Here is a 42,517-nt window from a genome sequence, read left to right as displayed (position 1 = left end):
CGGCGACCGGAGGGGTCACCGCGCGCCGGCGTCTGTGCGCTGCCTGTGCGGCCGGCCTATTCGGCGGGGCGAAGCTTGCGGGCGTCCTCGGGCGACGGCAGATAATCGGCGCCGTCGGCATAGCGCCAGTCGACCATGACGCCCTGGCCATCGCGCACCGCCGTGCGACCGACCCAGGCGCCCAGGGTGGACTGGTGGTCGGCCTCGCGGAAGGTGAAGGGGCCGGACGGGGCGTCGGGAACCTCGAGGCCCTCGAAGGCGGCAATCAGCGAGTCGGCGTCGGTGGCGCCGCCGGCCTTCGTCAGGGCGGCGGCGAGGGCCTTCATCCCGTTATAGCCGACCAGCGAGCCGGCATAGGGATGCTCGCCGTATTTCGCCTCGTAGGCGGTGCGGAAGGCGTCATGCTCCGGCGTGTCGATATCGTACCAGGGGTAGCCGGTGACGATCCAGCCTTCGGGGGCCTCGGCGCCCAGCGGCTCGAGATATTCTGGCTCGCCGGACAGGAGCGAGGCGACCTCGCGGCCGTCGAACAGGCCGCGAATGTCGCCCTCTCGGACGAATTTGGCGAGGTCGGCGCCGAAGGTGACGTTGAAGATCGCGTCGGGCTTCATGGCTTCGAGGGCGCGCACGGTGGGGCCGGCGTCGAGCTTGCCCTGGGGCGGCCACTGCTCGCCGACGAACTCGACGTCGGGCTTGCGCTTCTTCAGCTCGGCCTTGAAGGCGGTGACGGCATCGGTGCCATAGGCGTAGTTCGGCGCGATGGTCGCCCAGCGGGTGGCGTCGAGCTTGGCGGCCTCTTCGGCCAGCATCGCGGCCTGCATCGCCGTCGAGGGGCGCAGGCGGAAGGTGTAGCGGTTGCCCTGCGACCAGACGATGGCGTCGGCCAGCGGCTCGGTGGCCAGATACGGCACCTGGCGCTGCTTGGCGAAGTCGGTGAGGGCGAGGCCGACATTGGAGAAGAAGCCGCCCCACACGACCGCGACGTCGTCGGAAGCGACGAATTCCTCGGCGATGCGGATGGCGTCGGCGGGCTTGCCATTGTCGTCGCGACTGACGACCGCGACCGGCCGGCCGTCGATGCCGCCGGCGGCGTTGATCTCTTCCAGCGCCAGTTCCCAGCCCTTGCGGTAGGGGCCGGTGAAGGCGGGCAGGGTGGTGTAGCTGTTCATCTCGCCGAGGGTGATCGGCTCCTGGGCGAGGCTTGGGGCGGCGAGCCCGGCGAACAGGCCGAGGGCCCCTGCGAGCGTGGCGAACATCCGTCCGGTGATCATGGCAAGTCCCCGTGTCTGCGGCCGCAGCTCCCCCGGTCTCGAGGGCCGACCCTGCCCCGGCGTCATGGCCGAAAGCGGCTGCCATCGCAAGGCCACAAGGACGTCATAGCCCCGCCAAGGCCGTATCCCGACAGGGCAAATCGCCGCTTTCGCGTCAGCCCGGCGCAGGCTTTGAGGCTTAATCTCCGGTTAACCGACGTCCGATTAGATCGCCCAGCAACCGAAAATTAACGCAGATGACCAAAGCGCTAACAGACACCCGTCCGATCCGTCTCAAGGGCCGCTCCTTCCTCGCGCTGGTGCTGTCCCCCGAGCTGCCGTTCGACAGCTGGCTGGCTCGCCTCGACGATCTGGCCGCCCGTTCGACCGGCTTCTTCCTCGGCCGTCCCATCGTTCTCGACGTCGAGGGCCTGGACATCGACCAGGCGCAGCTGAAGGAACTGATCGGCGAACTCGGCGAGCGCAGTGTCCGGATCATGGGCATCGAGGGCGCGCGCGCCTCGCTGCTCGGCTTCGGCATGCCGCCGGCGATGAAGGGCGGACGTCCGGCCGACGATTTCGAGGCACCGGCTGCGCCGGCTCCCGCGAGCGCGCCGGCCAGCACTGCCACGAAGGCCGAAGCGCCGGCCCCACGGCCCGAGCCGCAGCCGGTCCGGGCAATGCCGTCGATCATCATCCACGAGCCGGTGCGCTCGGGCCAGTCGGTGATCTTCCCGGAAGGCGACGTGACCATTCTCGGCTCCGTCGCGTCCGGTTCGGAGATCGTCGCAGGCGGCTCGATCCACGTCTACGGCACCCTCAGGGGCCGGGCGATGGCCGGTTCGGTCGGCAACGCCTCGGCCCGCATCTTCTGCCGCAAGCTCGAGGCCGAGCTTCTGGCGATCGACGGCCTCTACAAGATGGCCGACGACATGAATCCGGCGCATCGCGGGCAGGCCGTGCAGGTCTGGCTCGACGGCGACACGCTGAAGACGGAAATCCTGGTCTAGCCGGCGGCCGACCAGCATACAGGAGAACGAGATGGCAAAAGTAATCGTGGTGACCTCGGGCAAGGGAGGCGTCGGCAAGACGACCTCCACGGCAGCGCTCGGCGCCGCGCTGGCGCAGCGGGGCGAGAAGACCGTCGTGGTCGATTTCGACGTCGGCCTGCGCAATCTCGACCTGGTCATGGGCGCCGAGCGCCGGGTGGTCTACGACCTGATCAACGTGGTGCAGGGCGACGCCAAGCTGCCGCAGGCGCTGATCCGCGACAAGCGGCTGGAGACTTTGTTCCTGCTGCCGGCCTCGCAGACCCGCGACAAGGACAATCTCACGTCGGAAGGCGTCGAGATCGTCATGAACGAGCTGCGCGAGAGCTTCGACTGGATCATCTGCGACAGCCCCGCCGGCATCGAGCGCGGCGCGACCCTGGCGATGCGCCATGCGGACGTCGCCGTCGTCGTGACCAACCCGGAAGTCTCCTCGGTGCGCGATTCGGACCGGATCATCGGTCTGCTGGACGCCAAGACCGCCAAGGCCGAGCGCGGCGAGCGCATGGAGAAGCACCTGCTTCTGACCCGCTACGACCCGAACCGGGCCGAGCGCGGCGACATGCTGAAGGTCGAGGACGTGCTGGAGATCCTGTCGATCCCGCTCCTCGGCATCATTCCCGAATCGATGGACGTGCTGCGCGCGTCCAACCTCGGCACGCCGGTCACGCTGGGCGACGCCCGCAGCGCACCGGCGCTGGCCTACACCGACGCCGCGCGCCGCCTGGCCGGCGAGACCGTTCCCATGGTGATCCCGGGGGAGAAGCGCGGCCTGTTCGGCAAGATCTTCGGACGGAGAGCGGCATGAGCCTTTTCAGTTTCTTCAGCAAGCAGAGCTCGGCGCCGATGGCGCGCGAGCGCCTGCAGGTCCTGCTCGCCCACGAGCGCGCGACGGTCGGCCATTCCGATCTCGTCGGGCTCCTGCGCGAGGAGATTCTCGCGGTGATCGCACGGCACGTCCATGTCGACCGCGAGAAGGTGATCGTGAAGATGGATCGCGGCGAACAGGTCTCGACCCTCGAGGTCGACATCGAGATTCCCGTGACCGCGAGCGTGCGGGCCGCCTGACGGCGCCCGCCCCAACCCGCGGCGGGATCCCCGTCGCGGAACCGGCAAGAAGGAGAACACGATGAGCCGAGTGACCATGCTCGAGCGGCTCAAGGAGCTGCAGAAGACGCCGAAGTTCCAGAACCGCGACATCCGCACGATCAGCGCGATCCTCTCCAACGAGGCGCTGGCCAAGCATGTGGAAGCCTGCGAGCAGTCGGCGGCGCGCTGAACCGAGCGCCTGACATGCATCGAGGCCCGGCTGCAGGAGACTGCGGCCGGGCCTTTTGCGTTCGGGCCGCGCACGGCACGCAGCGCCCGCCCGTGCGGCGAATTGGCTTGCGTCGCGCCGGCCGATCGCTAGTCTGCGAGACGAACGGATTCGACGCTTGCGCCGGGTCCGTCGAAGGATGGTTCCCCCGCTGCCACGCGGCAGGGGCGAAGAGGGAATGCGACGGGCCGACCCAAACAGGGGGTCCATATCGCAGCCGACCCCGCGACTGTAGAGCGGCGAGGTCTTCACCACCGGGATGCGTCGGGCCGTCAGGCCAGGCGAGACCGGCGAAAAGCCACTGGAGATGTCTCCGGGAAGGCCAGGCGAAGACCGACGACCCGCGAGCCAGGAGACCTGCCATCCACGTGCGACGTCTACGGGACGGGATGTTCCTTCAGGACCTGTGTTTCGATCCGGCGGCCGTCGTGCCGCGGAGTTTCGGGGAAACGCCGGTTTTTTGGGACTATCCGCGTCCGTTCCAACAGGACACGGGAGTTGTCTTCATGCCTTTCCGCAATCGTTTCGCCGTCACGGCGCTGCTGTCCCTGATTCCGACCGCGGCCTTCGCCCACCACCCGGCTGGTGGCATGGCGCCGCAGAGCATGGGCGAGGGCCTGTTGTCGGGTCTTGCCCATCCGGTCATCGGCCTCGACCATCTGGCCTTCATCATCGGTGTCGGCCTGCTCGCCGCGCTGACCGCGCATCGCTTCGCCGCGCCGCTGCTGTTCATCGGCGCCACCGTCGCCGGCACGCTGCTGCACCTGATGGCCTTCGACCTGCCGGCCGCCGAGTTCGTCGTCGCCCTGTCGGTCGCCGGCATCGGCATCCTCGCTTTGTCCGGCCGCTCCTACGGCATGCTGGCGATCGGTTCGCTCTTTGCCGTCGCCGGCCTGTTCCACGGCTATGCCTATGGCGAAGCGGTGGTCGGTTCGGAATCGAGCGCCGTCGCCGCCTATCTGATCGGCTTCGCGGCCATCCAGTATGTCGTCGCGGTCTCCGCCGGCTTCATCGCCGTGCGGCTTCTCGGCAGCGGCCTGGCCGCCCGCGAGAATTTCGGCCTGCGGGTGTCGGGCGGCGTCGTCGCCGGTGCCGGGGCGATGATCCTCGGCGAGCAGCTCCTGGCGATCGCCGGTTTTGCCGGCTGAGGCCGGCGCGACCGACCGCCTCGTCCTCGTTCTCGGCGGCGCGCGCTCTGGCAAGAGCGCCTTCGCCGAGCGCCGCGTCGGCGAGAGCGGCCGTGCCCCCGTCTACATCGCGACGGGGCAGGCCTTCGACGCCGAAATGACCGCCCGGATCGACGCGCACAAAGCGCGTCGGCCGGCGCCGTGGCGCACCGTCGAGGCGCCGCTCGATCTCGTCGCGACCATCGAAAGCGAGGCGGCGCCGGACCGGGCGCTGCTGGTCGACTGCCTGACGCTCTGGGTGTCGAATTTGATGCTCGCGGAACGCGACGTCGACGCGGAGGCCGACCGGCTCGTGGCCTGCCTGACGGGCCGGCCGCCGGGGCTGATCGTCTTCGTCTCCAACGAGGTCGGCCTGTCGATCGTCCCCGAAAATGCCATGGCGCGGCGCTTCCGCGACCACGCCGGGCGTCTCCACCAACTGATCGCGGCCGTGTGCGACGAGGCGATCTTCGTCGCCGCCGGCCTGCCGCTCACCCTGAAAGGTTGAAGCCTTGCAGAAGATACCAGCCACCGTCGTCACCGGCTTTCTCGGCGCGGGCAAGACGACGCTGATCCGCAACATGCTGCAGAATGCCGGCGGCCGGAAGATCGCCCTGATCATCAACGAGTTCGGCGATTTGGGCGTCGATGGCGACATCCTGACCGGTTGCGGCATCGAGACCTGCACCGAGGACGACGTGGTCGAGCTGACCAATGGCTGCATCTGCTGCACCGTCGCCGACGACTTCATCCCGACCATGACCAAGCTGCTCGCCCGCGACCGGCTGCCGGATCACATCGTCATCGAGACCTCGGGGCTGGCGCTGCCGCAGCCGCTGGTCGCGGCGTTCAACTGGCCCGAGGTCAAAACGCGGGTGACGGTGGACGGCGTGGTGACGGTCATCGACACCGCGGCGGTCGCCGCCGGACGCTTTGCCGACGACGAGGCCAAGGTCGCCGCGGCGCGGGCCGCCGACGAGAGCCTCGACCACGACAATCCGCTGGAAGAGCTGTTCGAGGACCAGATCCGCGCGGCCGACCTGATCGTCCTGAACAAGGCCGACCTCGTCGACGCGGCGACGCTGGAACGGGTGCGCGGCGAGATCGGCAGCCAGTGCGCCGAGGCCGTGAAGATCGTCACGGCGGAAGGCGGCGTGCTGCCGACCGACGTGCTGCTGGGCCTGTCCGCCGGGACCGAAGACCTGATCGCGGATCGCAAGTCGCATCACGAGCTTCACCATGAAGGCGAGGGCCACGATCACGACCATGACGAGTTCGAGAGCTTCGTCGTGGAGGCCGGGCAGGTCGCCGATCCGAAGGCGTTCGCGGACGGGCTGTCGGCGGTCATCGCCGGCCACGACATCCTGCGGCTGAAGGGCTTTGCCGATGTGCCGGGCAAGCCGATGCGGCTGGTCGTGCAGGCCGTCGGCCAGCGCATCGAGACCTATTTCGACCGGCCCTGGAAGCCGGGCGAGACCCGCGCCACGCGGCTGGTCGTCATCGGCCTGCATGACGGGCTGGACGCGGCGACCTGCGGGACGATCCGGGCGACCATCCGCGCCCTGACCGACGGAGCGGCGCAGGCGGCGGCGGAGTAGGGCGCAGCCTCGTGCATCTCCTCCTTGCCCAGAAAGGCACGATCGACGATGGCGGCGAGGCGGTCGATCTCGGCCAGACGCCGGCCGACATCGTCGTGCTGTCGGCAGCCGATACGGAGATCGCCGGCCTGGCCGGTGCAGCCGGACGGCTGGGCGCGGCTGCTCCGTCGCTGCGGCTGGCAAACTTCCTGCGGCTGAAGCATCCGATGTCGGTCGACGCCTATGTCGCCCGAACGCTTCGCCACGCCAAGCTGGTGGTGGTGCGCATTCTCGGCGGCGCAGCCTACTGGCCCTACGGGCTGGACGCGCTGCTGGCCAATGCCCAGGCGACCGGCGGCCATCTGGTCGTGGTGCCGGGCGACGACAAGCCGGACCCGGGGCTCGACCGCTACAACACGCTTGGAGAGGGGCCGCGCGACCGGCTGTGGCGCTATCTCGTCGAGGGCGGGCCGGCGAATGCGGAGAATTTCCTGCAGGCGCTGGGCGCAATCCTGTCGGACGGAGACTGGCCGCCGGAGGCGCAGCCGCTCCTGAAGGCGGGCAGGCTGGAACTGGCGGGCGTCGAAACCGACGCGTCGCGACGAGCTGCCGCTCCGGCGCTGCACCCGGATGCTCCCGGCGAAACAGTGGCGGCGCCGGGGGCGCGGCCGCTGGCGGCGATCGTCTTCTACCGGGCGCTGATGCAAAGCGGCCAGACCGAGCCGGTCGAGGCGCTGGCGACGGCGATGGCGCGGCAGGGGCTCGACGTCCTGCCGGTCTATGTCTCCAGCCTCAAGGACCCGGTGTCGATCGAGACCCTGCGGGCGCTGTTTGTCGAGCGGGCGCCGGATGTCGTCGTCAATCTGACCGGCTTCGCGGTCTCGTCGCCCGGCGGCGAGCGGGTGCCGACCGTGCTGGAGGAAGGCGGGGCCGTCGTATTACAGGCGGTGCTGGCGAGCGGCGCGCGCGAGGCTTGGGAGACGTCGTCGCAGGGACTGTCGGCGCGCGATCTGGCGATGAATGTCGCCCTGCCGGAAGTGGACGGGCGGGTGCTCGGCCGGGCCATCGCCTTCAAGTCGGCGGGCGACTGGGATCCGCTGACCCAGACGGACATCGTGGCGCATCGTTCGCTGCCGGACCGGGTGGAGTTCGTCGCCGAACTGGCGGCGCGCTGGTGCCGGCTGCGGGTGAAGCCTGCGAAAGCGCGGCGGGTGGCGATCCTCTTGGCGAACTACCCCAATCGGGACGGGCGGCTCGGCAACGGCGTCGGCCTGGATACGCCAGCCGGGACCATCACCGTTCTGAACGCCATGGCGGCGGCGGGTTACGACGTCGCCGACGTGCCGGCGACGGGTAACGGGCTGATCGACCATCTGATGGCCGGTCCGACCAATGCCGGGACGGCGGCGCGGCAGATCCGCGAGACGCTGGCGCTGAAGGCCTATCGGGCGTTCTTCGACGGCTTGCCGGAAGCGGTGCGGGTGGCGGTGACGGAGCGCTGGGGCGCGCCGGAGGCCGATCCGTTCTTCCTGGCCGATCGGGACGCGTTTGCCCTGCCGCTGGCACGGTTCGGCGAGACGCTGGTCGGAATCCAGCCGGCGCGCGGTTACAATATCGACCCGAAGGAGACCTACCACTCGCCGGACCTCGTGCCGCCGCACAATTACCTGGCGCTCTATGCCTTCCTGCGGACCCAGTACGACGCCGACGCGGTGATCCACATGGGCAAGCACGGCAATCTGGAATGGCTGCCGGGCAAGGCGCTGGCGTTGTCTGAGGCCTGTTTCCCGGAGGCGGTGTTCGGGGCGCTGCCGCATCTCTATCCGTTCATCGTCAACGATCCGGGCGAGGGCACGCAGGCCAAACGGCGCACGAGCGCGGTGATCATCGACCATCTGACGCCGCCGCTGACGCGGGCCGAAAGCTACGGGCCGCTGCGCGACCTGGAGGCGCTGGTCGACGAATATTACGAGGCGGCCGGCAGCGATCCGCGGCGGCTGGAGCTGCTGAAAGGGCAGATCCTCGATCTCGTCCGCGACATCGGCCTCGATCAGGATGCCGGCATCGCGGAAGGCGAGGCCGAGGACACGGCGCTGGAAAAGCTCGACGCCTATCTGTGCGATTTGAAGGAGATGCAGATCCGCGACGGGCTGCATGTCTTCGGCGTTGCGCCGGAAGGCCGGCTGCTGACCGATCTGACCGTGGCGCTCGCCCGGCTGCCGCGCGGCAGTGCGCCGGGCGACGGCTCGCTGCACCGGGCGATCGCCGCGGATCTGCTGGCGAGCGACGGCGCGGAGGCGGAGGGCTTCGATCCGCTGGATTGCGACATGGCGGCACGCTGGATCGGGGCGCGGCCCGACGTGCTTCAGAAGCTGTCGGCCGACGCTTGGCGCACGGCCGGCGATACGGTGGAGCGGATCGAATGGCTGGCGGCGCGCCTCGTCACCGGTGAGACGGCCGCCGAGCCGGGCTGGACCGCCACGTGGGCGGTGCTGACAGAGGTCGAGACGCGGCTGGCCCCGGCGGTGACGGGGTCGGGCCCGGCTGAAATCGCGGGGCTTCTGGCCGGGCTTGCCGGCCGTTTCGTTGCACCGGGACCGTCGGGTGCACCGACCCGGGGGCGCCCGGATGTCCTGCCGACGGGCCGTAACTTCTTTTCGGTCGACACCCGCGCCGTGCCGACCGAGGCGGCCTACGATCTCGGCCGTCGCTCGGCGGAGCTTCTGGTGACGCGGCATCTGCAGGACGAGGGCGACTGGCCGCGATCGATCGGGCTGACCGCCTGGGGCACCTCCAACATGCGCACCGGCGGCGACGACATCGCCCAGGCGCTGGCGCTGATCGGCGCCCGGCCGGTCTGGGACCGGGCCTCGCGGCGGGTCACCGGCTACGCCATCGTGACGCTGGCCGAGCTCGGCCGGCCGCGGGTCGACGTGACCCTGCGCATTTCGGGCTTCTTCCGCGACGCCTTTCCCGACCAGATCGCGCTGTTCGACCGGGCGATCCGGGCCGTCGGCGCGCTGGAGGAAGAGGCGGCGGACAATCCGATCGCGGCGCGGATGCGAGCCGAGCGGCAGGCGCTCATGGCCGACGGCGTGGATGAGGCCGAGGCTGCGCGGCGGTCGGGCTTTCGCATCTTCGGCTCCAAGCCCGGCGCCTACGGCGCGGGACTGCAGGCGCTGATCGACGAGAAGGGCTGGGACGACCGGGCGGATCTCGCCGAGAGCTACATCGTCTGGGGCTCCTATGCCTACGGGGCGGATGCCGCGGGCGAGGCGGACCGGGCCGGCTTCGAACAGCGGCTGTCGCGGATCGAGGCGGTCGTCCAGAACCAGGACAACCGCGAGCACGACCTCCTGGATTCCGACGATTACTACCAGTTCGAGGGCGGCATGACGGCGGCGGTCGAGCAGGTCTCGGGCGACCGGCCGGTGGTCTATCACAACGACCATTCGCGGCCCGAGCGACCGGTGGTGCGCACGCTGGACGAGGAGATCGGCCGGGTGGTGCGGGCCAGGGTGGTCAATCCGAAATGGATCGCCGGCGTCATGCGCCACGGCTACAAGGGCGCCTTCGAGATCGCCGCGACGGTGGACTATCTCTTCGCCTTCTCGGCGACCACGGGCGCGGTGCGCGACCATCATTTCGAGGCGGTGTACCGGGCCTTCGTGGTGGACGAGCCGGTGCGGGACTTCATGCTCGACAACAATGCGAACGCCTATCGCGAGATGTGCGACAAGCTTGCCGAGGCGATCGACCGGGGCCTATGGATACCGCGCTCGAACTCCGCACGGGCGGAGCTGGGTGTCGGATGACGGACCGCAGGAGGCGCGCGCATGGACATCCGCCAAGTGGAGATGGCCGACGACGAGACGCGCAGCCGCATCGTGGCGCCGCTGGCGGAACTGGCGACGCGCACCGACTTTGCCATGTCGCCGCGCTTTCTGACCCTGGCGCTGAGCGACGCGGCGGGTATCGACGGCGGGCTGATCGCCCAGATCTACTGGAACTGGCTGCATATCGAGGTGCTAGCGGTGCCCGAGCGCCATCGCGGGGCGGGGCTCGGCCGGCGGCTGGTCGAACGGGCCGAGGCGATCGCGCGCGACGACGCGCTGCGCGGCGTCTGGGTCGACACCTATTCGTTCCAGTCGCCCGGCTTCTACGAGGCCATGGGCTATCGCCCCTTCGGCCGGCTGCCGGACTATCCGGAGGGCGAGGAACGCATCTTCTACGCCAAGATCTTCGGCGACCAGACACAGACCGCAGGGGAGGCCTGACATGAACGACAAACCCAAGATCACCGACGGCATGTCGGACGCCGAGCTCGACGCCCGGCACGCCGAGAAGATGAAGAAGAAGAAGGCGGCGCGCGACAAGATCATCGCCACCAAGACGATCGAGAAGGGTCTCGTCATCGTCCATACGGGCAAGGGCAAGGGCAAGTCGACGGCCGGCTTCGGCCTGGTCTTCCGGGCGCTGGGCAACGGCATGAAGGTCGCCGTCGTGCAGTTCGTGAAGGGCAAGTGGGAAACCGGCGAGCGCAAGGTGCTGGAGAAGTTTCCCGACCAGGTGACGATGACCGCCATGGGCGACGGCTTCACCTGGGAGACCCAGGACCGGCAGCGCGACATCGCTGCGGCGAAGGCCGCCTGGGAGCGGGCCAAGGCGCTGATCATGGACGACGAGCACAAGCTGGTGCTGCTCGACGAGCTGAACATCGTCCTGCGCTACGACTATCTCGATCTCGCTGAGGTGATCGAATTTCTGAAGGGCAAGCCGGAGATGAAGCATGTCGTCATCACCGGCCGCAACGCCAAGGACGAGCTGATCGACTTCGCCGACCTCGTCACCGAGATGGAAATGATCAAGCACCCGTTCCGCTCGGGCGTGAAGGCGCAGCTGGGGATCGAGTTCTAGGGTCACCCGCAGGCCTGTGGATGGCGCAACGCGGGCTGCGTTCCGCCTCCATTTCGACACGAGGCGCGAGATGATCGTCCCCTTCCAACGGTTGCAGAGGCAACCGGCTATTGCGTGGGGGATGAAGATGAAGAGCTTTTGCCGGATGGTGTCGCGCCGATCGGTCCTCTCGGCTGTCGTGGTCGTGGCCGCGCTGTGGGCAGGGCCTCAGGCGCAGGCCGAGGACGCCACGGCGCGCCTGGCGGAGACGGTGCGGGGGCTGGAGGAGCGGCTGGACGCCCGCATCGGCGTCTTCATCCGCGACAGCGGCAGTGACTGGCAGTGGGGACACCGCGAAGACGAGCGGTTCCTGATGGCCAGCACCTTCAAGTCGGTTCTGTGCGGGGCGGTGCTGGAGCAGGCCGAACAGGGCGCACTGGCGCTCGACGAGCCGGTGGAGATCCGGGCCGCGGACATTCTCAGCTACGCGCCGGTGACCGAGACGCGCCAGGGCGGCACGATGACGGTCGGCGAACTCTGCCTGGCGACGGCGGACATGAGCGACAACACCGCCGCCAACCTGCTTCTCGCCAGGCTCGGCGGTCCGCAGGCCGTAACCGCCTTCCTGCGCGGCATCGGCGACGCGGTGACCCGGCTCGACCGGACCGAGCCCGATCTCAACATCTTCGCCCCCGGCGATCCGCGCGACACGACCAGCCCCAAAGCCATGGCGACGAGCTGGGAGAACATGCTGATCGGGGACGGATTGCGTCCGGCGTCGCGCGAGCAACTGCGCGAGTGGATGCGCCTTGGCGGCGTGACCGGCAAGCTGATCCGCGCCAGTACGCCCAAGGACTGGGAGGTCGTCGACAAGTCCGGCGGCGGACAGACCCATACGCGCAATCTCGTGGCGATGATCACCCCGCCGGGGCGCGCGCCGGTCTTCGTGGCGATCTATCTGTCCGACTCGCCGGCGGATTTCAGCACGCGCAACGCCGCAGTCGCCGAGATCGGCGCAGCCATCGTCCCGGTGATCGCGGCGCGTTGAGGAGGGGCGCGGCCGGCGGATGATCCTGGGGCTCGTCGACTGACGTCGCTGCGCCGACGCCTCCGGGAGGTGCCGGCGCCCGTGGCGGCAGGCGGGTGGGGCCGGCGCAGCGATGGCTGGGTCGGCCTACCGGCTGCGGTCGCGCTCGGCATCGAGCTCGGCGGCGCGGCCACGGGTGGCGGCGAAGGTCGAGCTGGAGACCGCGACGCGGACGGCCGGCCGGGTGCCGTTGGTGGCGACCCTCACCAGGACCGCCGGCACGGCGGCCACGGCGAGTTCGGGCTGGTCGTTGGCGCGCAGGGTGGCCCGCGCCTCGTCGTCGAGATCGAAGCCGAGCCGTTCCATCGTGGCTTCCGGCTCGGCCTCCAGGGCCTTGCGGACTTCCGGGTCGGTGAAGATCTGTTGCAGGGCCTTCACATAGGTGTCTTCGCCCTTCTGCAGGTCGGTCATGTCACTGCTCCCTTGTCGTGGACGCCGTGGAAATGTCGCAGGGGAATGCCGATCCGTTCGCCCGGCGGGGCCGGTTTCGGGGGCTCGACCGGGATCTCGCGGCGTGCCGCCTGCGATCCGGGGCCGGCGACTTGGCGCAGGCTCGCCAGCCCATTCTGCTGGAAGGTCTCGAGGATCCGCGGAAAATACTTCGCGACCGGCTCCGGGAAGGCATATTCGATCATGTTGCGGCCCTTGTAGACGGCCTGCGAGACGGTGCGCACCGCGGCGACCTTGTCCGAGATCGCGTAGATGTCGGCGGTGGGGATCTTCACGCCCGACTGGAACAGATAGTAGTTCGAGAAGAAGCCGAACTCGTCATACATCGCCTCGGTGACGAGGCCGTTGCGCGCCGCCTCGTCCCACAGGCGCGAGCCGGGGATCTGGCAGTACCATTGCAGGAGAACGCGCACCCCGTAGGTGGCGTGGAGATGGGTGGCGAAGGCGATGGTGCGCTCGACCTCTGTGCGGCCCTCCCAGGGCAGGCCGAGGACGAAGGAGAAGTCGGCCCGGTCGGCGATGCCGAATTTGCGCAGGATGCGGGCGGCCTCTTCCAGCTTGGCGCAGGTGGTGCCCTTGCCGATCAGCGCCAGACCCTCGTCATAGCCGCATTCGGCGCCGACCAGGAACTGCACCGTGTGGGGCGCCATCGCCTCGACATAGGCCTCGTCGCAGATGTCGTTGGCGCGGGAATCGTAGACGAGGCCGGCGTCGAGCCCGCGCTGGCTGATGATCTGGGCGATGCGGGTGGCGCGCTTGACGTTCATCGAGAACTCGTCGTCGATGATGTGGATGTGGCCGGCGCTGGTGCGCGGCACATGCGGCAGGATCATCTCCAGCCGGTCGACGAATTCCTCGGGCTGGATGCCGCGCCAGGTGCGTCGGTAGGAGGTCGAGCAGAACGAGCAGTCGAAGACGCAGCCGCGCGAGGATTCGATCGACAGGGCCTGATAGACCCGGTCGGGCAGGTCGCCGTAATCGGGCACCGGGAAATCGGTGAGTTCGTCCTTGCGGATCAGCTTCTCGATGCTGTTGCGCACGACGACGCCGTCATCGGTCTTCCAGGAGAGGTTCGGGACCTCGTGGAAATCGCGGGAGCCCTCCAGCGCGTTGGCCAGAGCGACGATGGCGGCTTCGCCTTCGCCGCGCACGACGAACTGGACCGGAAAGGCCGACAGCACATACTGGTCGAACATGGTCGGGTGAATGCCGCCGACGACGACCGGGACGTCGGGCCGGCGACGGCGGATCTGCTTCAGCACCTCGATGGCGGTCGGCCAGGACATGGAGGTGGCGCCGATGCCGACGAGATCGGCGCGGTCGATCTCGGCCGAAAAGCCCTGGACCGAACTGGTGCCCAGCGCGATCAGATCGGCGAAATCGACGTGATGGCCGGCCTGAAGCAGGGCGGCGCGCAGGAGATACATGCCATAGGGCGGACATTCGCGATGGGCGTCCATCGCGATGGATTCCAGCGTGTCCTCGAACCGATCCATGATCGGGGGCGCACAGAGAACAACCCGCATGACGGTCTCCCGTATTCGGCATCGATGGAACGGTCCCCGCGGGGCGCTCGCCAGATGCGAGCCTGCAACCGGCAGGGATTATACTGGGCAAAATCAACCCATGATGGCAATCTACAGCAATTCAACCTAAGATGGAAGCCGCATGGCGCGATATCTGACGCAAGGGGAGCCATGACCGGTCCGCAGCAGCCAGACATCGTCGCCTCGCCGCATCTGCATCACCGGGTGTCGCTGGCCGTGCTCGCGGTGCTGACGCTCGGGCCCGTCGTCTGGCTGGCAGTCGTGCGGCCCGGCGATCTGGCCTATTACGCCATCGGGGGCGCGGCCTGGGGGCTGGCCGTCGCGGGCAAGCTGCTCCTGGCGCGGGTGCGGTTCGCGCGGCGCGTGATGAAGGCGGGCGTCGCCGGGGCCGGTCTCTGGGGCCTGGCCTCGGGCCTTGCGGAACTCGGCGTCCTGGCCGCGATCGCTTCTTCCGGCTGGCTGCCGCTGCAACTGGAGGTCGCGGCGATCTGCGGTCTCGGCGCGGCCGGCTTCGAGATCGTCTTCATTCTCGTGACGGGGGCGATCGAGGATTACCGTCACCCTGATCCGGACAAGCTGGCTCGCTGGCTGGCGGGCGCCCGTCGTTCCCTGTGGGTGGCCTATATGGGCGCCATCGAGCGGATCGATGCGACGGCGCTTCACGTGATGACGCGCGTCGCCGTGTTCGACGCGATGATCACCCAGAACTGGGCCCCGGCGCTGGTGGCACTCGGCCTGTTCGCGGCGGTCGACGGGGCGGCGACCTATGGCGCGGGCCGCGACTGGGACTGGTTCGAGCCGCGGATCTGCCGGGCCTTCTATCTTGCGATATCGGCCGCGGCCCTGGCGGGCTGGGTCTATGTGGCGCTGCGCCTGGCCGGCGGCTGAGCCGCGGCCGGCGGGGCGCCGGTCTCCCCGTGGCTTCAGCCGTCGTTCACCACCGTCAGGTCCGCCGGCACGCTGCGCTCCAGCACCAGCCGCATGTTGGGCAGGTCGTTGCCGTCGAGCTTGGTGACGAGGGCGTCGGTGGTCAGGCCGTGGCCGAGCCAGCGCTCCTTCAGCCGGCGGCGCAGCACCGGTTCGGGGACGGCGAGCATCACCGTCAGGTCGAAGCGCTGGCGCAAAGGCGCCCAGGCCGGGTCGTCGAGGAGCAGATAATTGCCCTCGACGAGAATGATGCGGGCCGAGGGCGCGATGATGCGGGCGCCGGCGCGGGCGATCTCGATGGCGCGGTCGAAGACCGGCACGGCGACGGCGCGGCCGTCATCGGCCTTCAGCCGGTCGAGGGTGACGGTCAGCCCGTCGACATCGAAGGTGTGCGGTGCGCCCTTGCGGGGGCGGTGACCGCGCGCGTCCAGCACCAGGTCGTCATAGTGGAAGCCGTCCATCGGCAGGATGTCGGCGATCCCCGGCGCGGCGGTGCCGGTCGCGGCGGCGGACGGCGACGCATCGTTCAACCGGTCGCGCAGATGCTCGACCATGGTGCTCTTGCCGGAGCCGGGCGCCCCGGCCAGCGCAACGATGAGGCGCCGGGAATCGGTGCCCCGGCGCGCGGCGATGGCGTCGAGGATGGGATCCAGGTCGGTCATGGGCATGGGGAGCCTCCGGGAACAGGGAAAACGGTGCGGCAGGACCGGGTGGACGACGGGGCACTGTTCGCATCCGAACGACGGCCGTTCAACAAAGAGAAACGATTCGTCACGAACGGCGCCCTTCCAATTGCGAGGCCAAGGCCGCTTATCTTGCCCCAAGCGACCTCGTGCAACGGAGCGATACCATGACCCTTGCCCTCAAAGGCATTCATCATCTGACCGCCATCACGGCCGATGCGCCCGGCAATCTCCGCTTCTACACGGAAGTCCTGGGCCTGCGGCTGGTCAAGAAGACGGTCAACCAGGACGACACCAGCGCCTATCATCTGTTCTACGCCGACGGAAAGGCGACGCCGGGCACCGACATCACCTTCTTCGACTGGCCGGCCCAGCCCGAGACGCGCGGCAACCATGCGGTCTCGCGGACCGGGCTGCGGGTCGCCGGCCGCGCCAGCCTCGACTACTGGCATGCGCGGCTGACCGAGGCCGGTGTTGCGACCGGCGAGATCGTGGAACTGGATGGTCGCGCCTCGCTCGACTTCGAGGACCCGGAGGGCCAGCGGCTGCGGCTGATCGACGACGGGGGCGCCGGCGAGGCCAATCCCTGGGATGCGAGCAGCGTGCCGGCCGAGCATCAGATCCGGGGCCTCGGCCCGATCACCATGGCGGTGCCGGATCTTGCCCGCACCGCGCCGGTGCTGACCGAGGTGATGAACATGCGCGAAGTCCGCACCTATGAGGCGGACGGTGCGAGCGTGCATGTGTTCGAGATGGGCGAGGGCGGCCCGGCCGCCGAACTGCACGTGGCGGTGGACCCGTCGCTGCCGGCGGCCGGACAGGGCGCGGGCGGCGTGCATCACGTGGCGTTCCGCGCGGCGGACGTTGAGGAACTGCACGCCTGGACCGAGCGGGTGCGCGGCTTCCGCGTGCCGTCGAGCGGCGAGGTGGAGCGATACTATTTCCGCTCGCTGTATTTCCGCGAACCGAACGGGGTGCTCTTCGAGATCGCCACGGACGGGCCGGGCTTTGCCGTCGACGAGCCGATGGAGAGCCTGGGCGAGAGCCTGTCGCTGCCGCCCTTCCTGGAGGCCAAGCGGGCGCAGATCGAAGCCGGCCTGAAGCCGCTCGACCGCCAGGGAAAGGACAGGACATGACTCCCGAGGATTCGAACGCGCTTCTGGCCCGCCATCATCTCGGCCATGCCGGGGCGCCGCTGGAGAGCGCCCGCCGGGTCGTCGTCTGCCTGCACGGGCGCGGCGCGACGGCGGCGGACATTCTGGGCATTGCCGGAGCGATCGGCCTCGGCGACATCGCCTATCTGGCGCCGCAGGCCCGCGGCGGGGCGTGGTATCCGCGCCCCTTCATGGAGCCGCTCGACGCCAACGAGCCGGATCTGAGCGCCGCGCTGGACCGGATCGCGGCGATCCTCGCCGATCTCGACGCGGCAGGGATCGGTGCGGACAAGGTGGTGATCGCCGGCTTCTCGCAGGGCGCCTGCCTGTCGCTGGAATTCGCCGCGCGCCATCCGGGCCGCGTCGCGGCCGTGCTGGGCTTCAGCGGTGGCCTGATCGGGCCTTCGGTGGACGGCCGCGAGGAGACGGGCCGGCTCGACGGCCTGCCGGTGTTCATCGGCTGCAGCGAGCGCGATCCGTTCATTCCGGCCGTGCGGGTGCGCGAGACCGTCGCGCATTACGAAGCGCGCGGCGCGGCGGTGACCGCGGTGCTCTATCCGGAGCCCGGCCATACGATCAACATGGACGAGATCGGCAAGGCGCGGGCGCTGCTGGAAGGCATGGGTGCCTAGAACGCCTCTGTTCGAGAGGCTCTGCCCGGCACGGCGAGGCGCGCCGGGTCCTTTCGCGTGAGGCTGCCTGCGTCAGCCTTCGACGAGCCCGAGATTGAGATCCCCGGCTTCGGCATTGGTGAAGCTCGGCGCGGGATGGTCCGGCGCGGCATCACCCTCGTAGGAGATGCGATAGATGATCCCGCCCGTATCGTCCGACAGGTAGAGCGTGCCATCGGTCGCTTGCGCCATGCCGGACAGGCGTCCCATGTGGCCCCAGCCCGTCGGGCTCTCCTCGTCCTCCATCAGAAAACCGGTGATGAACGGCTTCATTCCGACGGGCTGGCCGTTCTCGAAATCGACGCGCAGCACTTCGTAGCCGGACGGCGTCTTGCGGTTCCAGGAACCGCGCATCGCGATGAACGCATCGCCGCGATATTCCTCCGGAAACGCGTCGCCCGTATAGAACGTCATCTGCATCGGGGCCGCATGGGGGGTGTGAAGTCCAATGGGCTCGCGGCTGTTGGCGGCGTAATCGCTGAAGCTCGAATCCGGCGGCGTATCCTGCGGATTGAAGCGGGACATGGCGTAGACATAGGGCCAGCCATAGCGCTGCCCGTCCTCGATCCGATTGAACTCCTCGTGCTGCTCGTTGTCGCCCAGCCAGTCGATGCCATGGTCGAAGCCGTAGAGCGTGCCGCTGGTCGGCTCGAAGCCGTAACCGATCGTGTTGCGCAGGCCCGAGGCGAAGACGCGCCGATCGGATCCGTCCGTGTTCATCACGGTGATCGTCGCATTCTCCTCGTTGGTTTCACCGCAGGCATTGCAGGTCGATCCGACCGATACGTAGAGCTTGCCGTCCGGTCCCTTCTGAACCATCCGGTTGGGATGCTGGCCGCCCTCGGGAAAGCGGTCGGCCACGAGTTCGAGTTCCCCAAGCGTGCCGTCCTCGGCCCGGCTGGTCCGGTAAACGTCGTTCACGGTCATCAGGTAGACAGTGTCGCCATCGATCTCGATGCCATGCATGTCTTCCTTTTGCGCCACGACCTGGCGCTGATCGGCCCGGCCGTCGCCATCGGTGTCGCGCAGCATCAGCACGTCGCCATTGCTGCGACGCGTCACGTAGAGGGTGCCGTCCTCGGCCACGTCCATCATGCGCGCGTTCTCGACGTCCCGCGCGAAGACGTCGATGGTGAAGCCGTCGGGAAGCGCCAAGCGGCCCATGCGCTCCTCGCTCCACTGGAGCGGCACCGGCTTCAAGACATGGTTGACCATCTCGACGCCCTTACGCCCGCGATCCTCCTCGGCCGAGGCTTCGCTCGCACCGGCGCCGGCCTGCGCGAAGGCGAATTGCGGGAGGGCGAAAACCGACGCCGCCAATAGAAGAGTAAGTCGCATCTGGCGCTCCTTGTTGGGTCTGGGCGGATCGGCGACGCTGCGGCTCGACACGCCTTTCCAGACGAACCTCGCAGCGAGCGCATCGGTTGCAACCGTGTTTGCAAGCCGGCTGTCGATGCCCGGAACGGCTGCCGCGCATCTGCTTCCCTCCGCCTCGACCGGCTCGCCGGTTCGACATCCGTCGCCCAGGACTTCGGTCGATCTGGACTGTTGTCAGTGAGTTCTGCCCCTCCGGAATCCACTGGTGCGAGCCAACGCTTCGGCATAGGATGAACCCGGCGGAAGTCCGCCGGGGAGAAGCATTCGATGCGCGGTTTCGGCAGGCTCTTCTTCGTTTTGGCGGTCGCATTGCTGTTTTCTGGGCAGGCCACAGTGCCTTCCCTTGCGCAAGACGGGCGCCGGGTGATCACCACCGAGGGCGCCGATTATTTCGGCCGCGACTACGACATCCTCAAGGATGTCGATCTCGACCAGTGCACCGCGACCTGTCTCGCCGACGACCGCTGCCAGGCCTTCACCCTCAATACCAACAGCCGCTGGTGCTTCCTGAAGGAGGCGGTGGGCGAATTGCGGACGGTGGCCGGGGCGATTTCCGGCAAGGTCGTGGCCGAGGCCGGGATCGACGCCGACAGCGTCGAGGCGCGCATGGCGGATCTGGCGTTCCTGCCGGCCGCGACGCTGGACGATGCCAGGCAGTTGCGGCTGGAAATCGCCAATGAGGACCGCAGCATCCGGTTCGGCGATGCAAGTGCGCAAGAGATTGCCGGCCTTGCGCGAACGGCACTGACCCATCCGCAGGCGATCCGGGCATGGCGGGAAGCGCTGAAGCGCGCGCCGCTGGCGCATTACGCCTGGCAGGGCATCGCCAATGCGGCGCTCGCCTACACGCCAGAGCAATATGGCGAGCAGCCCGCCAACAACCGGCTGCGCGAGGCCGGCGCGATCAACGCCTATCTGACCGCCGGCCATGACGACGAACGCGCCGCGGCGCTGGCGACCCTGGCCCGCGCCTACGAGGCGGCCCAGAACTGGAAGCGGGCGATCAAGGCCTATCGCGAAAGCCTTGATCTGGCGGAGATGGCGGATGTTCGCGCCAGTCTCGACGCGGTGGTGGCCGCGCACGGTTTCCGCATCGTCGACAACAGCGTCGACAACAACGCGGCCAGCCCGCGCATCTGCCTAAATTTCTCGGACGCGCTGTCGAGCCATCTCACCGGTTCGGAGAATGCCGGCGACTTCGTGCAGGTGGAGGGCGGGGAGATCCTGCCGGTGACGGCGAGCGGGTCGCAGATCTGCATCGAAGGCGTGAAGCACGGCGAGCGCTACCGCATCGTCGCGCGTCCCGGCATCCGCTCCGTCGATGGCGAGACCCTGTCGCGCTCGGCGGAGGTGAGCGTCTATGTGCGCGACCGCGACCCCTCGGTGCGGTTTGCCACCAATGCCTATGTGCTGCCGGCCGGCGGCGAGACGACGATCCCGGTGACGACGATCAACACCGACGAGATCGAGGCGCGGCTGCAGCGCATCGGCGATCGGGCGCTGTCGCGGGCGATCGCCGACGGGCGGCTGTTGCAGCAATTGTCCGAGTGGCAGATCACCGAGGTGGCGACCGAGACCGGCGAGGATGTGTGGACCGGCACGGTCGGCGTGGTGCGCGAGACCAACAGCGAAGTGACGACGGCGATCCCGGTGTCTGAGATCGTGCCGGAGATCCAGCCCGGGGTCTATGTGCTGACCGCCAAGGCGAAGAATGGCCTGCGCTACCAGGACAGCTTCGCCACCCAGTGGTTCGTCGTCAGCGATATCGGGCTGACCAGCCTGGCCGGCGAGGACGGCTTCCACGTCTTCGCGCGCTCGCTGGGCAGCGCCGACCCGATGGCCGGGATCACGCTCGACCTCGTGGCGGCCAACAACCAGGTTCTCGGCACGGCGACGACCGACGCGGCCGGCCATGCGCGGCTGCCGGCGGGCCTCTTGCGCGGCACCGGTGGCGACCGGCCGGCGCTGCTGACGGCGGCGCGGGCGGCGGAGGACTTCGTCTTCCTCGACCTGACCCAGACGCCCTTCGACCTGACCGATCGCGGCGTGGACGGCCGGGCGCCGGCCGGGCCGCTGGACGTGTTCCTGACCTCCGAGCGCGGCATCTACCGCACCGGCGAGACGGCGTTCTTCACAGGCACGATGCGCGACGCCACGGGCGCGGCGGTCGAGGGCCTGACCATGACCCAGATCGTCACCCGGCCCGATGGCGTCGAGCATCGGCGGCGGCAGGTGGTCGATGCGGGTGCCGGCGGTTTCGCCTTCGGCCTCGACCTGCCGGCGGGCGCCATGCGCGGCGTCTGGAAGGTGGCCCTCCATACCGACCCCAAGCAGCCGGCCCTGGCCGAGACCACGGTGATCGTCGAGGATTTCGAGCCGGAGAAGATCGATTTCGAGCTGACGACGCAGGCCGAGACGCTCGACCCCGATGCGCCGCCGGTGATCGCGGTGGCGGCGCGCTACCTCTTCGGTGCCCCGGCTGGCGGGCTGGAGGTCGGCGGCGAAGCGGTGCTGACGGCGACCGACCGTCTCGGCGCCTATCCGGGCTATCGCTTCGGGCTGGCCGGCGACGAGACGACGGCGCTGCGCCAGCCCTTCAACGGAGGGCAGACCGACGAGGCGGGCGATGCGACGATCGGGCTCGATCCGTTCACCGCGCCGGCGACGACCAAGCCGGTGACCGCGGCCCTGCAGGTGCGGGTGATCGATACCGGCGGACGGCCGGTGGAGCGCAGGCTGGAGCTGCCGCTGGCCGGCGCCAAGCCGCGTCTCGGTATCAAGCCGCGTTTCGACGGGACGGTGGGCGAGGGGGCGGAGGCCGGTTTCGACCTGATCGCCATCGACGCCGAGGGCGCGCGCATGGCGCAGGCCGGCATCGACTGGGTCCTCAACAAGGTGAACACCCGCTTCCAGTGGTACGCGACGGGCGGCAACTGGAACTATGAGCCGGTCCGCAGCACCGAGCGCGTCGCCAGCGGCACGGTCGATATCGGGACAGAAGAGCCGGCAGCCCTGTCGCTGCCGGTGGAATGGGGCGAATACGAACTGGTGCTGACCGATCCGTCCGGTGCCGCGGTGCCGGCGAGCGCCGGCTTCGAGGCGGGCTGGTACGTCGCGGCGGCCGCGCTCGACACGCCGGACATGGCCCGGGTGTCGCTGGACAAGCCACGCTATCGGATCGGGGATACGGCCGTCGTGCGGATCGAGCCGCGCTTTGCCGGAACCGCCGAAGTGCTGGTGATGGACGAGCGCGTGATCACCCGGCAGACCGCCGAGATCGCTGCCGAGGGCGGCACGGTGGAACTGCCGGTCACCCGCGACTGGGGGCCGGGCGCCTATATCGCGGCGATCGTCTACCGGCCGATGGATCTCGACCAGAAGCGGATGCCGGGCCGGGCAATCGGGCTGGCCCATGCCGAGGTCGATCCGGGCGAACGGGCCCTGCAGGTCGCCATCGCGGCGCCGGAAAAGACCGAGCCGCGGCAACGGATGACGGTGGAGGTTTCGGTCGATGGCGTCGTGGCGGGCGAGACGGCCTATCTGACCCTGGCGGCGGTGGACGAGGGCATCCTCAACATCACCGGCTTCCAGCCGCCATCGCTGAGCGGGCATTATTTCGGCAAGCGGCGCCTCGGCGTCGACATCCGCGATCTCTATTCCAAGCTGATCGACCGGATGCAGGGCGCACCCGGCAGCGTGCGCTCGGGCGGCGACGCCGGCGCGAGCTACGACAGCCCGCCGCCGATGGAGGCGCTGGTCGCGCTGTTCTCCGGCGTGGTGACGGTCGGTGCGGACGGGACCGCGGCGGTGCCGCTGGACATTCCCGACTTCAACGGCACGCTGAAACTGATGGCGCTGGCCTGGTCGAAGACCGGGGTGGGCGAGGCCAATGCTTCCATGATCGTGCGCGACCCGGTGGTGATCGCGGTCAACCAGCCGCGCTTCCTGGCGCCGGGCGACCGCTCGCGCATCGCCATCGACGTGACCCATGTCGAGGGGCCGACCGGCGCGGCCAGCCTGGCGGTGTCGGGCGCGGAGGGGATCGTCGCCTTCGACGACACCGCGCCGCGGCGCTTCGATCTGGTGGAGGGCCGCCGCGAGACCTTCCTGATGCCGGTGACCGGCGCGGCGGTCGGCGACGGCACGCTGGAGGTGGCGCTGACGCTGCCGAATGGCGACATCCTGTCGAAGCGGGTCACGCTGCCGGTGCGCTCGATCGCGCCGGAGACCGTCGACAAGAGCGCCGTGACCCTGGCGGCGAATGGCGGGCGGTTCGATTTCGACCGCAGCCTCTTCGCGGACTTCCTGCCGGGCACGGCCACCGCGACGCTGAGCGTCACCGGGGCGGCTGAGTTCGACGTGGCCGGTGTGGTGCGGGCGCTCGACGTCTATCCCTATGGCTGCACCGAGCAGATCACCAGCCGGGCGATGCCGCTGGTCTATCTGGAACCGACCATCCTCGCTGCCGGCCTGGACCGCGTCGAGGATGTGAAGATGCGGGTCGATGGCGCCATCTCCGGGGTCCTCGCCAACCAGTCGTCCAGCGGCAGCTTCGGCCTGTGGCGGCCCGATTACGGCGACCTCTGGCTCGACGCCTATGTGACGGACTTCCTGACCCGGGCCCGCGAGGCCGGCTACAATGTGCCCGAGGAAGGCTTCGACCTCGCCATCGACAATCTGCGCAACAGCCTCGCCTATCTGCCGGACGCACCGGATTTCGGGCCGGTGGCCTATGCGAGCTATGTGCTGGCCCGCAACGGCCGGGCGGCGATCGGCGACCTGCGCTATTACGCCGACAACGAGCTGGTGAACTTCCGCACGCCGCTCGCCAAGGCCCAGATCGGCGCGGCGCTGGCGCTCTATGGCGACCGGGTGCGGGCCGAGCGGGTGTTCCGCGCCGCGGTCGACGACGCCATCGGCTCGCCGCTGCTCAATTCGCAGCGCGGCGATTACGGCACGCCGCTGCGCGACGATGCGGCGATCCTGACGCTGGGGCTGGAGACGGCGATCGACGGGGTCTCCTTCGACGGGCTGGTGCGGCAGGTGAACGATGCGCGGCGGACCCAGCGCTTTACCAGCACGCAGGAGGATTCCTGGTCGCTTCTGGCCGCGCATGCGCTGCTCGACCGCAGTCCGCCCAAGCTGACGGTGGCCGGGCGCGACGTGGAGGGGCCGTATGCGGCGGCCTTCACGGCGGCCGACATCAGCGGCGGGCTGGACATCGCCAATCGCGCGGCAGAGCCGGTGCGGGCCGAGATCACCCTGCGCGGCGTGCCGGAGTTCGCGCCGGCGGCGCAATCGGACGGCTATGCGATCGACCGGCGCTATTACACGCTGGACGGCGATCCGGCCGATCCGTCGGCCATCAGGCAGGGCGAGCGGCTGGTCACGGTGCTGGAGGTGACGCCGCTCGATTCGGGACCGGCACGGCTGATGGTCGACGACCCGCTGCCGGCGGGCTTCGAGATCGACAATCCGGCGATCCTGCGCGGCGGCGACGTGGCGGCGCTGGACTGGCTGCAGTTGACCGGCGAGGCGGCGCATACGGAGTTCCGGGCCGAGCGCTTCCTGGCCGCTATCGACCAGGGCGACGGCGACACGGCCACGAGGCGCTTCGCCTATATCGTGCGGGCGGTGTCGCCGGGCGAGTTCGTCCACCCTGCGGCGCTGGTGCAGAACATGTACGATCCGAGCCGGCGCGGGCGCACCGACGAGACGAGCGTCTCGGTCATCGGTCCGTTGCGGTGAGGGCGGGCGCGAACCGCCGGGCCTTCGCGACGGGGAGTTGAGCTGATGTCGGCGCGGCGCCGTCTGGCGCAACTGGGGCTGCTCGGCCTTCTGCTGGCCATCGCTGTGCTGGGCGCCGGCTATTCGGCCTTCGAGCGGGCGGTGACGGCGCGCATCGCCGCCATCGAGACCCCGGCGACCGGGGTCGAGGTGCGCGACCGCGACGGGGCGCTGCTGCGCGCCTTTGCCAATGGTGACGGGCGCTGGCGGCTGGCCGCCGGGGCCGGCGACGTCGATCCGCGCTATCTGGAGATGCTGGTCGCCTGGGAGGATAAGCGCTTTGCCGAGCATGGCGGCGTCGATCCGGTCGCCTTTGTGCGGGCGGCGTGGCAGTCGCTGGCCGAGCGGCGGATCGTGTCGGGCGGCTCGACGCTGACCATGCAGGTGGCGCGGCTTTTGGGCCGCCTGCCGACGGGAAGTCTTGCCGCCAAGGCCGAGCAGATCCTCGTCGCGCTCGCCCTGGAGCGCAGCCGGACCAAGGCCGAAATCCTGTCGCTCTATCTGCAGCTCGCCCCCTATGGCGGCAATCTGGAGGGCGTGCGGGCAGCGGCGCTCAGCTTCTTTGGCAAGGAGCCGAAGCGGCTGACGGCGGCGGAAGCCGCGCTGCTGGTGGCGCTGCCGCAATCGCCCGAACGCTATCGGCCGGACCGCTATCCCGACCGTGCCCGGGCGGCACGGGACAGGGTGATCGCGCGGATGGCGACGCTGGGGCTGATCAGCGACCGCGAGGCGGGGCGCGCCATGCGCGAGGCGATGCCGACCGGCCGACGGGCGCTGCCGATGCTGGCCGCCCATGCCTCGGTCCGGCTGCACCAGGCAAAGCCCGAGGCTGCGCGGATCGACCTGACCATCGACAAGGCCCTGCAGACGCGGCTGGAGGATTATGCGCGCCAGAAGGCGCAAGGCCTGACGAAGCCGGTGAGCCTTGCCTTCTTGGTGGCGGATGCGGCGACCGGGGAAGTGCTGGCGCAGGTCGGCTCGCCGGACCTCTTCGACCGCGAGCGCCAGGGCTTCGTCGATCTGACCCGGGCGACGCGCTCGCCGGGCTCGACGCTGAAGCCGCTGATCTACGGCCTCGCCTTCGAGCGCGGCATCGCCCATCCCGAAAGCCTCGTCGATGATTCACCCGGTGGCTTCGCCGGCTACACGCCGCAGAATTTCGACCGGGAGTTCGAAGGCGTGATCACGGCGCGGCGGGCGCTGCAACTGTCGCGCAACCTGCCGGCGGTGGAACTGCTCGGCGCGGTCGGGCCGTCGCGGCTGGTCTATCGCATGCGGCGGGCGGGCGCCGCGCCGGAGCTCGGCGACCGGACGCTGCCGGGGCTCGCCATCGGTCTCGGCGGGCTGGGGCTGACGCTGGAAGATCTGGTGCGGATCTATGGCGGGCTCGCCAATGGTGGCGTCGCCATGCCGCTGCATGTGGAGCGCAGCGGCGAGCCGGTGATGGGCAAGCGCATCCTGTCGCCGCAGGCGGCGTGGTACGTGACCTCGATCCTCGCCGGCGCCTCGACCACCACCAAGGGCTCGCCCGGCGACATCGCCTTCAAGACCGGCACCTCCTATGGCTACCGCGACGCCTGGACGATCGGCTATGACGGGCGGCACGTCGTGGGCGTCTGGCTGGGACGGCCCGACGGGGCGCCGGTGGCGGGGCTCGTCGGCCAGGATTCCGCCGTGCCGGTGATGCGCGACGTGTTTGCGCGGATCGGGCCGGTGACGCGGCTCGCCGGTCCGCCGCCGGGCATCCTCGCCTCGGCCGGCGGCGGCCTGCCGCCGCCGATGCGCCGGGTCGGCCGGGCCGCTGATCTCGCCCAGAGCGGGCTGAAGCCGGAGATCGTATTTCCGCCGGATGCGGCGAAGGTGGAACTGGGGCTTGTCTCGGGCGCCGGGAGCGAGCTGTTCCTGAAGGTGCGCAACGGCCAGCCGCCCTTCACCTGGTATGTGGACGGCCGGCCGGTGGCCCGCGACGCGCTGCAGCGACAGGCGCGGTGGCAGCCGTTGGAGCCGGGCTTTGTCGATATCTCGGTGGTGGATGCGATGGGCGCCGCGGCGCGCTCGCGGGTGTTTCTCGACTGAGGCCGGGCCGGCGCGGCCCTGAGCGGCGAGGCACTGGCGCTGGTTCCGGCGGGCAGCGTTCTGCGCGTGCTGGCAGCCGGGGGATGATGCTGGATATGGCGGTCACGCCAGCGGGGCGGCGCAGTGGCCGGCCCCGCTGGGTATTGTTCTTATCGGCGGATGAGGCGGATGGCCTCGCCGACGATGCCGCGGCGGAAAAGCAGCACGCAGAGGACGAAGATGATGCCGATCATGACAGTGACCGGGAAATCCATCGACGCGAAATAGTGCTGCATGGTGACGACGAGCGCGGCGCCGATCGCCGGTCCGAAGATCGTGCCCATGCCGCCGAGGAGGGTCATCAGCACGACCTCGCCGGACATCTGCCAGGCCACGTCGGTGAGCGTCGCGATCTGGAAGACGATGGCCTTGGTCGAGCCGGCGAGACCGGCAATGGCCGCCGACATGACGAAGGCGCCGAGCTTGTAGCGCTCGACCCGGTAGCCCAGCGAGATGGTGCGGTTCTCGTTCTCGCGGATCGCCTTCAGCACATGGCCGAAGGGCGAGTGGACGATGCGCCAGACGGCGAAGAAGCCGAACAGGAAGATCGCCAGAACGAAATAGTAGATGTTGAGCGGGTCGTTGAGATTGACGATGCCCAGCAGATAGCCGCGCGGCACGCCCTGGATGCCGTCCTCGCCATGGGTGAAGGGCGCCTGCAGGAAGATGAAGAAGATCATCTGCGACAGGGCCAGCGTGACCATGGCGAAATAGATGCCCTGGCGGCGGATGGCGAGATAGCCGACCAGAAGACCGATCAGGCCGGCGCCGCCGGCACCCAGCAGGATCGCCGAGAGCGGCTCCCAGCCCCAGACCTTGGCGGCGTGGGCGGTGAAATAGGCCGCGCCGCCGAAGAAGGCGGCATGGCCGAAGGACAGGAGCCCGACATAGCCGAGCAAGAGGTTGAAGGCGATGGCGAAGAGCGCGAAGCAGAGCACGCTCATGATGAAGACCGGATAGACATAGAACGGCGCGACGAGCAGGCCGACGACGGCGATGCCGGCGAGGACGAAGCCGATGGTCGACAGGTCGCGCTGGCCGGGCTTGCGGTCGGGAGTGACGGCGGCGCCGTCGGTTCCCTCGGTGCGGACTTCGCTGGTGTGATCCAGGCTGGTCATGTCACGCCTCCTTCCCGAACAGGCCGGCGGGCCGGATCATGAGCACGATCGCCATGATGACGAAGACGACGATGTTCGAGGCTTCGGGATAGAACACCTTGGTGAGCCCCTCGAGGATGCCCAGCATGTAGCCGGAGATGATGGCGCCGAGGATCGAGCCCATGCCGCCGATCACCACGACGGCGAAGACGATGATGATGAGGTTGGAGCCCATCAGCGGGCTGACCTGGTAGATCGGCGCGGCCAGGACGCCGGCGAGGCCGGCGAGACCGGCGCCGAGCGCATAGGTCAGGGTGAGGAGCAGCGGCACGTTGACGCCGAAGGCCTGGACGAGCTGCGGGTTCTCGGTCGCCGCCCGCAGATAGGCGCCGAGCCGGGTCTTCTCGATCAGCAGCCAGGTGGAGATGCAGATGACCAGCGAGGCGACGACGACGAAGCCGCGATAGTTCGGCATGAACATGAAGCCGAGATTGGTGCCGCCGGCCAGGAGCGCCGGTGTCGGATAGGGATTGCCCGCCGCGCCGAAATAATAGCGGAAGGTGCCCTCGATGATCAGCGCCAGGCCGAAGGTGAAGAGCAGGCCGTAGAGATGGTCGAGGTCGTAGAGCCGCGACAGCATGGTGCGCTCGATCACCGCCGAGAGCATGGCGACGATGAGCGGGGCGACGATCAGCGCCGGCCAGAAGCCGAGGCCGGTATAGGCCAGCACCAGATAGGCGGTGAAGGCGCCGAGCATGTACTGGGCGCCATGGGCGAAGTTGATGACCCGGAGGAGGCCGAAGATGACCGCGAGGCCGAGGCTCAGAAGCGCGTAGAACGAGCCGTTGATGAAGCCGATCAGCAGCTGGCCGAGCAGCGCCGGGAGCGGAATGCCGAAGATCATGGTCATGGCGCTTTACACTCCCACCACTTCGTGCAGCCGGTCCATCCGGGCATCGAGTTCGGAGGTCGGGAAGCTCTCCAGGATGTGACCGTCCTCCATCAGGAAGAAGCGGTCCGCGACCTTGCGGGCAAAGCGGAAGTTCTGTTCCACGAGAAGCAGCGTCATGCCCTTCTTCTTGAGCTCCATCAGCACGTCGCCGATGCGCTGGATGATGACGGGGGCGAGCCCTTCGGTGGGCTCGTCGAGAAGGATGATCTTGACGCCGGTGCGCAGGATGCGGGCGATGGCCAGCATCTGCTGCTCGCCGCCGGACAGCTTGGTGCCCGGCGAGTTGCGGCGTTCGGCAAGGTTGGGGAAGAGGTCGTAGATTTCCTCGATGCTCATGCCGCCGGGCGCCACGGTGGGCGGCAGCATGAGGTTTTCGGAGACCGTCAGCGTGGCGAAGATGCCGCGCTCTTCCGGCACGTAGCCGATGCCCGAATAGGCGGTGCGGTGGACCGGCACCTTCATCATGTCGGCGCCGGCGATGCGGATCGATCCCTCGCGCCGCGGCAGAAGGTTCATGATGGCGCGCAGCGTCGTCGTCTTGCCGGCGCCGTTGCGGCCGACCAGGGTGATCGTCTCGCCTTCGTGCAGATCCAGCGAGACGCCGTGCAGGACGTGGCTTTCGCCGTACCATCCGTGCAGATCGCGCACCTCGAGAAGGGCAGGGCCCTGCGGGCGGCCCGGGGCCTCAATCATCTTCGCTTCCCATATAGGCTTCACGCACGCGCGGATCGGAACTCACCGTCTCGTAGTCGCCTTCGGCGAGAATCTCGCCGCGCGCCAGGACGGTGACGTAGTCGCAGAGATCCGCCACGACGTTGAGGTTGTGTTCGACCATCACCACGGTGCGGTCCTTGGCGATGCGCTTGATCAGGGCCGAGATGCGACCGATGTCCTCGATGCCCATGCCGGCCATGGGCTCGTCGAAGAGCAGCACCGGCGGGTCGAGGGCGAGGGTGGTGGCGATCTCGAGGGCGCGCTTGCGGCCATAGGAGAGCTCGGCGGCATCCAGGTTGGCGTATTCGGCGAGGCCGACCGCGTCGATCAGCTCGTGGGCACGGTCGTCGAGCGTGTGCAGCACCCGGTTGGAGCGCCAGAACTGCGTGCCGAGATGCGCCTTGCGCTGCAGCGCGACGCGGACATTGTCCAGCACCGTCAGATGCGGGAACACCGCGGAGATCTGGAACGAGCGCACCAATCCGAGCCGGGCGACATCGGCCGGCTTGACCCTGGTGATGTCCTTGCCGCGGAAGGTGATGGTGCCCGATGTCGGTGTCAGGAACTTGGTGAGAAGGTTGAAGACCGTCGTCTTGCCGGCCCCGTTGGGACCGATGAGCGCGTGGATGGTGTTTTCGCGCACGTCGAGATCGACGGAATTGACGGCGGTAAAGCCAAAGAATTCCTTGGTCAGGCCGCGGGCGGACAGAATCGCCTCTTGCGGGGATACGCTCATCGGCGCGGGGTACTCCTGTCGGCGTTAAAACGCATTGCCGGGATGGACGCCGGCCCGCATGGGCGGCCGGCGTCCGCTGTCAGATCAGCCCTTGGGGAAGGACGAGACGTCGCAGCCGCTTTCCTCGACGGTGCCGTAGGCCTCGTCGCCGGGAACGGTGGCGACCTCCTTGTAGAGGTCCCAGGGGCCGGTGGATTCCTCGGGCGTCTTCACCTCGAACAGGAACATGTCATAGACCATGCGCCCGTTCTCCAGGACCTTGCCGTTCTTGGCGAAGAGATCCTCGACCGGCATCTCGTGCAGCTTGGCGGCGACCGCCTCGGTCTCGTCGGTGCCGGCGGCCTCGATGGCCTTCAGATACTGCAGGACCGCGGAATAGGTGCCGACATGGATCATGTTCGGCATCTTGCCGAAAGCCTTCATGTAGCGGTCGGCGAATTCGCGGTTCTCGTCGCTCTGGTCCCAGTACCAGCCCTCGGTGAGGTTCAGGCCCTGGGCCGCCTCGACGCCGAGACCGTTGACCTCGGCCAGGGTGAAGAGCAGCGCGGCGAGCTTCTGGCCGGACTGGACGAGGCCGAACTCGGTGGCGGCCTTGACGGCGTTCGCCGTGTCGAGGCCGGCATTGGCGAAGCCGACGACCTTGGCGCCGGAGCTTTGAGCCTGCAGCATGAAGGAGGAATAGTCGGTGGTGGCGAGCGGATGGCGCACGGCGCCGAGCACTTCGCCGCCATTGGCCTCGATCACCTTGGTGGCCTCGCCCTGGAGCGAATCGCCGAAGGTGTAGTCGGCGGTGACGAAGTACCAGCTGTCGTCGCCGTTCTTGACCAGCGAGCCGGCCGTGCCTTGGGACAAAGCGCGGGTGTTGTAGGCCCAGTGGAAGCCGTAGGGGCTGCACTGGCCGCCGGCGATCTCGGTCGAGCCGCCACCGGTGGTCATGGTGATCTTCTTCTTCTCACGCGACAGGCCCTGGACCGCGAGGGCCACGGAGGACGTGGTGAGGTCCATGATCGCGTCGACATTCTGGGTGTCGTACCACTCGCGGGCGATGTTGGAGCCGATGTCGGCCTTGTTCTGGTGGTCGGCCGAGACGATCTCGATCGGCTTGCCGAGAACCGTGCCGCCGAAATCCTCGACCGCGAGGCGGGCACCGACGACGGAGCCTTCGCCCGCCGTGTCGGCATAGACGCCGGAGCGGTCGTTCAGGATGCCGATCTTCACGACGTCGTCGGAAATCTCCTGGGCCGCGGCGGGAAGGGCAGCGGTGGCCGCGACGCCGGCAGCGCACAGGGCGACGAGGCTGGTCTTCATGGTCATCAAATCGATTCCTCCCTTGGAGCGCGGTCGTCACCTCCCCGTGACGGCTGTCGCGCAACTGCATTGGATCGGCCAAACCCCATGACTGCAAGCCGAAACTTCAGGCACTTGTCCTGGAATCGGGCAGCCGGCCAGAAAGCGGAACGGGGGCGGACGCCCGCGGCGCCGCCCCCGTTCCCGTGTGCGTCCTACTTGGCGAAGCTGGCGACGTCGCAGCCCGAATCCTCGACCGAGAGGAAGGCCTCGTTACCCGGCACGGTGGAGATCTCGTTGTAGTAATCCCACGGCTGGGTGGAGTCGTCCGGCGCCTTCACCTGGAAAAGGTACATGTCGTAGACCATGCGACCGTTCTCCTGAACGGTGCCGCTCTTGGCGAAGACGTCCTCGACCGGCAGCTCGTGCATCTTCTCGGCGACGGCGTCGGTGGCATCGGTGCCAGCCGCCTCGACGGCCTTCAGATACTGGGTGACGGCCGAGTAGGTGCCGACCTGGATCATGTTCGGCATGCGCTGGGTGCGCTCCATGAAGCGCTTGGCGAACTCGCGGTTCTCGTCGCTCTGATCCCAGTACCAGCCCTCGGTGAGGTTCAGGCCCTGTGCGGCCTGGAGGCCGAGGCCGTGGACTTCGGCGATGGTGAAGAGCAGGCCGGCGAGCTGCTGGCCGGCCTGGACGATGCCGAACTCAGCGGCGCCCTTGATGGCGCTGGCGGTGTCGAGGCCGGCATTGGCAAGGCCGATGACCTTGGCGCCCGAGCTCTGTGCCTGGAGCAGGAAGGAGGAGAAGTCGGTGGTGCCGAGCGGATGGCGGACCGCGCCAAGGACTTCGCCGCCATTCTCCTTGACGAAGTTGCCGGTCTGCTCCTCGAGGGAATAGCCGAAGGCGTAGTCGGCGGTGAGGAAGAACCAGGTGTCGCCGCCGGCCTTGACCAGCGCGCCGCCGGTGCCGACCGCCAAAGCGTGGGTATCGTAGGCCCAGTGGAAGCCGTAGGGGCTGCACTGGCCGCCGGTCAGCTCGGTGGTCGCCGCGCCGGTGGTGATGGTGATCTTCTCTTTCTCGCGGGACAGGCCCTGGACCGCCAGGGCGACCGACGAGGTGGTCAGCTCCATGATCGCGTCGACATTGTCGACGTCGTACCATTCGCGGGCGATGTTGGAGGCGATGTCAGCCTTGTTCTGGTGGTCGGCGGAGACCATCTCGATCGGCTTGCCGAGAACCGTGCCGCCGAAATCCTCGATCGCCATCTTGGCGGCCTCGACCGACCATTTGCCGCCGAAATCGGCGTAGACGCCCGACTGGTCGTTGAGAATGCCGACCTTGACGACGTCGTTGGACACTTCCTGTGCGCTGACGGTCGCCGGTACGAGGACGGCGGCCGCGGCGGTGCCGGCCAGCAGCAGGCGCGTGAAACTCTGCATATTCGGTGATCCTCCCAGATCGTTCGCTTTCGATCGGGCCCCAGGGCCGATGCCCGGTGAGTCACCCGATCAAGAACAGGACCGATGTTGTGGCCAGCCATCGGAAGGGTGTCAAGCTATACTACGCGAGGCTTAGTATCGGTGCGATCTGTGTTGCGAACGTTGGGTTTTTGTCTGTCGGGGCCTTCCTCTAGGGCATTGATCGACACCGGCCGGCGCGGCGAAACCGGGCGTTCGCCGCGCGCCCGGAACCGGGCGCGGCGGGACTGCGAAGCCAGCGCTCGGCGCCGCCGAGCCAGCGCGCCAGACGCTTTGCCTTGAGATGGCGGTTGATGTCGTAGGCGCGGTCGCCGCGCCGCGCCAGACGCGCCAGATGGCGAAGCTCGGCGGCCAGATGCGACAGCATCTCCTGTCGCTGCCCTTCCGGAATGAGGCTCGGATCGTCGGCCGCGACGGCCGCGTCGAGCGTGGCCGACGGGGCCGCGAAAGGCCGCAGCAACGCCGCGAGCTGATGCCGGGCGGAGCCGTCCGCGGCGACTCGCCGGCGCGCCGCGACATAGCTGCGGGCGGCGGCCTCGAGCCGGATCTGCGACGCTGGGCGGTCGAAGGATGGGGGCATGCGGATGTCCTCCTCGGATGTCCGCATGAGCCTGGCCCGCATGGGCGATGGCGGGGAAAAAATTCCTGTACGATTTCACTTCAATGCCAAAGTTTTGGCCTGAATGCTCAATCCGTCGATCCGAATCGCGTCTCATGAAATAGGAATAATTTCCACAATCGACCGTATCTGGCCTAAGAACGGGGGAGATCCCGAAACAGTGGAGGCAGCGATGCAGGATCAGATCCCGGCCAGAAGCGGAGACATTTCGTCGGACAGGGACGGCCTGCCGGGCGTCCCGGCGGCGACAGCGTCAACCGACGTGCCGCCCGCCCGCCACGGCGTTCCGCCGATCGACACGCGGCTCGGATGCCGCCTGGCGCGGGAGATCGCCAGCACCTTTCTCGACGTGCCGGTCTGCGACATCGACCGGCCGACCCGGGCCATCGCGCCGATCTGCGAAGCGCGCCATGTGGCGATGTATCTCGCCCATGTGGTCTTCCAGATTCCGCTGACCGGCATGGCCGGGCCGTTCGGCCGCGACCGCACGACGATCGCCTATGCGGTGCGGCGGATCGAGGATCGGCGGGACGATGCCGAATTCGACGCGGTGATCGAACGGCTGGAGCGGCTGGGCACGGCGATCCGGGCGGCACTCGCGCGTGGCGGCGGACGCGGAGATGAAGCGTGAGGGCGGGGTTCAACGACGACGAATCGCCGCTCGCGCGCCTCGCCAGGCGCAGGGGCCGGGATGGCGCGGCATTTCTGACGGCGGAGGAGGTGGAGGCCGGCGAGCGGTTGCGCGGCCATTTCACCCGGGGCCAGCTGATGCCCGGCATCAGCCAGCGCTGGGACGCGCAGCCGCGCGGGCAGGGCAGCCGCGGCGCCGGGGACGTTTCGGACTCGGCGATCGACGCCCGGCGGCGTGTGGACGCGGCGATCGGGGCGGTCGGGCCGGAACTCTCCGGCGTCCTGCTCGACTTCTGCTGTTTCCTGAAGGGGCTGGAGACGATTGAGCGGGAGCGGCAATGGCCGGTTCGCTCCGCCAAGCTGCTGCTGAAGGCCGGGCTCGGCGTTCTGGCGCGGCATTACGGGCTGGATCGGCCGGCAGGTCATCGCGAGGGGCATATCCGCCGGTGGGGGACCGCCGATTCGCGACCGACGATCGGCGGGGCGCGAGGTGAGGGCGATCAGCCGGCGGAAGGCTGACGCATGCGAGGCCGAAGCCGGCAGCGCGGCCGCAGCAGGGTGCCGTCCGCGACGGCAGACGCCTCAGGCGGCGGCGAGGGCCTGGCGGGCGTCGTCCTTGATCCGCGCGACCATGGAGCGCAGGCCGTTGGAGCGCTGCGGGCTGAGGTGATCCTTGAGGCCAAGGCGCAGGAAGGTCGCCTCGGCGTCTGCCTCGAGGATCTCCGGCGCGGTCTTGCCGGAAAACAAAGCGAGCGCCACGGCGACGAGACCGCGGACGATATGGGCGTCGGAATCCCCCAGGAAGGTCAGGTGCGGAGGATTGGCCGTGTCGGATTCACTGACCAGCCAGACCTGGCTGGCGCAGCCGCGGACCTTGCTCTCCTCGGTCTGGGAGCCTTCGGGCATCGGCGGCAGGGCGCGGCCGAGCTCGATCAGGTAACGGTACCGGTCTTCCCAGTCGTCGAGATATTCGAAATCCGCCGTGATGTCTTCGATCGTCTGCATTCCGCCTCCGGTCTGGCCCGATACGGCCGTGGGACCGCTCTGATCGCGATATAAGGTCAGCAGACGACGATGTCAGGCCCGGGCGGGGATGCGATCTCGGTGGAAGGTGTCAGGCGCGCGGCGCGGGCTGCGGGATGGGCAGGCGGGCCGGCGTCGTGGCGGCGGGCACAGCGGCGTCGGGACGCGGCTGGCTGGCAACCGTCCGGGTCTCCTCCAGCGCCGGCATGGCGAAAGTGGTGCTGGCGGCCGGCTTTGCGGTGCGTCCGGGCGTTGCGGGACGAGCGAGTTCCAGGACCTGCGCCACGGCGCCGGTGACGATGTCGTCCTGGCGGCTGCTTGCAGGGATCGCGCTGGCCGGAACGGGGTGCTGCGGCGCGGTCGCCTTTACGGCGGCGATGTCGGTGGTCGCCGGCTCGTCGGCCTGACCCTGGATCGTGCGATAGGCGAGGGCGAAGCCGTCGCCGATCCGGTCGCCGGCGAACTGCACCAGATCGCCACCGGCCGAGCAGGCGGCGGGGGCCCGGTCGCAGAAGCCCCAGATGTCGGCGATGGCGGCCTGGGCCCCCATCATGGCGGCGAAGGGATCGATGCCGGCCGCCGCGTCGTCGCCGTCGTTCTGGCCGCTGGGCAGGAACAGCGCGACGAGGCCGAGCAGGAAGGCCGATCTGATGATGAAGCGGATCATTTCAATCCCCGAAATGGCAGAGCATGCATCCGGTCCTGGTCGACCGGTCGTTCGATAAGCGCCACCATGCCACGGCCGTTCCAAGGGGACGTTGAAACTGCGACGCGTAGTTGATTCAAATTGTCCGTTTTCCACCGCCGCTTCGGGTCGGATGGCCGGCGGAACGGGCATCGGGCGGCGCAAGGAAGCGTTAACCATAAGCGAAGACGGACGATGTCCGAATCTGCGCTGTGCCGGGTATCCGACGGCAACGCCAACGGGAAAAGCCGTGGTTTATGGCTTCCTTAAACCGTCGGTCGCATTATCACGGTCGACCGCTGCCGGACCTCGAATTGTCCTCGATGCCCGGCGGCCTGAATGTGAGTGCGAGTTCTTGTATGACCGAGGCGTTGGACGAGCGACAGACAGGAACACCGGCCGGTGGTGCGCTGTCTCTCATCGGCGAACGGCTCGATGTTCTCGTTCCGAACTCCGTCAGCGACGCGGGTGAGCGCCGGGTGCAGGCGCTGGCGATCGGCGGCCTGATCGGCGCCGGTCTGCTCGCCGCGATTGCATCTCCCATCCTGGCACTGCTCCAGTCCGGCATCCTTGCCGTGGCGGCGCCGCTGATCGTCGCCGGCATGGCGCTGGCGGCCGCGGCCTATCTGTCCTCCACCGGCGCCATCGACCATGCCACCTGGCTGGGCGGCACGCTCGTTGCCGGCCTGATCGGCTGGGGCGCGCTGTTCGCGCAATCCTCCTCGGCCGCCTGGCTGATCCTGCTGGCGATCCTGCCGGCCGAATTGCTGATTGCCGGCCGCCGCGGACTGGCCGCGGCGCTGGCCGGGTCGACCCTGGTCTTTGCCGCCTGCCTGCTCGCCGTCGGCCCGCCGGTCTTCACCGCCGGTCTCGACCCCGCCTCGGCGACCCTGATCCTGTGCTATGGCGCGACGCTCGTCCTCCGGCTGGCCCGGCGTTCGACCGGCTCCATCACAGCCACGGCCACGACCTCGGATGCGGCCGTCGCCGGTCCGTCGATCGACGACGCGGCCGCACTCCTGGAGGCGGCGCTGATCTCGCTTGACGCCCGCGGCATGGTGACCGCGGTGTCGCCCGCCGCGCTGGCCGGCATCGGGCAGGAGCGCGACGCCGTGACCGGTCGCAGCCTCGTCGATCTCGTCCATGTCGGCGATCGCGTGGTGTTCCTGCAGGCGCTGGCGGATGCGCGGCGTACCGCGCAGGTCGTCATTGCGGCAGCGCGCTTGCGCCGCGGCGACGGGACCTATCATCCGGCAAGCCTGCGTCTTCGCGGCTGCGCCGAGACCGGTGCCGTGCATGTGGCCGTCGCGGTCGCGGCGCATGCGGCAGGCGAATCGGCGGACCTGCAGACGGCCCTCGACGCGGCCAATCAATCGTCGGCGGCCAAGAGTCAGTTCCTGGCGGCGGTCAGTCACGAATTGCGCACGCCGCTCAACGCGATCATCGGCTTCTCGGACATTCTCGACCAGGAATTCTTCGGAGGCTTCGAGAGCGATCGCCAGAAGGAATATGTCGGGCTGATCCGCCAGTCGGGCCAGCACCTCCTGTCGGTGGTCAACAGCCTGCTCGACGTGTCCAAGATCGAGGCCGGCCGCTACGAGCTGGTGCCGGAAGCCTTCGGGCTGGGCGAGGCGATGGACCTGGCGGTGGACGTCGTGCGCGAGGAAGCGCGGCGCAAGGATCTGCGCCTCGACGTGCGGCCCGGCTGCCGCGACGAGGAGATCACCGCCGACCGGCGGGCCTGCCACCAGATCCTCCTGAACCTCCTGTCCAACGCGCTGAAATTCACCGAGGTCGGCGTGGTGACGCTGGAAAGCCGGCGGGTCGGCCCGATGGTCGAATTCTCGGTCAGCGACACCGGCATCGGCATCGCCGAAAGCGACATCGAGCGCCTGGGCCGGCCCTTCGTGCAGGTCTCGTCCGGCACCACGCGGCGCTACCAGGGCACCGGCCTCGGCCTGTCGCTGGTCAAGGGACTGGCCGAACTGCACGGCGGCGACATGACGATCCGCAGCCAGCCGGGCGTCGGCACCATGGTGACGGTCCGCCTGCCGGCGGTCTATGTCGAAGGCGCCGAATCCACACCAAACCTCAAGGAAAATGTCGTAGCTCTGAGCGATGCCCGCACCCAAACGAATCTCCCCCCGCAGACCCTCGAAGCGCGCCGCTCGGCCTAACATGGGCACGACGCTTCTCGCCCTGACCCGTCGCGGCGCGGCGGGCGTGGCGCGTGCACTCGCACGCCGTCCGGCGCTGTCGGCGGGCCTGACCGGGTTCGCCATCCTGTTCGGCGGCGTGGCCATCAACGCCATGCACCAGCCGGGACCGCATCCGAGCCCGTTCCTGGCGACGCGCGAGCCGGGCGAGGGCGGCGGCACGCGCGTGGCCGGCAACAACCCGGCGCTGATGCCGGTGCCGCTGGTGCGCGAGGTGCAGACGGCACTGGCCGAGGCGGGGATCTACGAAGCGCCAGTGGACGGCCGCCCGGGCCCGGCGACGGATACCGCGATTCGCACCTTCCAGAGCCGCCACGGCCTGACGACGGATGGGGCGGCGACGCCGCTGCTGCTGTCGCAGATCCGGCAGGTGACGGCGCAGGCGCCGAACCCGTCGCCGCGGCCGAACGCCATCGCCAGCATCGAGGAGCGGATGCGGGGCATTCCGCAGAACGTGCCCGACAATTCCACCGACGCGCCCGACGACGCCCTGCAGGCCGAGATCGGCAAGCTCAGCGACAGCGAACTGGTGCGCCGGATCCAGGCCGGGCTGACCTCGGCGCAGGTCGCCGAACTCTCGGCCGACGGCATTCCCGGCGAGCGCACCCGCGAGGCGATCCGCACCTTCGAGGCGCTGGAAGGGCTGGAAGTGACCGGTGCGCCGGACCCGCGGATCCTGGAGCGGCTGATCGAGATCGGCGCGATCCAGTGAGCGGTCGCGCGCGCCGATGCGGATAACCAGCGAACTCCATGTCGCGCAGCTCGTGCGCCGGCTGTTTTCGGCCGGCGACTTCGCCGTGGTCGCACGCCGCGGCGCCGATCAGGCCGGCGCGATCTTCATCGTGGCGCGGCAGCCGGGCGGGGCGTTTCAGCTGTACGGGCCGGCACCCCAGAGCCTGAGCGAGGAGAGCGGCGAGCGCCGCTTCGTTCTCGAACCGGCGGCGGACGAGGCGGCGCTGGAAGCGCGGCTGGCCCGCGAAGCCCGCTTCGACCCGGATTTCTGGGTGGTGGAGATCGAGACCCGCGACCCCGAAGCCTTCATCGACCTCGCCGCGGAATAGATGCGGCGGCCGATCGGCCTCAGCGCTTGCCGATGGAGCGTTCGACGGCCGGCGGCAGGGTGCGGCGGCCGAAGCTGCGTCGCGGCACACCGGCGACCGGACGGATCACCAGATCGGCCGATTGCGGCTGCAACGCTGGCGCGTCGACCATGATGCGGGCCCTTGCGAGGCCGAGGCGGGACCGGCAGTCATCGGCATCCAGCCCGCGATAGATCGTCTTCATCGCCTCGAAGGCCGCGACATCCGCCCCGATGCGGGGCTTGACCAGCATGATCGCGGTGAGGGCATCGGTTGGGCCGGCCCGCAGCACCTTCAAGGCACGACCAAGCCATTCGCCGCTGGCGTCGTCGGCGATCGTCGCGATGGTCGCGGCGTCGAGGGACAGCATGCGACCGAGACCGGCATAGAAGCGTTCGATGCGTCCGGCGCGGGCGTCGGCGACGAGGCCGGAGATCGAGGTTGCCAGCGGTGCTTCGGCTGCCTTGGGCGCTGCCGGTGTCGCCGGTGCACGGCCGGGGCGGGCCAGCCGAAACAGCTCGGCACGGGCGGCCGCGGCGGCATCCTGGCGGACGGGGGTGGGGGCGGAGGACTGGGCCGCGACGGGCGCGGTCGCCGGCTTCGCCACAGCGGCGGGAATTGCGGTCGGGGCCGCTGCGGCGGGGACCGCATCGGCGGCCTCGCGCTCGGCGAGAATGGCGTGAAGGGCAGCGTCCGGGCGCTGGGCCAGCGCCTCCAGATGCCGGCTCTCGAGGCATGGGCTCGTGCGCAGGAACGGTGCCGCGATCTCGAGCGGGGCGCTGCAGATGCGATCGACGATGCCGACGGGCAGGTTGGGCGCGAAGGCGAGGGACTGAGCGAGCGTGCGCTGGGTGTCGGCGCCGAGCTGCGGCCAGGCCGAGGCGACCAGATCGCCGAACTCGCGCAGCTGCCGTTTGCCGGGCGCGCGCTGGGTCAGGAAGCTCATCGTCGCGGCCGTCACGATGGTGTCGAATCCGCCGCGCCGGATGTCCTTTTCGAGGGAGCGGTAGATGCGCGGCAGGACGTCCTTCATGGGGCTCCCGTATGGTTGACCTTTGGTTTCGCCGGGAGGAAGGATTAGCTAAGAAACATTAGCAAGCTGTTAACTGTCGTAGGGTCTGCTGCCCTGCGGACGGCGCGAATGACGAATGCGCCGGTATCAGGACCATCCGGATCATGGTCGATGCGCGATGGTCAGCCCCTGGGTCGACAGCGCCAGATACTGGATGTTGCCGTGCTCCATTGGACGAGGAATCGTACCATGGCAGTCATTGTGAGCCTGAACAGCAAGTCGGACAGATATCAGCGGACACGGCCGGTCGCGCCGGGCGGCCGCACGACGGCGGAGATCATTCTCCTGCCCTGCGTGCGCCGGGAAGCGATTCCGGAACGGGCCGGCAAGGGCGCCGTCGTGATGAAGCGGCAGGCCTGATCGCCAGCGGTTCGGCGTCGGTCGAACACTGTGGCTGGGCGAGCGGGCAGAGCCGGGCGGCCGGCCGCCGGATGCGGTGTTGCCGGGTGAGGGGGACGGCGATCAGCCGTCGCGGCTGGCGGCGGGCTGATTGGCGGTGACCGGACCGAGCGGGCGGCAGGCCAGCGAACCGATGAACTCCTCGACGGCGGGACGCTTGCTCTCCTCGTCCACCAGCACGCGGATGGTCATGTAGCCTTCGCTGAGATCGACCTCGACCGGGATGGTGGTGTCGTCGCCGCTGTCGATATCGGCATTGGCATCGACGATCTGTTCGCGGGTGCCGACGAGAAGGTCGAAGATGCCATCGACGGCGGAGCGGTCGTTGATGCTGTAGAGATTGTCGCCGTTGCGATCGTAGATCGAGGCCGACCAGAAGGTGGTGGGGCCGTAGCTGGCGATCATCCGCACCGGGCCGTCGGCCAGCGAGAAGCGGCAGCTGGCATTGACGAAGGCCGGATCGACGAAGGCGAAGTCGTGGCGATCGGAGCCGGGCGTCGGGGCGATAGTGTCGGGCCCGGCGCTGCGCAGCGCCTCGACGCGGACGGTCTCGTTGAGCGGTCCGAGCCGGGCGAAGCGGCCCCAGGCATTGTTCTCGGCCAGATGCGGCATGGCGAAGATCACCACGATATGGACGAGCGCGGCGCCGATGAGGCCGACGACGATGGCGTAAAGCAGCCTAGCGATCATAGCAGGTCTCGAGGGTGATGCTGGGCAAAGCGAGGCTGTCGACGCCGGTGGAGGCGCTGGCCGGCGTGTCGTAGAGCGCCAAAGCGAGGGTGAAGGGGCCGGTGCCGGAGGTCGCCAGCCAGTTGCCCGAGCGGGCCGAGGGACCAAGGGCGATGGCGAAGGAATTGTCTTCCTCGCGCATCAGGCTGTTGGAGGTGAGCCAGCCATTGCGCCCGGCCGCCGGCGCGATGAGCCGGCCTTCCGGGGTGAAGGGCACCAGCGTCCAGATGCGGGCCGGCGGGGTCTGGCCGGCAAGGCGGTAATTGCACTGGCGGCGCAGCGCGTTGCCGGCGCCGTCCTGGTCGGCGGTGAAGAGGATGCCTTCGCCGATGCCCAGCGTCAGATTGCCGAGGCGGGCGAGGCGGGCTTTGGAATAGGGATCGGCGTCGGGCGCGCCGGCAAAGGGATTGGCCTGCCACGGGCCGACCGACACGGTGCCGATCTCGGTCGAGCGTTGCAGCGCCCAGTCGGCGGACCAGCCGCCGAGGCCGAGGGCGATCGACAGGGCAATGAGGACGAGAAGCGCAAGACGCATGGGCGGTCAGATCCGGGGAGGCCGATGGCGGTCTAGCGCTGCGTGGCGGCGGGGGCGCCGGACGCGCTGGCGGCGGCGAGCTGTTCGGGTTCGAGCGGCGGCAGGGCCTCGAGCCGCTCGACGATATCGTCGAGAACCGCCTGGGCGGCGCGCGACAGCATCTGCGGCCCCTCGGGCGGCGGCGCCTCGCCATCGCTGGTGGCGACCTC

At 68.9% G+C, this 42,517-nt stretch carries 40 protein-coding genes and 1 riboswitch (1 of these 41 running past the window's edge); of the genes, 22 read left to right on the top strand and 18 right to left on the bottom strand.

Annotation, left to right across the window (positions count from 1 at the left end; all coding sequences use genetic code 11):
• Positions 1–56: 56 nt before the first annotated feature.
• Entirely contained in the window at positions 57–1,271 is a 1,215-nt protein-coding gene (locus tag ACEQX1_RS07705) for an ABC transporter substrate-binding protein (RefSeq protein WP_370196683.1), read from the bottom strand.
• A 236-nt stretch (positions 1,272–1,507) separates the two neighbouring features.
• Between ACEQX1_RS07705 and minC the strand changes: the two genes are divergently transcribed.
• From minC to bla, 11 genes are all read left to right on the top strand, one after another.
• Positions 1,508–2,260 (top strand): septum site-determining protein MinC, encoded by a 753-nt coding sequence (gene minC, locus ACEQX1_RS07700; protein WP_187392500.1) that lies wholly within the window; start codon positions 1,508–1,510, stop codon positions 2,258–2,260.
• A gap of 31 nt (positions 2,261–2,291) precedes the next feature.
• Entirely contained in the window at positions 2,292–3,107 is an 816-nt protein-coding gene (gene minD, locus ACEQX1_RS07695) for a septum site-determining protein MinD (protein WP_370196682.1), read from the top strand.
• A complete protein-coding gene (gene minE, locus ACEQX1_RS07690; RefSeq protein ID WP_024348772.1) occupies positions 3,104–3,367 on the top strand; it encodes a cell division topological specificity factor MinE in 264 nt (87 codons plus the stop codon). The genes minD and minE overlap by 4 nt, the downstream gene beginning before the upstream one ends.
• 61 nt (positions 3,368–3,428) lie before the next feature.
• On the top strand, positions 3,429–3,578 hold the full coding sequence (locus tag ACEQX1_RS07685) for a hypothetical protein (RefSeq protein ID WP_169513611.1): 150 nt from the start codon (positions 3,429–3,431) through the stop codon (positions 3,576–3,578).
• 162 nt (positions 3,579–3,740) lie between these two features.
• A riboswitch (cobalamin riboswitch) is annotated at positions 3,741–3,997 on the top strand.
• Positions 3,998–4,123: 126 nt separating this feature from the next.
• A complete protein-coding gene (locus tag ACEQX1_RS07680; RefSeq protein ID WP_370193594.1) occupies positions 4,124–4,765 on the top strand; it encodes a HupE/UreJ family protein in 642 nt (213 codons plus the stop codon).
• Positions 4,755–5,291, top strand: a complete 537-nt coding sequence (gene cobU / locus ACEQX1_RS07675) for a bifunctional adenosylcobinamide kinase/adenosylcobinamide-phosphate guanylyltransferase (protein ID WP_228238943.1) — start codon at positions 4,755–4,757, stop codon at positions 5,289–5,291. Before ACEQX1_RS07680 ends, cobU begins: the two co-directional genes overlap by 11 nt.
• Positions 5,292–5,295: 4 nt before the next feature.
• Positions 5,296–6,381: a cobalamin biosynthesis protein CobW gene (cobW, locus tag ACEQX1_RS07670; protein WP_370196681.1), complete on the top strand. Its 1,086-nt coding sequence runs from the start codon at positions 5,296–5,298 to the stop codon at positions 6,379–6,381.
• A gap of 11 nt (positions 6,382–6,392) precedes the next feature.
• Positions 6,393–10,175, top strand: a complete 3,783-nt coding sequence (cobN, locus tag ACEQX1_RS07665) for a cobaltochelatase subunit CobN (RefSeq protein ID WP_370196680.1) — start codon at positions 6,393–6,395, stop codon at positions 10,173–10,175.
• Between the two features lie 21 nt (positions 10,176–10,196).
• Positions 10,197–10,637: a GNAT family N-acetyltransferase gene (locus ACEQX1_RS07660; protein ID WP_370193359.1), complete on the top strand. Its 441-nt coding sequence runs from the start codon at positions 10,197–10,199 to the stop codon at positions 10,635–10,637.
• A gap of 1 nt (position 10,638) precedes the next feature.
• Complete coding sequence (cobO, locus tag ACEQX1_RS07655) at positions 10,639–11,277, top strand: cob(I)yrinic acid a,c-diamide adenosyltransferase (RefSeq protein ID WP_009208866.1); 639 nt, start codon at positions 10,639–10,641, stop codon at positions 11,275–11,277.
• 127 nt (positions 11,278–11,404) lie between these two features.
• Positions 11,405–12,304: a class A beta-lactamase gene (gene bla, locus ACEQX1_RS07650; protein WP_370193358.1), complete on the top strand. Its 900-nt coding sequence runs from the start codon at positions 11,405–11,407 to the stop codon at positions 12,302–12,304.
• Positions 12,305–12,430: 126 nt separating this feature from the next.
• Here bla and ACEQX1_RS07645 read toward each other — a convergent pair whose 3' ends face one another.
• Together ACEQX1_RS07645 and ACEQX1_RS07640 are read right to left on the bottom strand one after the other, a co-directional pair.
• Entirely contained in the window at positions 12,431–12,754 is a 324-nt protein-coding gene (locus tag ACEQX1_RS07645) for a hypothetical protein (protein ID WP_024348765.1), read from the bottom strand.
• Positions 12,751–14,319: a radical SAM protein gene (locus ACEQX1_RS07640; protein ID WP_370193357.1), complete on the bottom strand. Its 1,569-nt coding sequence runs from the start codon at positions 14,317–14,319 to the stop codon at positions 12,751–12,753. Before ACEQX1_RS07640 ends, ACEQX1_RS07645 begins: the two co-directional genes overlap by 4 nt.
• Before the next feature lie 171 nt (positions 14,320–14,490).
• On the opposite strand from ACEQX1_RS07640, the gene ACEQX1_RS07635 reads away from it, so the two are divergent.
• The gene (locus ACEQX1_RS07635) at positions 14,491–15,228 is read left to right on the top strand and encodes a hypothetical protein (RefSeq protein ID WP_370193356.1); all 738 of its coding nucleotides are present in this window, start codon (positions 14,491–14,493) and stop codon (positions 15,226–15,228) included.
• Between the two features lie 35 nt (positions 15,229–15,263).
• Here ACEQX1_RS07635 and ACEQX1_RS07630 read toward each other — a convergent pair whose 3' ends face one another.
• Positions 15,264–15,935: a nucleoside triphosphate hydrolase gene (locus ACEQX1_RS07630; protein WP_370193355.1), complete on the bottom strand. Its 672-nt coding sequence runs from the start codon at positions 15,933–15,935 to the stop codon at positions 15,264–15,266.
• A gap of 182 nt (positions 15,936–16,117) precedes the next feature.
• Between ACEQX1_RS07630 and ACEQX1_RS07625 the strand changes: the two genes are divergently transcribed.
• Both ACEQX1_RS07625 and ACEQX1_RS07620 read left to right on the top strand, forming a co-directional pair.
• Entirely contained in the window at positions 16,118–17,086 is a 969-nt protein-coding gene (locus tag ACEQX1_RS07625; RefSeq protein WP_370193354.1) for a ring-cleaving dioxygenase, read from the top strand.
• A complete protein-coding gene (locus tag ACEQX1_RS07620; RefSeq protein WP_370193353.1) occupies positions 17,083–17,736 on the top strand; it encodes an alpha/beta hydrolase in 654 nt (217 codons plus the stop codon). The genes ACEQX1_RS07625 and ACEQX1_RS07620 overlap by 4 nt, the downstream gene beginning before the upstream one ends.
• A gap of 72 nt (positions 17,737–17,808) precedes the next feature.
• Here ACEQX1_RS07620 and ACEQX1_RS07615 read toward each other — a convergent pair whose 3' ends face one another.
• On the bottom strand, positions 17,809–19,113 hold the full coding sequence (locus ACEQX1_RS07615) for a sorbosone dehydrogenase family protein (RefSeq protein ID WP_370193352.1): 1,305 nt from the start codon (positions 19,111–19,113) through the stop codon (positions 17,809–17,811).
• A 402-nt stretch (positions 19,114–19,515) separates the two neighbouring features.
• Here ACEQX1_RS07615 and ACEQX1_RS07610 point away from each other — a divergent pair, with 402 nt between their 5' ends.
• Together ACEQX1_RS07610 and pbpC are read left to right on the top strand one after the other, a co-directional pair.
• Entirely contained in the window at positions 19,516–24,900 is a 5,385-nt protein-coding gene (locus tag ACEQX1_RS07610) for an alpha-2-macroglobulin family protein (RefSeq protein WP_370196679.1), read from the top strand.
• Between the two features lie 45 nt (positions 24,901–24,945).
• Complete coding sequence (gene pbpC, locus ACEQX1_RS07605) at positions 24,946–27,015, top strand: penicillin-binding protein 1C (protein ID WP_370196678.1); 2,070 nt, start codon at positions 24,946–24,948, stop codon at positions 27,013–27,015.
• 149 nt (positions 27,016–27,164) lie between these two features.
• Here the strand turns inward: pbpC and ACEQX1_RS07600 are convergent, their stop codons facing one another.
• From ACEQX1_RS07600 to ACEQX1_RS07570, 7 genes are all read right to left on the bottom strand, one after another.
• A complete protein-coding gene (locus ACEQX1_RS07600; protein WP_370195598.1) occupies positions 27,165–28,172 on the bottom strand; it encodes a branched-chain amino acid ABC transporter permease in 1,008 nt (335 codons plus the stop codon).
• 1 nt (position 28,173) lies between these two features.
• Complete coding sequence (locus tag ACEQX1_RS07595) at positions 28,174–29,061, bottom strand: branched-chain amino acid ABC transporter permease (RefSeq protein WP_009208875.1); 888 nt, start codon at positions 29,059–29,061, stop codon at positions 28,174–28,176.
• Between the two features lie 6 nt (positions 29,062–29,067).
• Positions 29,068–29,796, bottom strand: coding sequence for an ABC transporter ATP-binding protein (locus ACEQX1_RS07590; protein WP_370195597.1), 729 nt, complete (start codon positions 29,794–29,796; stop codon positions 29,068–29,070).
• Positions 29,789–30,553 (bottom strand): ABC transporter ATP-binding protein, encoded by a 765-nt coding sequence (locus tag ACEQX1_RS07585; protein WP_187392173.1) that lies wholly within the window; start codon positions 30,551–30,553, stop codon positions 29,789–29,791. Before ACEQX1_RS07585 ends, ACEQX1_RS07590 begins: the two co-directional genes overlap by 8 nt.
• Before the next feature lie 84 nt (positions 30,554–30,637).
• The gene (locus ACEQX1_RS07580; RefSeq protein ID WP_187392248.1) at positions 30,638–31,861 is read right to left on the bottom strand and encodes an ABC transporter substrate-binding protein; all 1,224 of its coding nucleotides are present in this window, start codon (positions 31,859–31,861) and stop codon (positions 30,638–30,640) included.
• A 194-nt stretch (positions 31,862–32,055) separates the two neighbouring features.
• Positions 32,056–33,282 (bottom strand): ABC transporter substrate-binding protein, encoded by a 1,227-nt coding sequence (locus tag ACEQX1_RS07575; protein WP_029702526.1) that lies wholly within the window; start codon positions 33,280–33,282, stop codon positions 32,056–32,058.
• A gap of 190 nt (positions 33,283–33,472) precedes the next feature.
• Complete coding sequence (locus ACEQX1_RS07570) at positions 33,473–33,901, bottom strand: hypothetical protein (RefSeq protein WP_370196677.1); 429 nt, start codon at positions 33,899–33,901, stop codon at positions 33,473–33,475.
• Between the two features lie 211 nt (positions 33,902–34,112).
• On the opposite strand from ACEQX1_RS07570, the gene ACEQX1_RS07565 reads away from it, so the two are divergent.
• Both ACEQX1_RS07565 and ACEQX1_RS07560 read left to right on the top strand, forming a co-directional pair.
• Positions 34,113–34,571 carry a helix-turn-helix domain-containing protein gene (locus tag ACEQX1_RS07565; protein ID WP_210310340.1) on the top strand — a complete coding sequence of 153 codons (459 nt, stop codon included), beginning with the start codon at positions 34,113–34,115 and terminating at the stop codon, positions 34,569–34,571.
• Entirely contained in the window at positions 34,568–35,089 is a 522-nt protein-coding gene (locus ACEQX1_RS07560; RefSeq protein WP_370195460.1) for a DUF6456 domain-containing protein, read from the top strand. Before ACEQX1_RS07565 ends, ACEQX1_RS07560 begins: the two co-directional genes overlap by 4 nt.
• A gap of 63 nt (positions 35,090–35,152) precedes the next feature.
• Here ACEQX1_RS07560 and ACEQX1_RS07555 read toward each other — a convergent pair whose 3' ends face one another.
• Positions 35,153–35,575, bottom strand: a complete 423-nt coding sequence (locus ACEQX1_RS07555; protein ID WP_009208881.1) for a SufE family protein — start codon at positions 35,573–35,575, stop codon at positions 35,153–35,155.
• Positions 35,576–35,684: 109 nt separating this feature from the next.
• A complete protein-coding gene (locus tag ACEQX1_RS07550) occupies positions 35,685–36,260 on the bottom strand; it encodes a DUF5330 domain-containing protein (protein ID WP_370196676.1) in 576 nt (191 codons plus the stop codon).
• Positions 36,261–36,637: 377 nt separating this feature from the next.
• On the opposite strand from ACEQX1_RS07550, the gene ACEQX1_RS07545 reads away from it, so the two are divergent.
• From ACEQX1_RS07545 to ACEQX1_RS07535, 3 genes are read left to right on the top strand one after another with little or no spacing between them, the layout of a single operon-like run.
• Entirely contained in the window at positions 36,638–38,455 is a 1,818-nt protein-coding gene (locus tag ACEQX1_RS07545; protein ID WP_370195458.1) for an ATP-binding protein, read from the top strand.
• Position 38,456: 1 nt separating this feature from the next.
• Positions 38,457–39,206: a peptidoglycan-binding domain-containing protein gene (locus ACEQX1_RS07540; protein WP_024348746.1), complete on the top strand. Its 750-nt coding sequence runs from the start codon at positions 38,457–38,459 to the stop codon at positions 39,204–39,206.
• Positions 39,207–39,222: 16 nt separating this feature from the next.
• On the top strand, positions 39,223–39,555 hold the full coding sequence (locus tag ACEQX1_RS07535; RefSeq protein WP_370195457.1) for a DUF1491 family protein: 333 nt from the start codon (positions 39,223–39,225) through the stop codon (positions 39,553–39,555).
• A 19-nt stretch (positions 39,556–39,574) separates the two neighbouring features.
• Here ACEQX1_RS07535 and ACEQX1_RS07530 read toward each other — a convergent pair whose 3' ends face one another.
• On the bottom strand, positions 39,575–40,606 hold the full coding sequence (locus ACEQX1_RS07530; protein WP_370195456.1) for a hypothetical protein: 1,032 nt from the start codon (positions 40,604–40,606) through the stop codon (positions 39,575–39,577).
• Between the two features lie 228 nt (positions 40,607–40,834).
• Here ACEQX1_RS07530 and ACEQX1_RS07525 point away from each other — a divergent pair, with 228 nt between their 5' ends.
• A complete protein-coding gene (locus ACEQX1_RS07525; protein WP_370195455.1) occupies positions 40,835–41,005 on the top strand; it encodes a hypothetical protein in 171 nt (56 codons plus the stop codon).
• A 102-nt stretch (positions 41,006–41,107) separates the two neighbouring features.
• Here the strand turns inward: ACEQX1_RS07525 and ACEQX1_RS07520 are convergent, their stop codons facing one another.
• The 3 genes in view from ACEQX1_RS07520 to ACEQX1_RS07510 are tightly spaced (at most 32 nt apart) and all read right to left on the bottom strand, a layout consistent with a single transcriptional unit that may run on beyond the window.
• Positions 41,108–41,734 (bottom strand): DUF1254 domain-containing protein, encoded by a 627-nt coding sequence (locus ACEQX1_RS07520; protein WP_370196675.1) that lies wholly within the window; start codon positions 41,732–41,734, stop codon positions 41,108–41,110.
• Complete coding sequence (locus tag ACEQX1_RS07515) at positions 41,724–42,308, bottom strand: DUF1214 domain-containing protein (protein ID WP_187392183.1); 585 nt, start codon at positions 42,306–42,308, stop codon at positions 41,724–41,726. The genes ACEQX1_RS07520 and ACEQX1_RS07515 overlap by 11 nt, the downstream gene beginning before the upstream one ends.
• Positions 42,309–42,340: 32 nt before the next feature.
• On the bottom strand, positions 42,341–42,517 hold the final stretch of the coding sequence (locus tag ACEQX1_RS07510) for a transglycosylase domain-containing protein (RefSeq protein ID WP_370196674.1). It continues 1,977 nt past the right edge of the window; only the last 177 of its 2,154 coding nucleotides appear in the window; the start codon falls outside the window, past its right edge; its stop codon occupies positions 42,341–42,343.

Source organism: Aurantimonas sp. (genome assembly GCF_964217435.1).
GTDB classification, from domain to species: domain Bacteria; phylum Pseudomonadota; class Alphaproteobacteria; order Rhizobiales; family Rhizobiaceae; genus Aurantimonas; species Aurantimonas coralicida.
The sequence above is the reverse complement of the archived record's forward strand: the minus strand, read 5'-3'. Positions and strand labels throughout refer to the sequence as shown.

Coding starts and splice junctions, on each gene's coding strand:
- ACEQX1_RS07705 (WP_370196683.1), bottom strand. CDS start 1,271: ATGATCACCGGACGGATGTTCGCCACGCTCGCAGGGGCCCTCGGCCTG.
- minC (WP_187392500.1), top strand. CDS start 1,508: ATGACCAAAGCGCTAACAGACACCCGTCCGATCCGTCTCAAGGGCCGC.
- minD (WP_370196682.1), top strand. CDS start 2,292: ATGGCAAAAGTAATCGTGGTGACCTCGGGCAAGGGAGGCGTCGGCAAG.
- minE (WP_024348772.1), top strand. CDS start 3,104: ATGAGCCTTTTCAGTTTCTTCAGCAAGCAGAGCTCGGCGCCGATGGCG.
- ACEQX1_RS07685 (WP_169513611.1), top strand. CDS start 3,429: ATGAGCCGAGTGACCATGCTCGAGCGGCTCAAGGAGCTGCAGAAGACG.
- ACEQX1_RS07680 (WP_370193594.1), top strand. CDS start 4,124: ATGCCTTTCCGCAATCGTTTCGCCGTCACGGCGCTGCTGTCCCTGATT.
- ACEQX1_RS07660 (WP_370193359.1), top strand. CDS start 10,197: ATGGACATCCGCCAAGTGGAGATGGCCGACGACGAGACGCGCAGCCGC.
- cobO (WP_009208866.1), top strand. CDS start 10,639: ATGAACGACAAACCCAAGATCACCGACGGCATGTCGGACGCCGAGCTC.
- bla (WP_370193358.1), top strand. CDS start 11,405: ATGAAGAGCTTTTGCCGGATGGTGTCGCGCCGATCGGTCCTCTCGGCT.
- ACEQX1_RS07645 (WP_024348765.1), bottom strand. CDS start 12,754: ATGACCGACCTGCAGAAGGGCGAAGACACCTATGTGAAGGCCCTGCAA.
- ACEQX1_RS07640 (WP_370193357.1), bottom strand. CDS start 14,319: ATGCGGGTTGTTCTCTGTGCGCCCCCGATCATGGATCGGTTCGAGGAC.
- ACEQX1_RS07635 (WP_370193356.1), top strand. CDS start 14,491: ATGACCGGTCCGCAGCAGCCAGACATCGTCGCCTCGCCGCATCTGCAT.
- ACEQX1_RS07630 (WP_370193355.1), bottom strand. CDS start 15,935: ATGCCCATGACCGACCTGGATCCCATCCTCGACGCCATCGCCGCGCGC.
- ACEQX1_RS07625 (WP_370193354.1), top strand. CDS start 16,118: ATGACCCTTGCCCTCAAAGGCATTCATCATCTGACCGCCATCACGGCC.
- ACEQX1_RS07620 (WP_370193353.1), top strand. CDS start 17,083: ATGACTCCCGAGGATTCGAACGCGCTTCTGGCCCGCCATCATCTCGGC.
- ACEQX1_RS07615 (WP_370193352.1), bottom strand. CDS start 19,113: ATGCGACTTACTCTTCTATTGGCGGCGTCGGTTTTCGCCCTCCCGCAA.
- pbpC (WP_370196678.1), top strand. CDS start 24,946: ATGTCGGCGCGGCGCCGTCTGGCGCAACTGGGGCTGCTCGGCCTTCTG.
- ACEQX1_RS07600 (WP_370195598.1), bottom strand. CDS start 28,172: ATGACCAGCCTGGATCACACCAGCGAAGTCCGCACCGAGGGAACCGAC.
- ACEQX1_RS07595 (WP_009208875.1), bottom strand. CDS start 29,061: ATGACCATGATCTTCGGCATTCCGCTCCCGGCGCTGCTCGGCCAGCTG.
- ACEQX1_RS07590 (WP_370195597.1), bottom strand. CDS start 29,796: ATGATTGAGGCCCCGGGCCGCCCGCAGGGCCCTGCCCTTCTCGAGGTG.
- ACEQX1_RS07585 (WP_187392173.1), bottom strand. CDS start 30,553: ATGAGCGTATCCCCGCAAGAGGCGATTCTGTCCGCCCGCGGCCTGACC.
- ACEQX1_RS07580 (WP_187392248.1), bottom strand. CDS start 31,861: ATGAAGACCAGCCTCGTCGCCCTGTGCGCTGCCGGCGTCGCGGCCACC.
- ACEQX1_RS07575 (WP_029702526.1), bottom strand. CDS start 33,282: ATGCAGAGTTTCACGCGCCTGCTGCTGGCCGGCACCGCCGCGGCCGCC.
- ACEQX1_RS07570 (WP_370196677.1), bottom strand. CDS start 33,901: ATGCCCCCATCCTTCGACCGCCCAGCGTCGCAGATCCGGCTCGAGGCC.
- ACEQX1_RS07565 (WP_210310340.1), top strand. CDS start 34,113: ATGCAGGATCAGATCCCGGCCAGAAGCGGAGACATTTCGTCGGACAGG.
- ACEQX1_RS07555 (WP_009208881.1), bottom strand. CDS start 35,575: ATGCAGACGATCGAAGACATCACGGCGGATTTCGAATATCTCGACGAC.
- ACEQX1_RS07550 (WP_370196676.1), bottom strand. CDS start 36,260: ATGATCCGCTTCATCATCAGATCGGCCTTCCTGCTCGGCCTCGTCGCG.
- ACEQX1_RS07545 (WP_370195458.1), top strand. CDS start 36,638: ATGACCGAGGCGTTGGACGAGCGACAGACAGGAACACCGGCCGGTGGT.
- ACEQX1_RS07540 (WP_024348746.1), top strand. CDS start 38,457: ATGGGCACGACGCTTCTCGCCCTGACCCGTCGCGGCGCGGCGGGCGTG.
- ACEQX1_RS07535 (WP_370195457.1), top strand. CDS start 39,223: ATGCGGATAACCAGCGAACTCCATGTCGCGCAGCTCGTGCGCCGGCTG.
- ACEQX1_RS07530 (WP_370195456.1), bottom strand. CDS start 40,606: ATGAAGGACGTCCTGCCGCGCATCTACCGCTCCCTCGAAAAGGACATC.
- ACEQX1_RS07525 (WP_370195455.1), top strand. CDS start 40,835: ATGGCAGTCATTGTGAGCCTGAACAGCAAGTCGGACAGATATCAGCGG.
- ACEQX1_RS07520 (WP_370196675.1), bottom strand. CDS start 41,734: ATGATCGCTAGGCTGCTTTACGCCATCGTCGTCGGCCTCATCGGCGCC.
- ACEQX1_RS07515 (WP_187392183.1), bottom strand. CDS start 42,308: ATGCGTCTTGCGCTTCTCGTCCTCATTGCCCTGTCGATCGCCCTCGGC.